Raw genomic sequence first — 57671 nt, forward strand, 5'->3', positions numbered from 1 at the left:
TCGTATCAATTTGGAAGGTGTAACTGAAGCGTTCCATATCGAGAATAGCCGGGAAATCACCGTCACACAGTCATTTGAGAATCGTCAGCCTCTGGCATTTCAAGGAGATTTTTTGTGAGGGATCCTCAGTTACTTCAGCTGCTAGGTCCTGATATGAAAGTTGCACCACAAGTGGTTCAGCAAACAAAAGAGCAGGTGCAAAATTATACCTTGGAACATTTACTTCTACGATTAAATCAAGAAGAGGATGTCCCTGCATACTTTGCTTATCCCAGCTCTCAGCAACCTGCTCCACTCGTTTTGTTCAATCATTCTCATGGCGGCGACTTCACGATGGGGAAAGAAGAACTGCGACAAAGTCCACCGTATATGCAAAAAGAAAGCCTATTCGCTGCATTTATGAAGCTGGGCGTCACCGTTGGAGTGATCGACATGTGGGGCTTTGGCGAACGAAAAAACGGTGAGAATGATAGCTACAAGCGGTTTCTGTTGCAAGGCAAAACATTATGGGGACAACGAATCTATGACAATCAACAGTTTTTAACCTATCTTGCTTCCCGTAAAGAAGTGAAACGTTCCGCTATCGCCACATTGGGACTTTCTATGGGGGGCTTGATGAGCTGGTGGTTGGCAGCGCTAGATGAACGGATATCAGTGGTGGTGGACATGGCAGCACAAGTGGACTATCAAGCATTGATCGAAGAGGACCGTCTAAGCAAACATGGGTTTTACTATTATGTTCCTAATGTGTTGAAAGACTTTACGACTGCGGCGATCCAAAAACAGATCGCACCACGCCCGCGTTTAAGTTTGGTTGGCAAAGAGGATCGTGGCTGCCCCTCAAGCGGCGTCGCTCGTTTGGATCAGCAGGTCGGGCAGCATTATGAAGCAATAGGCTACAAGGAGCATTGGCAGGCGTGTTGCTTGCCAGGTGGTCATGAAGAAACCAAGGAGATGAGAGCGCAGTGGATCGAATTTCTAAAACAACACCTCCTATCAAGCTAAAGGTTAGTAAAGAGCCGCAAAAGGGTGATTTTACGAGTATCCAAGCAGCCGTGTTGGCTGCTGAAGCCTTAAACGCACCTTGTGAGATCACGATCGCCTCTGGCGTGTATCAAGAACAGGTGAAAATCTATAAAAACCAGCTTACGTTGATCGGGGAACCTAACACGTTCTTATGCTACCACTTGGCTGCCGAGCAAACCGATGAAAATGGGCAAAAAAGAGGAACCTTTCAAACAGCGACGCTCTTTATCAATAGCCGAGAAGTCTTTGTAAAAAACCTGACCATCATCAATGACGCAGGGTATGGGCAAGCAGTCGGGCAAGCAGTTGCCGTCTATATCGAAGGGGATGACATTCGCTTCGAACGCTGTCATCTCGATGCTTTTCAAGATACCTTGTGTCTGGGTCCATTGCCAAAATATACCAAAGAAGGCGAACCAATGATCAGTCCTTGGCGAAAAACAATCTTTGACCAACAACAGAGTTTGTTTTTGCATTGCAGGATTAGTGGAACAGTCGATTTTATTTTTGGCGGTGGGTCCGCCACCTTTGAAGAGTGTCGCTTGCATTGTAAAAATACACCACAAACGAACTACGTTACTGCTGCCTCAACTAGCAAACAAGCAAGCGGGTTAACCTTCGATCGGTGTCGGGTGACAGGGGACAAAGCCTATTATCTAGGCCGCCCTTGGCGCAATGAAGCCAAAGTAACCTTTTTATCCTGCTGCTTTGATCAACAGCTCGCCCCTTGCGGATGGTCTGATTGGGGAAAAACAGCAAACCACCAAACGGTCGCGTTCACGGAGCGAATGTGTTGTTATCAATCAAGCCCCAAACGTCCTGAATGGGTGACTATCGAAGGAGTGATAGAAAAATGAGCAAGGCAAAATGGTCTGGCTGGATCGGGATGGTTCTCGCTCTGGTGTTGATGGGCGGCTTTTCCTTGGCGATCAATCAAATGACTGTCCAGCAGTTCGAAGAGATCTTTCAACGTGCGTTTCCCACTGTACTGAATCAAATGACGGCAGAAGCAGCATTGGCGCAATTTCAAACACTCGGTGCTTGGTTTGGCTTCACGCTGTTGGCACTCCTGATATTGGTTTCAGTGGCGACGATGCTGGTTCGCTATCGTAATTATCGAAAGCAATCTTGTGCTATTTATTTTTTGACTGGTGTCGTGACATTGATTGGTAGTCAAATGATCGCTTTTCCGATTGCCTTTTGTTTCTTTTTAGCGGCGGGTTTTTGTTTTCTCCATCGCGATGATCGACACAACAAAAAAACAACGGACACAGTCAGCAAACAAGGAGGGGTTGCATGAAGGCAGTGATCAATAATCCGATTTTAAGAGGGTTTCATCCTGATCCGAGTATTTTAAAAGTCGAGGATACTTATTATTTAGCGGTTTCTTCCTTTGAGTGGTTGCCAGGAATTCGGGTCTACTGTTCTCGAGATCTAGTCAATTGGTCCCATGAAACAGATATTCTGACCAATCAGGTGGATTTATTAGGTAACACAGCAAATTGCAGCATTTGGGCACCGCAAATCAGTTACGCAAACGGACAATACTATTGTGTCTATACAAATGTTCGCAACACGACACGCCCCTTCAAAGACTGTCGAAACTATCTCATCACGGCTCCTACGATTCATGGGCCATGGAGTGAGCCCATTTACTTAAATGGTAGTGGCTTTGATCCGTCCTTGTTTCATGATCAAGAGGGGCGTATCTGGTTACTGAATGCGCTTTGGGATTATCGTAAGGATACACCAAATAAATCGGTGGGGATCGTGCTCCAAGAATACTCTGAAGTACAAGGCCGCTTGATCGGTGACAGAGTGCCAATTTTTTCTGGAAGCCAGCTGGCGAAGACTGAAGCACCGCATCTTTATTACCACAATGAGTGTTATTACTTACTGACGGCAGAAGGAGGAACGGGTGCAGGTCATGCGGTAACGGTTTGTCGTAGTAAAACCATCACTGGGCCTTATGAAGTAGATCCGCATTTTCCCATGATGCGTGCCTATCAGCGCGAAGATTCCCCTTTTCAATGTACAGGTCATGGCAGTTTGACGATTGCACCATCAGGAGAATGGGTCATGAGCTATTTGATGACTCGGCCAGTAGAAGAGGCAGCGATCCTTGGACGAGAGACGGCACTCCAAACCGTCTATTGGGATCACGAAGGATGGCTGCGTCTTAGCAATGATGATACGATCCCAGATCAAACCATCAGACTCGCTAGCGACGCTCAGAAGCAAAGGGCATCACCTGCTGTTTTTATGGATGATTTTAAAGGATCATTGCAAAAAGCATGGAACGGTAGGCGATTGCTGCCCAATGAAGAGTGGTGCAATCTGAGTAAGCGACCAGGGTTTTTGCGATTGATCGGCGGAGAATCGATGCAATCGAACTTTCATAAGCACTTATTGGCGATTCGTCAACAAGACTTTTGTTTTGAAGCTGAAACAGTGATGGAATACCACCCCCAATCGTTTAATCAGATGGCTGGATTGTCGCTGTTCTTAAACGAAGAAAACTATTTGTTTTTCTATGGGACTTATGATGAAAAAGACGGCAAGATCCTTCGTCTGATTCGGTGTTGTGAAGGAGAATTTCACTTGTTCCCAGATAAATTGCCCCTCGCTGCTTCAAGTGAGCCGATCGGATTGAAAGTAGTCGGTTCTTATCTAGAAGCAGAATGGTTCTATCGGCAATCACAAACGTGGCATCCCTTTAAAAAGCAAAACATCCAGTTCTTGTCTGGTGGTTTTACAGGGAATTTCATTGGAATCAGTGCCCATGATCTAGATCACTTTGCTGGAAGCTATGCCGATTTTACGTACTTTAAGTATCAAGGGAAAGATCCGCTCGATGATGATTCCCTAAAAATAGAGAAAGAAGGGTAACGAATGAAAAAGTTGAAAGTAGCAAGTTTATTATTATGTGCAGGACTGTTTTTAGCAGGCTGCGGCGATGGCGGAGGTTCATCTGATGGACCAGAAAGTGATGAAAAAACAAGTATTTCTTGGATGGCAATGCTGCATACCGCTTCACCTCCGTCTGGGGATGTAACACAAAAGTTAGAAGAATATACAGGGGTCGAGATCGACTTTACATGGGTGCCGGACGCATCAAAAACAGAACGCTTGAATGCAGCATTAGCGTCAAATTCTTTAGCAGATATCGTAAGTTTGACAGAAATCAATAACACAACCGTCCGTAGTTCGCTAGCATCTGGAATGTTCTGGGATGTGGAACCCTATTTAGAAGAGTTTCCGAATCTGGCAGAAATTTCTGAGGATCGCTTAGAATCTTCTCGGATCGATGGTCATATCTATGGTGTACCGTTTCTAAAACCGATCGCTCGTTATGGTGTCCTCGTAAGAAAAGATTGGTTAGACAATTTAGGGTTGGACGTGCCATCGACTTTAGAAGAATTATCAGCTGTGGCACAAGCCTTTACAGAAGGAGACCCAGATGGCAATGGGGTAGATGACACGGTCGGATTCGTTGAACGTGATGAGTCCTTTAATGTTGGGTTCCGTTCACTTTCAGGTTACTTTGGTGCAGACAATTGGTTTACGATCACGGATGATGATGAAGTGATGCCATCCTTTATGCAACCAGAATACAAAGAAGCAATGGAATGGTTCCGTAATATCTATGATAACGGCTGGATGAATTCTGATTTTGCGGTAATGGCGAAAAATGATCAGAAGAACTATATCGTTCAAGGTCGTGGTGGGATTGTATTGAGTGGTTTGCAAGAAGTACGTAACTACATTGATGATGCAGCTGGTACTGATGAAGAGCATATGGAATGGGTCTTGATCAATGATATCGTCCATGAAAATGTGGAACGTCGTATCCTTTCTGATACCAATGGTGGAATGGGCGGTTGGTTAGCCATTCCGAAAAACAATGTTGAAACCGAAGAAGACTTACGTGTTGTTTTGAAATTTATCAACGATTTGATGGACGAAGAGCCGTTTACCTTGATGACGCAAGGGATCGAAGGGGTCCATTATGAAATTGATGATGAGGGTGTCTATGTCCGTTTAGATGATACGAAGTGGCAACAAGAAGTACAACCATTTTCTTCGTCTCGTCCATCAGAATTAGTAACAGTTTTCCCTTCAAGCAACCCATATGTCAACTTAGCCAATGAAAAGATTCGGGAAAATGAAGAATTTGCGGTGATCAATCCTGCACAATCGCTGACCTCTGAAACCTATGATCGTTCATGGTCAAGCTTGATTGAAGGAATCTCAGACGCTTACTACCAATATATGACTGGGGAAATCGAGATCGATGGGTTTGATACAGCGATCGAAACCTTCTTAAGAAATGGTGGACAGCAAATCATTGATGAGTTCACGGAAGATTATCGTTCACAACAATAAAGGTCACAAAAGGTTCTGATCATCTGTTGAGAAGGAATGGATGAAGTGAGGAGCCGCTACTGCTGAATGATTGGAAGACCAAGACCAGTTGAAGTGATTCGCTGCTTGGTCTTCTTTTTGCTTCAAAAGCAGTGAAGAAAGGAGAAGCTATGTTTCAACTAACTGTTCGGGGGCATGATTTAAAGAATTATGGGTCCCCAGAAGAATTAGCGCAAAAAATTGCCGCCAAAAACATTCATAACATTCAATTTGCATTAAATAAATCCTTCCCGCAATGGGCAGAGCCAGAGCAATTAAGCCCTGGTTTAGGCCGCTTTTTCAAACGTGTTTTTGGTCAATCTTATGTTCAGGTCGCTTTATTGAGTTGTTATAGTAATCTGATCCATCCTGATCTGGAAAAACGGGAAGCGATTTTATCCAGATTCGAGACCTATCTCGCACATGCCAAATACTTTGATGCAGCTATGGTTGCAAGTGAAACTGGTTCGGTTTTGCCAAATATGGGGTATACCGAGGAAAATTTCAGTGACGTCGTTTTCGATGATTTGGTTCAGGTGATCAAGCGTTTGGTCCAAGTGGCTAAGAGACATCAAGTGATGCTAGGGATTGAAGCGGGCTTGAATCATCCACTATCATCGATCGATCGAATCGAAGAATTGCTGGAACGAGTACCGTCTGACTATTTAGGGATCATCTTTGATCCAACCAATCTGATTACGGCGAAGAACTATCAAGAGCAAGTCGCTTTGACAAGGGAAGCTTTTTCCCGCTTTGGTGATGCCATCGTTTGCTTGCACTTGAAGGACTATCAAGTAATCGATGGTAAAATCAAGGTAGTGCCATTGGGAGAAGGAAGGATTGATTATCAACAACTATTGGCCATCACCGCTGAATACAAGCCATTTTGTTATGTTGTGTTAGAAGGGACGACCGAAGAAGCGATGCAGCCGACCATTTCACTGATTGAAGCATTGCAAAAGTGAGCGAGCTGTCTTTGATTGTGACTGATGAGGAAAAGCTTTGTTACAAGGAGTCACGGGAGATCAAGGAATCCTTTCCTCAACAAGCAGATTTATTTACTTACTAAAAGTTAGTGTTATACTTAAAGGTACAAGTGAACTTAACTGTTTAGAAAAGAGGAAATAGCGATGACAATGATTCAATCAACCTATCAAATCGATGCAACAGCCGCAATTGGCAAAGTCGTTTTAAAAGTAGCGAATATAGAAAAAATGAGCCAGTTTTATTCGGACGTGATCGGCCTGACTTTATTGGAGCAAAGTGCCGATCACGCGCGATTAGGCGTGGGGACACAAGAGCTTTTAGTTCTAGAGAAGGTGAGTGATCCGTTGCCTTTGACACGGAAAACAGGCCTTTTCCATACGGCGTTTCTTTTGCCTAGCCGTAAAGACCTAGGAAATATGCTGATTCATTATTTGGAGGCCAAAGCCCCTCTGGATGGTGCTAGCGATCATGGGTATAGTGAAGCGTTATACCTGACCGATCCAGAAGGAAACGGGATCGAAGTGTATCGTGACAAACCGAAGAGTGACTGGGATATTCGAGCAGACGGTGAGATCGTGGGCGTTACTATCGAAATGGACGCGCAAGGCGTGCTGGGAGCCGCTGACCGATCACAAACGACTTTTCCAGTTGGCACCACGGTGGGGCATGTCCATTTGAAAGTGGCGGATCTGGCAAAAACAGAAGAATTCTACACCGAAGTTTTAGGCATGCGTTTGACTTCAGATTTTGGTAGCCAAGCAAAGTTTTTTGCTGCTGGTTCGTATCATCACCATATCGGATCGAATATTTGGATGGGAAGAAATGTTCCAGCTATGGAGGAAAAGGATCTAGGCTTAGCGTACTTTACGATCGTTTTGCCAGCTTTTGCTTTTTCTACGTTACGAAGTCATCTAAAGGCAAGTGGCGTTTCTTATGAGTTAGAAACAGACAGCCGCTTGCATTTGACTGATCCGAATGGGATCAATCTGATCATCGAAAGAAAGAATCAGCCTTAAGATGGAGGTTTTTTCATTCATGAAATGAGAGAATAACCTATAATCAAGTAAAAGGAGAGCAAGCATGAAAAAAAACGGGGCGGGACAATCACTATTTCTAGCATTATTGATCAGCATGGGCTTATTTTTCTTTGTCCAAGGGAAACAATTAATAGAAAGTGGGGCGTCTCCTGTGATTTTTATTGCTTTTTCGGCTTTTGCAGGAATTATCGGAGTTGGTGTCTATGGTCTTCAAGCAATAATGAAACAGCATCGGCGCAAAGCCATGGTACCAATCAAAACCAAAAAATAAAGAAACCGGCCAATCTTAAACAGGAAGATTGGTCGGTTTTTTGTTTACGCTAAGAAAAAATGGGGAATGGGATCTGTCTCGTCCACTACATACTAATTTTCCATGTTTTCAATCGCAAATTCGATCTCATCAGGTAAGAAGCCGTTCCCTTCAAGATGAGCGGCCATATTTCTTTGACGGATCCCTAACACCCGGCGGGATTGATTGGCGCGCCCTAAAGCATGGCGATACCAATCTACGTCAAGGGTCTCTAGTGCCCATTGTGTTTCCTCCGCAGTGAAACCTTCTGTTTCTAACAGTTCTGCCATCTCTTGTTTTGAATAAAAGCGACGATTTCCTTGCGCTCTAACGAGGAAAAAGGCTTCACGTTCTCGTTCTGTCGCATTGTTTTCGCGCTCATAGCGTGCTGCTACAGTCGGGGCGAAATGAAACCCTGCTAAAATCGTTTCCTCGGTCACTTCGTTATCAAACACGTAGGTTCTAAATTGAAAACGATTGTCGTTTTCCAGTTCAAGCCATAGTGATTCAACCAGAAATCGATAACCGACTGGAATCGTTTCATAAACTGCATCGGCAATTTCGTAAAAATAAGCGGAAACGGCTTCGTAAGGAGTCATTATCTCGGGAACGATTTCCGTCGTTTGCCCATTAAACAAAGTGATTGCGGCAGGGTATTTTTCGCCAGCATTCGTAAATGTGAGAATCTCCACTGGCTCATGTTTTGTTGAAAAGACATTCATGGTCACGCCGTTCGCCAAATCAATAGCACTCTGCCACTCGATTTCTTGGTCATCGCTTTGTTGGTGTAAGTGTTCAAGTGTATCAGGTGTCAAACCAAGCTTTTCTCGTGTATCTTCATTAATTCCTTCTTCATCGGCAAGAGGATTGTTTGCTCCAGCGGTCACTAGTGCTAAATCCTCTTCGTATTCGTTGAATAATTCTTGCAATTTTGCTCGTCTACTGACGATGATCGGGCTCTCTTCATGGATGGCAAGTAAGGCTTCGATACGGCCATTGCGAGCGGCAACCCAACTGGGCATATCCAGATAGCGAGCTTCGATCGCTTCTTGAGCGAGTGCGATCATTGTTTCCGTGTTTTCAATGAATGCCGCCTTGTGTTTTGAGTTGCTATTGACCTGGTCTAGAAAGGCCAATTCTGCTTCTTTGCCTCGAATCATCAGTTCGAGATTTTCAATACTTAAATCATAAGTAAGATTTTCTGCATGATAGGTATGTTCCCAACCAGCATCTAAAGCTGCACCGATGCGCTCAGAAAGTTCCTCAGGGCTTGCTAAATTTATCGTCCCACATCCTGAAATCAGGGATAGTATCAGTAATAATGGCAACAAAACTTGTTTTTTCATTTTTCTCCTCCTCGTGAGACTCTAGTAAACCTCGCCAATTTGTACGAATGAACGCATCAGTACGAGCACTTTCTTGGGTATAAACATAGTCACAGTATAAGGGACATCAACTGACCCCCAAAGTTAGACCAAAAAACCAAATTTTTTGGGGTCACTACAACAGCATATGGCATCGCGATGCCCTTTTCTTCGCTAGTTTTTAGTTACCCATGTTTGTCATCGCGTAGTCGATTTGTTCTTCTGAAAAGTCTTCGGAAGCCAATAACCGGCGAATGTTGTCTGGAGGAAGACTCATCAAGGAATGGTAACTATTTGCTTTCTTCAACGCCTGCTCGTTCCAATCAATCGTGAGCTGATCAACTGCCCATTGCGCATCATTATGGGTAAACCCTTCAAATTCTAATTGTTGGATCAATCGTGCACGTGAGAAAGCCATGAGGTTCGTATAGGATTCGGCACGTGCGATCGCTCGTCTTTGTTCTGAAGCTCCTTCATTCTCGGTCTGAGTTTGTTCGTCCTGGTTTTGCTGGCTTTGCTCTTGCTGCAAAGCCGTAGCTGCTTCTTGTTTTGCGTTTGCTTCTTGAAGCTGTTGATACACGGTAGTGACCATGTCTTGATCAATGTCATGATCAAAGCCATAGGTCATCACCGCCAGCTGATGTTCATCTGAAGATTGATCGAATCGATTCATAAACATTAACGATTCACGAGGAATATTTACGACCAGCCCTCGTAAAATCGTTTCATAGAATGCAGCTTTTTGCTCGTCGGCAGTTTCCCGATTAAGAACAGTAAATCCAGATGCGTACTCCTCTTCGGGCTTCGAAAAAACGAAGACGTCAACATTCGTTTCACTTGTGTGGTAAACAGTGGCGGTGAGTTCGTCGTCAAGTTTGATTCTGCGATGAAGAGTTAGCTCATCTTCGGTGAGCTGCTGAAGCTGCGCAATATCGTCTGCCAAAAGCCCCAGCTTTTGACGCGGGTCGGCTTCAGGAATCGTTTCGTTTGCTACCTCCAGTAGACGGTTGAGGTTGTCATGATTACTGAGAATGATAGGGCTCCGTTCATGAATCGCAGCCAGAGCCTGGCTATAACCAATGCGGGCAGCAAACCAAGCAGGGACATCGATCCGACGCTCCACTAACGCTCGTTCAGCGGTTGCAATCAAATCAATTGTGTGGCTGATTAACTGATAAAGATCTTCGTCGGAAGAATCAAGCTCTTCCAAAATAGCCAATTCGGCTTGACTGCCGGCAATCAACAACTCTAAGGTTGCTGGGTGATAATAGGCCCAGCCCGTTCCGGATTGGTTTGTATATTCCAGTCGTGCGTCGATGCCAAGTGCAACGGTCTCTGACAGTTCTTCATCTGCCTTTGCGCAACCGATAAGCAAAATAACGAATGACAATAGGGTGATCAGTACTCTTTTTTTCATTAGGCTCCTTCTTTCTATCGAAAGTAACTGAGAAAACGGTCGGAAGAGGTTTGTTTATCTGGGGGAAGGAGGAGAGAAGGTGAATGGGAAAAATGCTGAAAAGATTTTTCATCACCAGTAAATTCAGGCAACTGTTTCTGATCCGCCAATAAGAAAAAGCGGAGCATCGAACCAGCTTTTGAGAATAATCGTTATATTATTCATTTTATATGAAAAATAGTGTGAAATGCAATGATAAAAGAGTTTTTATCGATTTTTACATTTGGGAAAGGAAGCTTCGTATCAACTTTCTAGGAGTAGACGCTCAAGATCAAAGCGATCGAAAGAATTCATCGAAGGATCGCCATGGGGAATCTTTTGAGCAAACAAAAAAACAGCTTCCCATAATGGGGAAGCTGTAAGGATGCGGAAAATGGGATTTGAACCCACACGAGCGATTGCTCACAAGACCCTCAATCTTGCACGTCTGCCATTCCGTCATTTCCGCAAATACTATAGAAGGAAACGCAGGCTGAGGTAGTTCTGTCACGCCGCGTCTAGAAAATATCTTACCTGATTTTCAACAGGTTTGTCAATAACTTTTACTAATGCTATTTGAAAGAATTTTCAGACTTTAGATTGCATTTTTTTCCATAAAAGGTATGCTAAAAGAATGAATAATTATTTTTTTGAGAGGAGAGCAAATGAACTACTTTAAAAACCAGTTAGCTAAATCTGTCAAACAGAAAACGTTCCTCTTCCTGCTCATTGGTGCCTTTAGTTTAGGTTGCTGTTTTTCCATTTATTTGAAGCTGATGGAACCCATCAACTTACCCGCCACGATCACTGCAGAAAAAGCGGAAGCCTCACGGCTTGTTGATCGCTACCAAGCCAATCAGTCGGGTTCACCTGCTGAACAAGAGGTGTATCAACTTTTACTTGAAAACAATACACTGACTTCGCGACAGTTATCCAACTTGATTATGGAAGAATACGAACGATTTAATCAAACGAGTATTCAAATTGCAGAACTAAAAAAGCAGATTTGGGCGTCAGAAGTTGATGACAAAGGATTTTTGCCACCTTTATGGGCAATCGAACAAGATCAGAAGGTCTATCAAGCTTTAGTCGAGCAAGAAAAAGAGCCGGTCCTCACGGCTGCCAATGCCCAGACCGCTGTCGCTTTGGCAATAACCTTTTTGCTTAATTTTGGCTTCTTCTTTTGGGCTTTTTTTGCCAGTGACAATTTGATAGAAGAAAGAGAACACTTCTCTTTGATTCGCTCGTACCCGCAGATTTTTCCGATTCGGATGTTAAGTAAAATTGTGGTTAAAGGGATTACAAATTTAGGCGTTTTGATTGTGTTCTTCTTAGGCGTCTTTCTTTCAATGAGCCTTCTGGGGGAGTTCGGGGATTGGCAGTATCCAGTAGCCGTCTATCACAATGGGGATTGGGTAGCCTTACCTTTTTGGCAGAGCGTTTTATATAGCCTGGTTTCTTTTGGCTTGCTGATTGGTTTGATCGAATGCTTAGGTTTTGTCATGAACATGATCGCAGCCAATCGATACGTCTCTTTCTTTTTGCTGGTGCTTTTTTATGGGCTCGGCTTGATTCCGATGCTGCAAAAGATCCCACTGTTACCAGTTCATATAGCTGCTATGGATAAATTTTATTCGGGCGCCTTTGCATTGGGTTCTGGTACTTCTTGGGGAGTCTATGCTAGTTGGCTGCTGACGGTGGTGTGGATCTTCCTTTGTATAGCTTTGATGCTCGTTGCGGATAAACAGAATCGCTTGTTGAGAGGAGGCAAAGGATGAAAGACTATTTTTTATTTGAATTACGACAACTCTTAAAGAGCAAGAAAACTATTGGTCTTTTTTGCTTGCTTCTTATCTATAGCGGCGTTTACAGTTTTTGGCAAAAAGATTTTCGCCCGATTGAACGAGTAGATAAAACAGAAATGCAACAACGCTATACTGTGCGACAAGATTTTCTTGATCAACAAGCAGCCAATCCTTCTGACCATTGGTCGGCAAGCTTAGCAGTTGAAATGTTTACCCCATGGAACGAAGCGGAAAAACAACGATTAGATGCACTAGCTGATGAAAACTGGCAAGCTTATGCACGAGGAACAACTACGTGGTACCAGTTGGCGTTGCAGTTTACCGATGAACGAAATGTTTTTTATACACCGGATTATTATACGTTTCAAAATTACTACGCTGCCTATGACGGTCGCTTTGGTTATGCTTCAACCGCTAAGCTTATGGAAGCCTTCAGCCAGTTGCCGAATAAGAAACTCTCGCAAGCAGTCATGGAGCAAAAAACGGGGATACAGGCATTGCAGCGAAGTTTTACTGGATATTTACCGATTCTATTGCTTGCTGTTTCTTTATTTTTGGCGATCGATTGTTTGCCAAAAGAACGAAGACATAAATCCCTATTTCTTTCACTGCCATTATCGGCAGAAGAGATCCTTTGGAGCAAAACGGCAGTATTGATGGTCGGTTCTGCAATTGCAACGCTTGGGACCATGTTCTTTCTCTGGTTGGGTTCTGGCATTCAATTCGGCTTTGGTTCCCTGGAACTACCGGTCACGATTTTATCACCGACCTTTGATGCTCGCTACCCGATCACAGATTTCAACGCTTTTGAAACACAAGCCATCGGTCTTTTTATAGGCCAATGTTTTCTTGCGACGCTTTTTTTGCAGTTTATTTATTGTCGCGGCATCTTGTTGTTCAGTGCCCTGTTTCGCTCAGAACTGGTTAATTTGCTTTTGGCTGGTTTTTGCTTGCTTTCACCCTATATTTTCCAAAGACGTTGGTTCAGTGCTTACCTTGATAAAACGCTGTATGTCTATCTGTATCAAAATGTGGGACAAGTCCTTTCAGGCTCGACACGTTTTTATTTTGGTTCTGCAGGGTTTACGATGGAAAAAGGGTTGCTTTTATTAGGAGGCGTTTGGCTTCTGATCGAAATGTGTTTCTTCGTGACGATCCAACGCAAAAAATTTCATTTGGCATAGGAGGAACGATATGTTAGAACTGAAAAATGTGACGGTCACGTATACGAGAAAAGTATTGGATCAGCTTTCCATTGCCTTTTCTCCCGGGGAAATCGTCGGGTTAGTCGCCCCTAACGGCACCGGGAAATCCACGCTATTGAATGTGGCGATGAATTTCATCCAGCCGAATGAAGGCGCAGTATTTTTGAATGGCAGTCAAGTATATGTGACCAAAAAATCAGAAGTGGCAGCGCATCAACAAATTTCGTTTTTTCCTGACCAAAATGATTTGTACAATGATTTGAGTGGTTTCGAGCATCTCAAGCTGTATCAGCGAATGTGGCGTTCAGAGGAACACTTAGTGGAAGAAACGATTGATCGTTTGCGGATGAGTGACTATATCAAACGTCCTGTGGGTACCTATTCGCTGGGCATGCGGCAACGTCTTTGTTTTGCGATGCAGATCGTGACGGATACGCCTTATATGCTGATGGATGAAGTCATGAATGGCTTGGATCCGACCAATGTGGAATTGATCTCTAACGTATTAAAAGCCTTGCGAGCGCAAAAGAAAGCGATCGTGATTGCTTCGCATATTTTGACGAATTTGGATTCCTACGCGGATCGGGTCTTGTTTTTAAAAGACGGCAAGATCATTCACGAATACTTTGGTCGCAAGTCGTTAGTCAATCAACCGTTGTACTTAAAAACGGACTCGGTAGATTTTTTGGTGGCTTTTCCAGAATTAACGACGGTGACCATCGATCTGCAAGGACGGATCTATCTGATAGAAATCAGCGATCCTCAGCTACCGCAACGGTTTATCGCTGCAGGGATCACTGATTTTTCTGTGGGGCACTTGGCACTAAATGAATTGTATTTGACGTATTTTCCTGAAAATTACTGACTGTCGCACTATTTACGAGATGAGAGCGGGACAAGCACAGATGAAGGAGAAGCAAAAAAATTTCGCCATAGGTAAAAGTTTTTTGCTATAATAGGTTCAATCTGAAAAGAGATCAACGACGAGAACCAATAACCTGACGTTGACCTATGGTTAAAGGAGAAATGGAATATGAAGAAATTTTCGAAGTCGTCAAAACTTGAAGGGGTCAGTTATGATGTGCGCGGCCCAGTTTTAGAAGAAGCCGATCGGATGCAAGAAGAAGGCATCAGTATCTTGAAATTAAATACGGGGAATCCCGCGCCTTTTGGGTTCGAAGCCCCAAATGAGATCGTTAGAGACCTGATTATGAACGTGCGAGAATCGGAAGGATATTCTGATTCGAAAGGGATTTTTTCTGCCCGTAAAGCGATCGAACAATATTATCAATTACAGAAATTTCCTGATGTGACCATCAATGATATTTACACAGGTAATGGTGTTTCCGAGCTGATCACGATGTGCATGCAAGGTTTGTGCAACAATGGGGACGAAGTGCTCGTGCCGATGCCTGACTATCCTTTGTGGACTGCTTCGATCTCATTAGCTGGCGGAAAGCCCGTCCATTATATTTGTGATGAACAAGCAGATTGGAATCCTGATATCGAGGACATCAAAGCCAAGGTCACCAGCAAAACCAAAGCGATCGTCATTATTAATCCGAACAATCCAACAGGAGCCGTTTATCCAAAAGAAATTTTGGAGCAAATCGTCGACGTTGCTCGTGAGCATGACTTGATCATTTTCTCTGATGAGATCTATGACCGATTAGTCATGGATGATTATGTCCATGTGCCGATTGCTACATTAGCGCCAGATCGATTCGTTGTGACGCTAGGTGGCTTGTCTAAGTCTCATCGAGTGGCAGGTTTCCGTGTGGGCTGGATGGTCCTCAGTGGCGACAAGTCCCATGTGAAAGACTATATCGAAGGCTTGAATATGCTATCTTCGATGCGACTGTGTTCGAATGTCTTATCGCAACAAATCGTTCAGACCGCATTAGGAGGCTATCAAAGTTCTGATGAGTTACTATTACCAGGTGGTCGTATTTATGAACAAAGAGCGTTTATCCACAAGGCAATCAATGACATTCCGGGATTGTCAGCGGTGAAACCGAAAGCCGCCTTTTATATTTTCCCTAAAATTGATATTCAACGCTTTAATATCACCAATGATGAACAATTTGTTTTAGACTTTTTACACGAGCACCACATCTTGCTGGTTCACGGCGGTGGGTTCAACTGGCAACAGCCAGATCATTTCCGAATCGTTTATCTTCCTAATATGGAAGACTTAAAAACGACTGCTGAAAAAATGACAGAATTTTTGGCGTCCTATCGTCAGAAATAAGAATATAAAAAAGCACCGCTCCTTCAACAACCGTGAGGGAGTGGTGCTTATGTTTTTATTCGGCAACTGGTTGACAAATTTTTTTGCTCACAATCATTCGATTGGTAAATTTATCCAGCATTTCAGCACTAGGATCGGTGACTTGAACCAGAACAGAGTTCTCATATTCTCGTTCGATGATCCCTTGATACTTCTTGCCATCCCATGTAAAAAAGATCGTACTGTCGATCGTCATCTTAACACCTCATTTGAAATTGTGGAAAAATAACAAGACATTCTTGAAATTGCTTTCCTTTTTGTCATTATGTGCTAAAATAAAGAAAATTAAAAATGCGAATTCGCATTTTTGACAAGAAACGTTCGGTTTTTATAAGAATTCCCCCTGGAGGACGATTATGAAGAAAAAAGAAGAATCTTTTGGTCAAAATATCCGTTCGATTCGGTTGAAACGAAAGATGACACAGAAGATGTTAGCGGAAGATATTTGTTCGCAAAGTGTTTTAAGCCGTATTGAAAACAACGAAGAGTTGCCGAATGTCTGGGTGATGTACCAAATCTGCCAACGCTTAGGAGTCACCTTAGATCAAGTAATGATGCTTCATTCGGAAGAGATCAACAAAACCAATCAAATCTTTGCCGAAATCGAATCACATTTTGTCCATAAGCAGTTTCAAGAAATGCGGGAAAAAATGGAAGATAAGGCGATCAAGGATTATTTGTATCTGGATTCAGATATGCAAATGTATTACTACTATCTAGGCAGCTGTGATTATTTCCTCGATCAAAACTATGATGCCGCCCTTGAGGCGCTGAAAAAAGGACTGGCCTACTCCTATCAACAGGATAAGACCAATGTTTCGGTGATGGAAATTCGTATCCTGAGCTGCATGGGCCGCGTCTATAGTGATTTGCTGCAACTGGGTGAGGCTCGTTTTTACTTAGAAAAAGCTTACGATGCCATGCACGCACTGCCGCCGGAACGTCTCTCCACATCATTGACCAAAATTTACTACAATTATGCGGTCTTTTTAAAGGAGCAACAAGAAGATTGCCTCGCGCTAAAGGTAACGAACGAAGGCATTTCCTTAGCCAGAGAAAAAAACAGTTTGTATTTTCTAGAAGAATTGTTTGAACTGAAGGGACACTTACTTTATAGACTGAAAGAAGAAAATGCAGCCGAAAAAAGTTTTCAGCTGTATCGTGCTGTCATGGATATTCGCCAATCTGACAAAGTGGTGTAGACCTTTCTTGACTTCTTCCCTAAATAAGAGTACTTTTAAGGAAGAAAAGAAATAGAGGAGCGATCAAGATGAATAAATATATTTACGCAGACAAATTCTTTCTAAAATCAGCGGTTCATGGCCCTGGTTACCTGGAGGTCAAAGAGGGGAAATTCGGAGCGATCGTCGATGAAGTCCCTTCTGGTGCAGACGTAGAAGATTATTCAGGCAAATGGGTAGCACCGGGTCTTGTGGATACTCATATCCACGGATTTATGAACCATGATGTGATGGACAACGATGCAGAAGGCATTAAAGCCATGTCGGAAGGCCTTTTATCATGTGGTGTGACTTCCTTCTTGCCAACAACCTTAACATCCAGCAAAGAACGGTTGCGGGATGTTGCTGAAACCGTTGGGAAAGTCAAAGACGAAGTTACAGGAGCAAAAATCCAAGGGATCTATTTTGAAGGCCCATTCTTTACTGAAGAACATAAAGGTGCACAAAATCCAATTTATTTTGGTGATCCTGATATCGATACCTTCCATGAATGGCAAGAAGCTTCTGGTGGAATTATCAAAAAAATCGCCTTGGCTCCTGAGCGAGAAGGTGTGAGTGAGTTTGTTTCGCAAGTGACGGAAGAAGGCGTAGTGGTTGCTCTAGGCCATAGTAACGGTACATTACAAGAAGCGCAAACAGCAGTTGAAGCTGGTGCTAGCGTTTTTGTTCATGCATTCAACGGTATGCGCGGATTAAACCATCGCGAGCCTGGAATGGTTGGTGCCCTACTTTCATTAAAAGAAGTTTTTTCAGAGTTGATTTGTGATGGCCACCATGTGCATCCTCAAGCAGCTGAGATTTTGATGGAAAAAGCTGGTCACGACCATGTTGCCTTGATCACTGACTGTATGATGGCTGGCGGCATGCCAGATGGTGATTATATTTTAGGTGAATTTCCAGTAGTGGTGAAAGACGGAACGGCTCGAATGGAAACTGGCAATCTTGCTGGTAGTATTTTGAAACTAAAAGAAGCTGTGAAAAATGTAGTAGACTGGGGAATCGCTACCCCTCAAGAAGCGGTCATGATGGCCAGCTTGATTCCAGCAATCAGCTGTAAAATTGACCATGCTTGCGGCATGATCAAACAAGGTCGCCCAGCTGACTTTATTGTTTTGGATCAAGAAATGAATGTAACAGCCACCTATTTAGATGGCGTCTGCCGCTACCAGGCGTAAAATAAAACAATCTGCTTAAAGAAACAAGAAGAGAGCTTCTCTTGATCTGTTTTTTGAGCAGATTTTTTTGTTTTCAGTTATGATGAAAGAAAACGACATCCTATGAAGGAGATGATGGGGATTTGAAGACGATTTTAGTTACCGGCGCCAATGCCGGTATGGGCTTTGCAACAGCCAAACAATTGGCAGAATTGGGGATGCATGTGATTTTGTATTGCCGTTCTGCCGAACGAGGGCAGGCAGCACAGCAACGTTTGAAGGAAGAGACAGGCAATCCAAGCATCGATCTAGTGATCGGTGATTTGGGGTCGTTGGCTAGCGTACGCAAGTCAGCCGCTGAAATCAACGCCCGCTTTGAGAAATTGGATGTACTGATCAATAATGCGGGCATCGTCAATTTAAAAAAAGAGCGAACAGCCGATGGATTTGAACAAATGCTGGGCGTAAACTACGTGGGGCATTTTGAACTGACCCGTCAGTTATTGCCGCTAATAAAACGTGCCGATGCCGGCAGGATCGTCAATGTGTCATCCGGCGCCTACAAATTTGTAAAGAAAAAGGATCAGCGCTTTTTCGATGTACCGGATTTTTTCCCTTGGCGGGAATATGGCCGCTCAAAAAAAGCCCTGATTTTATTTACGGATGCGCTTGCGTTCCAGCTACGCAATACGACCGTTACTGCTAATTCCTTGCATCCGGGAGCTGTGGCGACCAGCTTAGGTGTCAGTCGACAAACAGGATTTGGTCAATCTATTTATAAAATGTTGACGCCTTTTTTTAAAACAGCCGAAGAAGGGGCAGATACAGCGATTTACTTAGCGCTAAGTCCAGACGTTGCGGGTATCAGTGGCCGCTACTTTGTTGATCGTCAAGCAGTCCTAACCGAGATCCCGAAGGAGCAGCAACAAGCACAGAAACTATGGCAAGAAACGCAACAAAGAATTGCGGACCACACAAAATGATTTGTTTTGCTTTTGCCAATCTGGATCACTTTGAATAAATGACTTGTTTTTTAGCAGCACGACCTTGTGCTGCTTTTTTGCGGTTTCTTTCAAGGGAAAAAGTGTGATACACTGTTAAGCGAGAAAGCGCATGCGGCGCTGGAATTCTTGGAGGAATAAAATGAGTTATATTGAAGTAGTGAAAGAAGTGAAGAAATACACAATGGGCGATACGGTGATTGCTGCCAATGATGGCGTCTCTTTTTCCGCAGAGAAAGGCGAGATCGCGCTGATCCTTGGTCCTAGTGGCGCCGGTAAGTCCACCGTTTTGAACATACTAGGCGGGATGGATCAATGTGACAGCGGCCAAGTGATTGTCGATGGAACGGATATTGCTGGTTTTGATGCTAAACAACTAACGACCTATCGTCGCAAAGACGTCGGATTTGTCTTTCAATTTTACAATTTGGTGCCGAACTTGACGGCTAGAGAAAATGTGGAACTGTCGGCACAAATCGTACCCGAAGCACTTGATGCAGCTGAGATTTTGACCCAAGTTGGATTAGGTGATCGCTTGGATCACTTTCCTGCACAATTGTCTGGCGGTGAACAGCAAAGGGTCACGATTGCTCGTGCCATAGCCAAGAAGCCCAAACTGCTGCTTTGTGATGAACCAACTGGGGCACTTGACTATGAAACGGGAAAACAGATTTTGGCTATTTTAGAAAAAACAGCTCGCGAGACTGGGACGACCGTTTTGATCATTACACACAACAGTGCATTGGCTCCCATGGCGGATCGCGTGATCCATATCAATGACGCAAAGGTTCGCAAGATGGAAAAAAATACTCATCCGATTCCAATTGCCTCTATTTCTTGGTAAATGCCTATGAAAAAAACATTATTACGTTCCAGTTTACGTGAAATTAGGCAAGCACCCGGGCGGTTTTTGTCCATTTTAGGCATTATCTTTTTAGGAGTCGCTTTTTTTGTCGGGATCAGCGCCACCGGCCCTAATATGAAACAAGCTGCTGAAGATTACTTTTCTCGCCAACAATTAGCCGACCTTACAATTGCTTCAACTTTGGGGTTGTCGGATACCGATCGGCAAATCATTGAGGAAATGCCTGGCGTCACAGCGGTTGAGACGGAGCAGATCGCTGATATCAATGCCGAAAATCATCGTGCTGTGATTCGTGTCTTCTCTCTTTCAACTGATCGACCTGTCAATCAATATGAGGTGACTTCTGGTCGATTGCCGCAAAAATCAGGGGAAATCGCCTTAGATCAAGCGGCACAAAATAGTGGTGGTTTCGAATTAGATGAATCCTTTGAGTTGCCAGAAAGTGGCGAAAATCAATTAAAAACCCATACCTTCACGATCGTGGGCTTTGTCAATAGTCCTGAATATATTGAGAACTTTCATCGGGGGAACAGTACCGGTGGTAATGGGACAGTGGATTACTTTGCGGTGATTCCTGAGGAGGATTTTAAAGAAAGTGCGTACGCCCGATTTTTAGTTCGTTTTGATGACTTATCTCAAATGGAAAGCTATTCAGTGGCGTATCAGACGAAAAGAGATCAAATAAGTGCTGAAGTTGAGAAAAAGTTGGCTCCTCGGGCGCAAGGACGCAGACAAGAGCTGATCGATGAAGCACAACCAGCCATTGACGAAGCCAAAGAACAGATCCGCAACGGAGAAACGGCTCTGCAAGAAGCACAAAGGGAACTCGACGACGCACAAGAAAAATTAGCGCAGGCGCACCGGGAACTGACGGAACAAGAAGCAGCTTTCCAAACAGAAATTCAAGCTGCCCAAGAGCAGTTGAATAGTGAAGCACAAAAAATAGCTGAGGGTAAGCAAGCGTTGGCGGAAAACCAACGACTGCTGGATCAAAGCGAACAAGCGTTGCTTCAGCAAGAAGCCCAAGTAAAATCAGCCCAAGCCCAGTTAGCGCCCATTTCGGCACAAAAGTCAGAACTACAAAGTGGTACCCAACAAGTGGAGGAGCAACTTGCGCTGGCATACCAAGGCATGGATCAAATCAGAAGTGTGGGTCAACTTTCTGCAGAGGAGCAAATGGCCCAGCTGCCTACCGTCTATGCACAAGTAACAGCCGCTCTGGCACAGTTGAACCTACCGACAGATGTCCTTGGTCCGATTCCTGATCTGGAGGAAATCGATGAAACGATGATTGCTACTATGCTGACGGCAGCTGAAGATACATTGAATCCACTCATTGCTGAAGGTGAGCAACAACGTGCCCAATTAAGCGGACAACTGGCTGCAATCAATGAACAAGAAGTGCAACTTCAACGGGCGCAACAGCAAGTCAACGCTGGCTGGAGCCAGGTCAGTGCCGGACGCCAAGAATTGGCACAGGCTCAGACCCAGATCACTCAAGGAGAATCGCAGCTGAGTGTTGCTCGTGAGACTTTAGCTTCTGAGCAAGCTAATGGTCAGTCTTTGCTAGACAAGGGCTGGCTGGAATACCGAGAAAACGAAGCAACCCTTCAAGAAAAGCTAGCCGAATTTAAAGAAAGAGCACCAAAAGAACGCGAAAAGCTTGAAGATGTCAAAAAAGAAGTTGCGGAAAAAGAGCAGGAATTGTTGGAGCTAAAACCGGCAGTTTATCGTGTCGCGAACCGCGATGCGAATCCTGGTTATTCAGAATACCAAGACAATGCGGAACGCGTTTCTTCGTTAGCGACGATTTTTCCAGTCATTTTCTTTTTGATCGCAGCCTTAGTGAGTCTAACCACTATGACGCGGATGATCGATGAAAAACGCAGTGAGATCGGAACGTTGAAAGCACTAGGCTATCGCAACTGGGAGATTGGACAGAAATTTTTGCTTTATTCCTCTGCAGCAGGCATCACAGGTGCTGTATTGGGCCTAGCAGTAGGCTTTTCCTTTTTTCCAGCAATCATCATTCAAGCTTATGGACCACTTTACAATCTCACGAAGTATGACACCCCATGGTATTTGCGGCTTTCATTGATTGCTGTGGGAGTCAGCTTGCTTTGCACCATCGGTATCGCGTTGCTGGTTTTACGTTTTGATTTAAGACAGTCATCGGCTTCATTGTTACGACCAAAGGCACCCAAAACAGGAAAACGAATTCTCTTAGAAAGAATCACCGTTATATGGCGGCACTTAAGTTTTATTCAAAAAGTTACAATGCGAAACCTGTTTCGCTACAAGTCCAGAATGCTCATGACCATCTTAGGGATCGCGGGATGTACCTCCATGATCTTGACTGGATTTGGTCTAAGAGATTCTATCAGCAATATCATTCCTTTACAGTTTGAGAAAATCTGGCAGTATCAGGCGGTGATCACCTTTGATGATGAGGATTCGGAAGCAATGAGTGAAACAAAAGCCGCCGCAGAAGATATTGAAGGCTTTGAAGCAGGGTTATTCTTGCATACGGAAAGTCTGACGTTGGCTCAATCGGGGGTCACGCAGCAAGAAGTAACCGTCACCGTGCCAGAAGATCCTGCGGCTTTATCGAGATTTGTCCACTTGAATGATCGGGTTTCAGGAGAAGCTTACGAGCTAGAAGGAGAGGGTGCCATCATCAATGAAAAGCTTGCTAAGTTGTTTGGATTATCGGTGGGTGATACGATAACGTTGACGAATGAAAGCGGCGAGGAATTTCAACTGAAGGTAGCTGCCATCGCAGAAAACTACACGGGCCATTTTGCTTATTTGACACCTGAAACGTACGAAAAGATCTTTCAGGAAACGCCTGCTTACAATAGTGAGTTATTGAAATTCAATCAGCGCTTAAGCAAAACAGATGAAGAAGCGATCGCAGCTGACCTGATGGCACAAGATAATGTCATCAATGTTTCCTTCCTCTCAGCTTCAGCGGATGCCTTAGATGACACGACAGCAACCTTGAACATCGTCATTTGGATCTTGATCACGTCAGCAGGGGCATTAGCCTTTATCGTGTTGTACAACTTGAACAATATCAATATAGCGGAACGGATCCGCGAGTTGTCGACTATCAAAGTATTAGGCTTTTATGATCGAGAAGTGACGATGTACGTCTTTCGTGAGAATATCTTTTTAACGATTTTCGGTATTGGTTTTGGCTTGTTATTAGGGGTGCTTCAGCATCAATTTGTCTTACAGACCATCGAAGTTGATATCGCCATGTTTTCACCGACAGTCGAACCAATGAGCTATGTGTATGCAGCGGGATTGACTTGCTTGTTTTCAGGCGTGGTAGGGATCGCGATGTATTTCAAGTTGAAACATGTCAATATGATCGATGCCTTGAAAGCCAATGAGTAACAAAAACAGCCTTTTTTCAGAAGCATTCTGGAAAAAGGCTGTTTTTATTTTTCTTGTTTTTCTTGCTCAGAGATTTCCCCTTGGACTTCTTCTAGCATGGCTTTTAGTTCAAGCTTTTTTTGCCTTAGCACGACCAAATCTTCTTGAATCTCATCTTTTTTCTCTTCCTCAGGTGGTCGAATAACAAAATTGATTGACAGGGCAACTAAGGTACCGATAAAGGTATCAAGCACACGGTCCAATGCAAAGATGATCGATTCCCCTTGTGGGACACTGGAAGTGATCAACAGCATCGTCGCAATGGCAGAGATGATGCCAGAATTGTTATTGATGCCATCTGAAAAAACGATGACAAAGATGACCAGTGCGGGCAGGACAAACAATTCGATCAGAAAATCATTTTGAAAATATTGCTTCGTCAAAAAATAAAAAATGGCTGTACCGCCGCCGATCGTATTTCCTAACACCCGTGATTTCCCAAAAGAGATTGTTGTTGTCAGGTCTTGTCGCAATGAAAAGACAGCAGACAAGGCAGCAATCAAAGGCTGGCCGCGATCAAGGAAATGAAAGAGCAGAATACAAAGCATGACAGCGATGGCTGTTTTTATCGTTCGCATACCTAAGCGAAAACGCCCCATTTTCATGGTAGAATGCCCCCTTTACTTAATCATACCCAATGCTGTTGAGAAATTCTAGTCTTATTCCTCACAATTTAGTATACTTTTCAAAGGAGGTGACAAAAATGAAAATTGGATTGAGAACAGTGAAGACAGCAGTTGCTGCCGGTTTGTCCATGTTTCTTGCTCAGCAGATCGGTCTATTGTATGCACCAGCCGCAGGGATCATCGCAATTTTGAGTGTTGGGAATACAAAGAAAACCTCGCTCTTTACAGGAATCGGTCGCTTGGTTTCCTTGGCGATCGCGACGCTCCTAGCTTTTGTCAGCTTTCATCTTTTAGGCTTTGGTCCGCTGGGCTTTGTTCTTTTTCTCTTCCTATTTATTCCGACGGCAGTCTATTTCAAATTAACCGATGGGATCGTGGTCAATTCGGTCTTGGTGACCCATTATATGATGGAACGTTCTTTTGCTTGGCCATTGATTGGGAATGCTTTTTTGTTAATGAGTATTGGCATCGGCTTTGCACTTTTATTTAACTTGTATATGCCAGACGGCGAACGGGCATTGAAAGAAAAACAGCAGTTGGTGGAAGAAACGTTTAAAAGTCTTTTAAAAGACATGTCGATCGCGTTAACAGAAAAAGAAAAGGCGACGCTCCCTCATGTTTGCCAAGCATTGTTAGGAGAAATCAAGCAAGGCAAACAGCAAGCGATGGTTCATAGTGAAAACCAGTGGCGAGGAGAAGCCTCTTATTATGAAGAGTATTTCACCATGCGGCAAAGTCAAGCGCGCTTACTCTTGGAAATGGTTGATTTATTACAATTGTTTTGGGTAGAAGAAGCCTATACAAATGCGTTTCAAGAGCTGCTATCCTTTACCGCCCAGTCCTTTCATGAAAATAACGATGGAAAAGAGATCTTGGCAAAAATTGCAGCTTTATACGAAGATTATCGACAAAAACCATTGCCGCAAACAAGAGCAGAATTTGAAAATCGGGCCCAGCTGTTTCAGTTTCTGCAAACCTTTAAAAGTTTTATTGAAATCAAAGCCGACTTTTCTGATCAAATGCAAACAATGGCACGCTAAAAAAGGCTCCCAAAAAGGCAGCCGTAATATACCAATATAGGAAGCAGAACTTGAGCGCTTCATTGGCGGTAATATCCCAACAAGAGCATAGCAATGCGAAGAATCTACCTGCTCTTCTCAACCATCTTGCTAACAACATGGTTGAGAAGAGCAGGCATCAATTCGACCCGTTCAGAAAACTGCTTATACTTAGAGATAAATTCCTTCACCTGTATAGTCTGTTATTCCTGTTGATCTATTTCTTTTTCCAGTCTTGTAATCAGTTTTAGACATTCTTTTTGTTGAGTATCATATCCATTCGATAGCTGTAGGAAAAGTTTCTCAGTCAGCGAGCCAGTCACATGGTTTTCATACACCCATTGGAAAAATAGCTACAATTTTTCGTTCAGCTTTATCGTGTGGTCACCCCAAAAGTTTGACTTTTATGGATTGAAAAAATTTGGAGTTGTCAATAAAAACTGGACACTTAGTAAAGAGAGTAAGTGGAATTTTTTTCAAAGACATTAGGAAATTGATAGCTCGGAGCAGAGCGGTTGAATTTTGTGTTTAGTAAGTTTCAAACTATTTAGATATCTCCATTTGAGCCTGATCAAATCCTCTAAATTGAGCGTCATTGATCAGCTCTCTTTTTTTCTTATAGACATCAATAAAAACAGATACATAAAGCGTTTCTTCCTTCAGAGGGATTTAGGTAATGTCCCCTAGCCAAATTTTATTTTTTACTGTTGACTTGATGCTGTTGGATAGCCACTTCCATTGCATGTTCTTCTTCCAATTCCATGTAATTAGATAGGATAACTCCCGAAGATCGGTTCCTCTTACAGATAAACATATTGATGGCGGGAGTTTCGTATGGTATAATTTTTTTAGTGACCACCTGGTCACTAAAATTTCGAAAACAAATGACCATGTGGTCACTGAACGGAGGACCTTATGCCTAAAAAGTTGTTTCATGAACTGCATGAAGATAAAAAGAAAAGAATCATTTCTGTTAGTATTTCAGAATTTGCAAAATACGGGTATGCAGATAGTTCCACCAACCGTATTGTAAAGGCCTCTGAAATTAGTAAAGGAAGTTTGTTTAAATACTTTGAAAACAAAGAAGATTTGTATTTTTATTTGCTTGATTTTGTCACAGGCGAGCTAAACGCAAACCTATATCAAAAATTAGGCACCCTTTCAACCAACTTGTTTGAGCGTATAATTCAATACTCGGAATTGGAATTTTTATGGTATATCCAAAACCCAGAAAAATATAAGCTTATTATCAAAGCATTTAGCAAAAATGATACAGAAATTTATCGAAAGGTTGAAGCAAGATTTAATTATGCTGGTCAGAATGTTTATTATAGCGTATTAGAAAACGTTGATACGAAATCGTTGAATTGGGATAAAAGAAAAGTTCTTCATGTGCTTAAATGGTTTTTACAAGGTTTTAATGCCGACTTTATCGAAAGAATAGAAGTGCAAAACGGAAATAAATCCGAAATTAACCAAATTAGGAATGAGTATGTAACCCACCTTACCGACTATATAGATATACTTAAAAAGGGGATTATAGACTAGAAGGAGTTGAAGATCTTGTTTTATGGTGCCAAAGGAAGTTCAGTAACTATCAATGGATCAAAAATGGATTATGTGGAATTTGGACTGGGGAAATCTCCATTGATAATTTTGCCTGGGTTATCAGATGGATTAAAAACTGTAGAGGGGCAAGCAATCAAATTGGCGTATTACTTTAGGGCTTTTTTGAACGATTTTAAGGTGTATGTGTTTAGTAGAAAAACAAATATTGAAAATGGGTACACCACCAGGGAGATGGCAAAAGACCTTAAAGCAGCACTTGACCAACTTGGAATAAAAAGTGCTTGCCTAATGGGTATATCACAGGGTGGTATGATAGCCCAGCACTTTGCTATCGACTATCCTATGATGGTAAAAAAGCTTATTCTTGCTGTTACCACTTCCCGTGCAAACGAAACTCTTCATCGAGCTATCAACGGATGGGTGAATTACGCGGAAAATAATGATTATAAATCACTGATGATTGATACAATGGAGAAAACATACTCATCCCAAAAACTGAAAACATATCGGCTGATGTATCCACTTCTATGTAGGGTTGGAAAGCCGAAAAGCTTTGAGAGGTTCATACTTCAGGCAAAAGCTGTATTGGCACACGATACTTTCAGTAAACTTGAAAACATAATTTGTCCTACCATCATAATTGGCGGTGATAGCGATAAAATAGTTGGATCAAATTCTTCAGCGGAGATGGCTGATAAAATCCCAAACGGTCGTTTGCTTCTCTATAAAGGGCTGGGACACGCGAGCTATGAAGAAGGGAAAGATTTCAATAAACATGTTAAAGATTTTCTTTTAAGTTAGTTCGAAGCCTCACATATGCAGATTAGTAAAAGCAGGAATTGTCTTTATGCTAAATTCAAACAATAGCCGCGAACGCACTGTAAAATAGCTATATGTATGCAATTCGAACGCTATATTTTACCGCGTTAGCTGCCTACAGTGAACGGCTCCGACTTTGGAAAAGAAATACCTTTTTCCCAACTACCTAGATCAGATGACGTAGGCACAAAGGTCCATATCAGCATACACCTGCTAAAAATCTTTACTGTCTTTGATTTCAAAATTGGCTTGCAAAATAAAGAACTAGCTGACACGCAAAGCCAGCTAACAGAACACCATCGGAATAGTTAACCTTCTCAAATCTTACTTAAAATGGACAGGAAAATTGCCGAAGTCACTTTAAGATCGTACACACGGTAATCTTCCACAGTTAGGGTGTAAAGTAATGGGCAGATACGTTTTAAAGAATTGGTGCTATTATCAGCTTTTTTACAGCCTATAGGTAGTGTTAAATCTTCTTATGACCGTATTTTCTTCTGCGTGTATTTTCGCCAAAACTGTGGTGGTTTGGAACAGAAAAAAGGTAGCAACGGAATTTCGCTTCCGTTGCTACCTTTTCTTTTGACAATCCTATTGGTGAATGATTAGGTATTATGTGTTTTGATTCCTGTTATATCTGGCATCAGCGTAAAGGAGTCTTTTTCATTTTACTGCTGTTCCCAAAAAGCTTGCATTTGATCAAGAACGTCAATGACATCGGTGGTCAAATGGATCGATCCTTCGATCTCGCCATCGATGGCTTTGATCATATTGGCAATTTCATAATTAAGGGCTTGACTGCTGTCGCCAGCTTCAATCACTTCATTTGTTCCATCTCGGAAATGGATCACGGCTTTGTCCGCACGAGGGTATTCATCTACGGTAATGTATCCTTCTTCGAAAGCGACGATACCGGTTTTAGGCATTTTCGCTTGAAAAGTCAGCGTGACACTAGCCATTTCATCGGCTGGATTTTGTAGGATCGTGACTGATTGTTCATCCACACCTGTAGAGAAGGGCTTCATGCTGCTAAACGTCACTTCTGGTGTATCCGTCATGAAAAAGCGGGCAAATGAAACAGCATACGTACCGATATCCAATAAAGCACCGCCGCCTAAATCTGGATTGAAGAAACGATTGCTTGGGTCTGGATCTTTGTAGCTGCCAAATGGTGCTTGGATCATTTTTAATTTTCCTAAGCGTCCAGCATCGATCTCTTCTTTCAAACGTGCATAAACCGGCATATTGAAGATCGTCATAGCTTCTTCTAAGATCAGATTTTTTTCTTTGGCTAAGGTCAATTCTTCAGCTAATTCATCGGCACTGGTCGTAATGGCTTTTTCACAGAGGACATGTTTTCCGGCCATTAGAGCTTTCATAATAAATTCGTGATGAAGATCATTAGGTACTGCAATGTACACAATATCAATTTGCGGATCTTCCAGCATAGCATCTGTGCTTTCATAAGCATGGGGGATAGCGTATTTTTCGGCAAAGGCCTGGACTTTTGGCAAACTGCGGGCGCTGACTCCATACAGTTCACTTGCTTCATTGGAAAAACCAGCGGCAAATTGCGTCGCGATGTCTCCAAGTCCAATCATTCCCCAACGGTATTTTTTCATCATTGATCATCTCCTTCATATTTAGTATAACAAAAGAAATGAATTCTTTAAAATAATCAAAAACAATCGTAAAAAGTTTCCATTACGGCTGACTTTCAGTAAAATATAGAAGAGGAGGGATAACATATGCATAATGTATCAATAGCCATTATTTTAAATACGATTATCGAGCAATACACATCAGAAAAACAGTTTTATGAGACACATTTAGGAATCACTGAGGAGCAATGGGAAGCTTGGAAAAACGGCACAATGAGTTTATCGCCTGCTGAAAATCAGAAAGTGAAACTGCTGTTTTCGGATTATGAATGGATGCTGATCCAAAAAATCATTCGCCAGACCGTCATTTATCCAGAAAAACGCAATCAAGCGGTCGTCGAGTTCAAAAAAATGAAAACCCAAATCGCCAGAACGTGGCTAGCTAGCGATTTAGCAAAAGTCGAATTGTTAACAGAATCTGAAGAAACAGCCCAATACCTTGATTTGAGAGTCAGTATTACGTATGATGAGTGGGGTTATGATGATATATTAAACTTCCGATTGCCCGCTGTTGTTCAACAGCAGATCCGCAATGAAAAAATCGAGTTGTTAGAGTGGGTTAAAGAAAATCTGGAAGAAACTTATAATTAAAGGTAGGGTATTTTTTGAAAAAGTATTATGGAATGGCTGCGGCAGCAGGATTCTTGTTTTTGGTTCTCCTAACCATACAAGTGAATCGAGTGACCGCAGTCACCCCAATAAAGAATTTAAGTATCGCTCGTTCTACTACTCAAACAGTGACGAGCGCAACAACTGAATCCAGCAGTCAAACTTCGACGGAATACTCAGAGGATGCGCAAGAACAAGCAGCTGTTAGTGATGAAGTGAACGAAGATGATTTCCCAACTGTCTCATTGAATGATTGGTCATTGGCTCTGGTAGGACCAAAAAATAAAATCGTCAGCGAAATCGCGCAAGAAGATTTGGGGAAATTATCAAATGGCTACCTTGTGGACAAGCGAATCGTTTCGGCATACGAAGAACTAGCTGAGGCAGCAAAGGTGGCTGGACATCCTTTAGTCATGGTCTCTGCTTACCGTTCGGTAGAGTATCAACAGGAAATATTCGATGCCAATGTCAATAGCTTGATCCGCCAAGGGAATACAAAAGAAGAAGCAATTCGTATCACGAAACTGACCTTTACTGAACCGGGATATAGTGAGCACCATACCGGTCTTGCGATTGACGTAATCGATGAAGACTGGTATCAAAATCATACAGGCGAACTTCTCAATGAGGGGTTCGGCGTTACAGACGGTGGAAAATGGCTACAAGCCCATGCGAGAGAGTATGGGTTCATCATCCGTTATCCGAAAGGGAAACATGACATTACCCAAATCGATTATGAACCATGGCATTTACGCTATGTAGGCGTCGAAGTGGCGACATATATTGAAGAACATGAGGTAACATTCGAAGAGTTTCTTGATGAGGCAAAAGAACACATCACTCGTAAAGAAGCAGAACTGTCGTATCACGAATTGGCAGATCCTTTGCAGGAGGACTGGATCTTTACTGATTCTCTTACTAGAAATCAAGAAAATAGTCAACGAGCACAAGAAGAGTTGTTGATGAGTGGAGGCGATTTGTTCGCTAAGAACGTGTTTAGTCAGACAAAGGAAGTGAAAAAATGAGTGCAAGACGAAAAAAACAGAAGACTCGTTTCCCATTAGTCTTTCTAGGGTTATTCTTAATTGGGATTGCTTTTATTTTTTCCTTAAATAGTTTGGCGGATCCTCTTCCGAAAGAGGAAGAAACAAATACTGAAGCGATCTCTCATGAAGAATTTATCGATCGCATTGCTCCTTACGCGCAAGAACTGCAAAAAGGCTATGGGATTTTACCAAGTATCATTATAGGTCAGGCGATTCTTGAATCAGATTGGGGCCAGAGTTCTCTAGCCAGCAAATACAATAATTTATTTGGCATCAAGTCATTTGGTCATTCAAAAAAGGTGACATTAGATACCCAAGAGTTTTATAATGGAGAATGGGTCACGATTCAAGGAGATTTTCGTGTCTATGATACTTGGGAAGAATCAATGGATGATCATACGATGTTGTTTGTAAATGGTGTTGATTGGAATCCTGCGCTTTATGTAGATGTCTTGACAGCAAACGACTACCGCAGTGCCGCACAAGCCTTACAAGATGCAGGGTATGCAACGGATCCAGATTATGCCAGCAAAATCATTCAAGTCATTGAAACCTACCAATTGAATCGATTTGATCAATAAGAAAAGAGAGTTGGCTGCTTATGGAAGAAAAATATATGCCAAAAATCACCACTGATTTACGCAAAGATATCGTCAAAGTGCCTAAAGTTATTCGAGAGGCTAGCGGCATTCAAATTTTTGGGAAACAAATCCGCTCCATTATTTTTACTACGGATATTGCGATCATCCGTAATACAAATGCGGACGCTGTGATAGCGGTCTATCCTTTTACACCGCACCCAGCAATTACGAAAGCAATTATCGAAGCAGCAGATATTCCAGTGTTTTCTGGTGTCGGCGGCGGCTTGACCCAAGGATTCCGCTCTTCTTATATGAGCATGTTTGCTGAAGCTCAGGGATCGATCGGGGTTGTCTTAAACGGACCCACGCCATTGAAAACTGTGGAGCAAGTCTGTAAAGTCGTGGATATTCCCGTTATCAGTACCGTAACGAGTAAGTATACTGAAATTGATGCCAAACTTGAAGCTGGTGTGAAGGTCATCAATATCAGTGCCGGCAAGGACACAGCGGATACCGTGGCTTTCTTCCGTAAAAAATATCCGAAGCTGCCGATCATTGCAACGGGTGGTCCAACTGAGGAGAGCATCTTAGAAACGATTGAAGCAGGTGCGAATGCGATCACTTACACGCCGCCTTCCAACGGGGAGCTTTTCAGTAAAAAGATGGAGCACTATCGTGATATGGAGAAACCAGAGTAGCAAATGATCCACAAATGAGAATATTTTTATTTATAAAGGGCATTCCATGCTTGTGTTTTTAATCAAAGACAGGCATAATCGAATCTATCATTTAAAAATTACTTGTATATCGTCGAAATATGGTCGACAGTCTCTACCCGATACCGTAAATATCGGACTATAAGTAAAAATCGTGCCTGTTAGACACTTTTTTTGCTTTGGCAAAAAGAGTGTCTTTTTTTTCAGGATGGAATAGAAAGGAACGAGGAGAGCTAGGATGGATAAATTAGTTGAGCGTATCAAAACACACGGGAACGTCTTGGGTGAAGGGGTTCTCAAAGTGGACCAGTTTTTGACCCACCAAGTGGATTATGAGTTGATGAGAGAAATCGGTACAGTTTTTGCAGAACGATTTCAAGAAAGTGGGATCACCAAAGTAGTGACCATCGAAGCTTCAGGGATCGCACCAGCACTTTATACTGCAGAAAAGTTGCAGGTACCAATGATCTTTGCTCGAAAAGCAAAGAGTCTGACGATGGATGAAGAGTTGTTGACCGCATCGGTCTATTCCTTTACTAAGCAAGTGACCAGCCAAGTATCGATTTCTAAGAAATTCTTATCTTCAGATGATACGGTATTAATAATTGATGATTTCTTAGCAAACGGACAAGCTGCAAAAGGATTGATCGAATTGTGTCAGCAAGCAGGCGCAAAAGTCGTTGGCATTGGGATCGTCATTGAAAAATCATTCCAAACTGGTCGACAATTGCTTGAAGAAATGGGAATCCCCGTTGTTTCCTTAGCACGAATCGCCTCATTGTCGGAAGGCCAAGTTAGCTTTTTAGAAGGAGATGCCTAATGAAAGAGACGAATAGCCGTTCAGCAGTTTTGGGCTTGCAGCATTTGCTAGCGATGTATGCAGGAGCTGTTGCCGTCCCTTTGTTGATTGGAACAGGCCTCGGCTTTAATGAAGCGCAGATGACGTATTTGATCTCGATCGATATTTTCATGTGCGGAATCGCTACGCTTTTGCAATTAGTCGTCACCCGCTTTTTTGGGATCGGCCTACCAGTCGTTTTAGGTTGTGCCATCCAAGCTGTCTCCCCATTGATTTTGATTGGCACCAAATCAGGAATCAGTGCGATTTACGGAGCGATCATTGCTGCTGGGATTTTCATTGTCTTGATCGCCGGCATTTTTTCGAAAATCAAAGTTTTGTTCCCTCCATTGGTGACAGGAACGGTGATTACCGTCATCGGCTTGACCTTGATTCCAGTCGCCATCACCAAAATCGGTGGAGGGGATGCCGCAGCTGCTAACTTTGGTGATCCAACGAATTTATTGTTAGGCTTTGTGACGATTGCGCTGATCATTGGCGTGCAAGTGTTTGGCAAAGGCTTTATTCGCTCGATTGCCGTACTGATCGGTTTGATCGGTGGGACTATTTTAGCAGCATTATTAGGCTTGGTTGATCTTTCTGCCATCACTCATGCACCTGTGTTTCATTTGCCTCAGCCTTTTTATTTCGGTTTACCAACCTTTGATCTGTGGTCGATCGTCTTGATGATCATTATTTCCATCGTTAGTTTGGTAGAATCCACAGGCGTTTATTTTGCACTGGGAGACATTACTGAAAAACCGATTACAGGCAATGACTTAAAGCGCGGCTATCGTGCGGAGGGCTTGGCGGTGATCCTTGGTGGGATCTTCAATACGTTTCCTTATACTGGATTTTCACAAAACGTAGGTTTGGTTCAACTTTCAGGCATTAAGACGCGCCGTCCGATTTTCTTTTCAGCAATCTTTTTGATCGTATTAGGGTTGTTTCCAAAAGTCGGTGCCATCGCACAGATCATTCCAGAGGCAGTGCTTGGCGGCGGCATGTTAGTGATGTTTGGCATGGTGGCTGTTCAAGGGATGAGAATGCTGAGCAAAGTTGATTTTATGAATGACAAGAACTTGTTAGTGATTGCAGTATCAATCGGTTTTGGTTTAGGGTTCAATATGATGCCCACTTTATTCAGTCAAATGCCTGAAACCGTTCAAATGTTTACAGGCAATGGGATCGTCATGAGTAGTTTGACTGCCATTGTTTTGAATCTGTTCTTTAATGGACTGCCGAAAGAAACAGACGAAGTGACGGAATTGCGCTTGCAACAGTAAGTTTATTTGATCCAGACGAGGATTCGTCTGGATTTTTTGTATTGTTCCTTTATTTGTCTTATTATCGGATATCTGACGTGTTGAATACATATCTTTGAGATAAAAGCGAACAATGAAAAGTAAAATTTGTTAATAGTTCGAAAATATTTTGACATTGCTCGGGCAACTCGTTACTATTTAGAGGTGAAAGTGAATGTTAGCAGAGCCATGTGCCTTTGGGATATCTCAGACGTAGCTTCAAAAGGTTGCTAACAAAATGATTTTCGTAAGAAAAATACTTCTGAGGTTTATTCAGAAGAGAATCGTAAAAATTCAGTGGAGGGAAAATTGAATGAAACCAGCAGTTGCAGTGATTATGGGAAGTCAATCAGATTGGGAAACAATGAAGGAGTGCTGCTTGATTTTAGATGAGTTAGCGATACCTTATCAGAAAAAAGTCGTTTCGGCACATCGTACACCAGATTTGATGTTCGAATTTGCAGAAACAGCCCGAGAAAAAGGGATTAAAGTCATTGTTGCAGGAGCGGGTGGCGCTGCCCATTTGCCGGGAATGGTGGCAGCTAAAACAACATTGCCGGTCATTGGTGTTCCCGTCCAATCACGCGCATTAAACGGTTTGGATTCCCTTTTATCGATCGTGCAAATGCCGGGTGGTGTACCAGTAGCAACAACGGCGATCGGAAAAGCTGGCGCAACTAACGCAGGACTACTTGCAGCCCAGATGCTTTCCATGTATGATTTAGAGATAGCGGAGAAATTAGACGCACGAAGAAATACATTAAAAGAAATCGTATTGGAAAGTAGTGATCAACTTGATTAAACCTTTAATGCCCAACGCAACGATCGGAATCGTTGGCGGAGGACAGCTAGGTCGTATGATGGCAATGAGTGCCAAAGAAATGGGCTTTCGGGTTGGCGTTTTAGACCCTACTGCCAATTGTCCAACAGCCCAAGTCGCTGATTGGCATATTGTTGCTGCCTATGATGATGTGTTTGCTTTAGAAGAAATGGCTCGACGTGCCGATGTAATCACCTATGAATTTGAAAATGTCAGTGTTGAAGCATTGAACTCTATTTTGCCTTACTCACATATCCCTCAAGGCACCGATCTGTTAGCAATCACTCAAGATCGTTTGTTAGAGAAGTCATTTTTAGAGGCAAACAATATCGTGATTGCACCTTATGCCACGATCATCAGCCCGACAGACATCCAAGATGCCATCGATAGCATTGGTTACCCTTGTGTATTAAAAACCACCAGAGGCGGCTATGACGGAAAAGGACAGCACGTGCTTTACAGTACGGCTGATTTGGCGCCTTCCATGAATTTACTTCGCGAAGGAACTTGCGAATTAGAAGCATGGATTCCTTTTGAAAAAGAATTATCGATTTTAGTTGCCGGTAATGGAGAAACCTTTACCACTTTCCCAGTGGTAGAAAACATCCACCGTAACAATATTTTGCATCAAACGATCGCTCCTGCGCACATTGATCCAGAAGTTGCCGAAGAAGCCAAACGGATCGCTCACATTATTGCAAAAGCTTTGGATCTGCAAGGCGTTTTAGCCATCGAAATGTTCCTGACCAAAAGCGGCGGCTTGTATGTCAATGAATTGGCGCCACGTCCGCATAATTCGGGTCACTATTCGATCGAAGCTTGCTCCATGAGTCAGTTTGACGCTCATATCCGCGGCATCTGTGGCTGGCCGTTGCCGGAAGTTTCTTTGCTTTCACCAGCAGTCATGGTCAATGTCTTAGGAGATGAATTGACAGAAACCTATGATCTGATTGCCACAAAACCTGCTTGGCAATTTCATTACTATGGCAAAGAAGAAGCAAAAACCGGTCGCAAAATGGGACATATCACTATTTTGACGGAAGACATTGCAGAAACCACTGAAGAAATCTATCAAACCAATATTTGGGATTAAAGGAGATAAAAACATGTTAGAGCGTTATACAAGACCAGAAATGGGTGCTATTTGGACCGATCAAAATCGCTACCAAGCGTGGCTAGAAGTCGAGATTTTAGCTGACGAAGCTTGGGCGGAATTAGGAGAGATACCGAAAGAGGATGTTGCATTGATTCGTGAAAAAGCATCCTTTGATATCGACCGTATCTTAGAGATCGAAGCGCAAACGCGACATGATGTGGTTGCTTTTACCCGAGCAGTCTCTGAATCTTTGGGTGATGAAAGTAAATGGGTCCACTACGGCTTGACGTCAACGGATGTTGTTGATACGGCGTATGGCTACTTGATGAAACAAGCCAACGATTTGATTCGTGAAGATTTGAACCGTTTCGTGACGATCATTGGCGAAAAAGCCAAAGAATACAAGCATACCGTGATGATGGGACGTACCCATGGTGTTCATGCGGAACCAACGACCTTTGGCTTGAAATTAGCCTTGTGGTATTCAGAAATGAAACGCAATGTTGAACGTTTTGAGCGGGCAGCAAAAGGGGTCGAAGCTGGAAAGATCAGTGGTGCTGTTGGAACCTTTGCAAATATCCCTCCATTTGTCGAAGAGTATGTCTGTGAAAAACTAGGGATTCGTGCGCAAGATATTTCCACGCAAGTATTGCCTCGTGACCTACATGCAGAATATTTTTCAGCAATGGCATTGATCGCAACCAGCATTGAGAAATTCGCCACCGAGATCCGTGGACTACAAAAATCAGAAACGCGGGAAGTTGAAGAATTCTTCGCCAAAGGACAAAAAGGTTCTTCTGCCATGCCCCATAAGCGTAACCCAATCGGTTCTGAAAATATGGCCGGACTTGCAAGAGTCGTTCGCGGTCATATGGTGACGGCTTATGAAAATGTCTCCCTTTGGCATGAACGGGATATCTCACATTCATCGGCAGAACGGATCATTATTCCGGATACGACGATTTTGATCGATTACATGCTGAATCGCTTTGGCAATATCGTCAAAAATCTGACCGTTTTCCCAGAGAATATGAAGCGCAATATGAATGCGACCTTTGGATTGATCTACAGCCAACGGGTGATGTTGAAATTGATCGATCACGGAATGACCAGAGAGCAAGCCTATGACTTGGTTCAGCCGAAAACAGCGCAAGCTTGGGATGAACAAACGGATTTCCGCCCATTGTTAGAAGCTGATCCAGCAATCACGGATGTTTTGACCAAAGCTGATTTGGACGATGCCTTTGATTACAACCATCATTTAAAACAAGTTGACACGATCTTTGAACGTGTCGGTTTAGCCGAATAAAAAAAGCTGCAACCTTGAGACCTCCGTCTTAAGGTTGCGGCTTTTTTAATAATTTTCAGCTAAGTAGGTCAATAGATCAGGTGCTAAACCAGTTGCTGATTGGTTTTCCTGGCGATCTTCTAACATGGAAACCATCAGAAATCCTTGATCTTGCGAATCGAAGGTGAATAAGAAGCTGTTTTCTTGGCCTTTTTCATCTTGCTTTTCTTTGATTTCAGCAGTTCCTGTTTTGGCAGCTAGCGGAATGTTCAGCGCTGCCAAAGAGTGTGCCGTTCCGTTGGCATCTGAGACAACAGCTGTCAAATCTTGATTGATTTGCTCAATCGTCTCTGGTTTAAAGACTTCTTTGTCTTTTTGCTCTGCCTCTTTCACTAAACGGGGATAGACCAGCTTCCCTTGATTGGCAAAGACCGAGTAAGCAGCAGCTTGTTGAATGGGATTCAGTAACAGTTCTCCCTGCCCATAGCCGGTATCTGCCAGTAAAATCTCTGAGTTGAAGGACTCTTCATTGGAAATTTGAGCAGGATTCATCGCAATCGGTAAATCCAACGTCTCACCAAAAATCAATTTCGACAAACCGTTACGAAAAGCATCTTCACCCATAGCTAAGGTTTGTTGTGCCATATAGATGTTATCAGAGTAAACCAGTGCATCTTTTAGATTGACAGAAGCTACATCGCTGACTCTGGTGACAAAGTAGTCTCCCCACGAGCTGTCTTTTTGCCACTTCAATCCATCGATCGCAATACTTTGGGTAGGGTCGATCGTACCGTTTTCTAAGCCAATCGCTGCCGTGATGGTCTTAAAGGTCGAACCTGGCGCATAGGCCGTAGCAAAGCGGCTGATGAAAGGCAAGGCTTCATTTTGTTCATACGCATCATAGTCTTCTTGTGAGATTCCTTGGGTCATTTTATTGGGATCATAACTTGGTGAGCTGGCTAATACTAGCAGATCACCGGTTTTTGGTTCTGTGACGACCGTGGAGCCCGCCTGATTTTGTAAGGCGTCAAAAGCTGTCTTTTGGGCTTGTGCGTCAATGGTCAGTTGGATATCTTTACCATCTGCCCGTTCTTTTTCTAAAAGAACCGATTTTTCAGCACCGTCTTCATCAGTGATGGCGATTTTTCCGCCATTTTCGCCCCGCAACTCTTTGTCAAAGGCAGCTTCCAGACCACTACGACCAATTTGTCCGTTACTTGCTAGTGTTTCATCTTTTTCGATATCTTCTGCAGTCACGTTCCCTAGATAACCAATCAACTGGGCAGCGGCTTCTCCAAGAGGATAAGTCCGTCCCGTCGTTTCTTTTAAACTTGTTCCAGTTGGCATTTCATCGGTTGGTTCGATAATCTTTAAGGGAACGAACAACTCATCTTGGACCCACGATTGAGCCAATGCTTGATCGATCGCATCTTCTGTTAGGTCAAAACGCTCCGCGATTGCTTTGATATTGGCGGTTTTTTCGTCTCCCGTACCCAGCTGCCCAGGAATGACGCCTAGTTGATAGAGCGTGCCATTTTCTGCTAGCGGTTCATTATTTCGGTCGAGGATTTCTCCACGTGTGGCATTATCTACAGAGATACTGATTTTGTCTTGTCCTTCCATTCCCGGAAAAATCAATTGAGGCGACCAATCGATCTTGGCTTGGTCATCAGTCAGAGTAATCGTGCCACTATAAGACAGCTCTGTTAATTCACCTAACGAGGTGGTTAAGGAACCGTTGTATTGGAAATTGAATTGATCGGAATCCTTATCATCGGGCGTTACCTCAATTCCTGAAGCTTTAAATGATTCGGCACCGATACCAGTGAAAATCGCTTCGTATTTTGCTGAGACTTCGTCTGCGGTAAAGCCGTTTGATTCCAAACTTTCTTCGGTCAGTAAAGCAGATAGATCGCTGTACTTCTGATCAGATATAGCATCGATAAAGGAATTGAGGACTTTTTTTGCTGCTGCTTCTTCTTGTCGATTTTGATAGACTGTATAGCCATAATAACCGCCACCAAGTACTAATAAGGCGGCAGGGAGTGCCAGCCAGACGAAACGCTTAGGTTTTTTCGCTGGTTTTTCTTTGCGAGAGCGCCGGTTTTCTGACATATTATTGTTCCTCCTTTAGTGCCGACAAACGGGCGTGATAAAGCGGCAACAGCGTTTGATAAACTGCTAAAATATCCGCCATTTCAACGTCTTCGATCATTTCTTTTGGAAAGATCTTGCCAATTTGAAGTTCACTTTTTTTGACTTTCTGTAATCGTTCTAAGTAGGTTGGCCATTTAGCGATTGGAGAGTGGTCATACTTGGTATGATCAGGAGATAGCGTAAAGTCTGCTGGCAATTGATCAAATAATTCTTTTTGAGCCAGCCAAGATTCCGCGATCGTTGCTTGATTTTTCGGTTGATCGATCACACTGAGCCAAACAAAGACATACTCTTGATTGATCCCAATTTGAAAGTGGGCATCCATTTTATAACCACGCTTGTTAGGGCCGATCCCCGCCCACGTTTCGGCAGGAGGGTAGACGGTTCTACGCCGATGCTGTGCGATATGCAAATAAAAAGGGTCTTGACAGCTTTCTTCAAATAATGGGATCGCTGCCTCGCCGATGGTTTGGAAAACCGGCTGGATCTCTGAACGGATTTTTTCCATTCTTTCTTCTAATGTTTCTAAAGCAAAAGCATCAAATGACTGTTTTGTAAATAGCATAATCGTGTCCTTTCTTTTGTCTGAAAACAGTATAACAAAAAAAGCCCGTAAAATTTCGGGCTTTTGTTTTTTTTATCTTATTTTTATTTAGTGATCACCCGTCAGTGCGTAGCGTGACTTAAGTTAAAGGTAGGGGCTTGACTTTGTTCCTTCAAAAGATGCAAAAGATCGTCTAAAAAAGAAAAGTCCATTTCTTCTAAATTAAAATAAATACGGAAAGAATACGTATGTTTAAATAAGCTTTGACGATGTATCTGGTGAATGATCAATTCGTCATTGCGGCCATTTTGAAATTGTAGAACTCTTTTTTGTTCTTCTGCATAGTGAGGACGTGCCCCTTTTTTGAAGGGACTGAATACATAGAAACTCGTTTGTTGGTTAATGGAAAGGATTTGCTGCACGGCCAATAATTCGTTATGGAGATGTTGTTTTTCTTTGTCTGTTAGATGAGCTAAAAAAAGTTCAGCACGATTCTTTAGCGACCACATATAGTACTCCTCCTTGAATGTAGCTACAATACGACCTAAATATAGCATGAAAATAGAATGTTGTAAACGCTTTATAAAACCCTTCGCCAGTCAAACGGGAGAGGTAAACTTACTTGACGGGATAAAAGGCGAACATTCGTGTTTATTAATGTGTAAATGTACAGATAATCGTTGACCCGCTTTTTCAGCGTTGTTAGAATAATAAACAAATAAAGATGTGTGTCATCGCTATGTGAAAAATAATACTTAACTGAGGTGGAATATGGAATCAGAAGTGCTTCTTTATGAAGGAAAAGCCAAGAAATTGTTTAAAACCAACGAAGAAGATGTGTTGAGAGTCCTTTATCTGGACCAAGCAACTGCGCTGAACGGTTTAAAGAAAGATGCAGTCGCAGGGAAGGGTGCCCTAAACAATCAGATCACTGCGCATCTTTTTCAGCGTTTAGCTGATAAAAATGTCCCAAGTCACTTTCTTCAATTAGTGTCTAAACACGAACAATTAATTCGAGCTGTCACCATGATTCCTTTAGAAGTCGTTGTTCGCAATACGGCTGCTGGTAGTTTTTCAAAGCGCTTGGGCATCGAAGAAGGAACCAAACTGCCAAAGCCGATCGTGGAGTTTTACTACAAAGAGGATCGCTTAGATGATCCGTTTATCAATGACGATCATGTGTTCTATCTGGGTCTTGCTACAAAAGAGGAACTGGACCAGATCAAAAAACTGGCGCTACAAGTCAACGCTGCGTTACTGGAAATCTTTGCAAGTATCCAGATTCAACTGATCGATTTTAAAATCGAGATCGGCAAAACCAAGAAGGGCGAGTTGCTCCTGGCTGATGAGATCTCACCAGATACTTGCCGCTTATGGGATATGGGTACAAATGAACATCTTGATAAAGATGTCTATCGTCGTGATTTAGGGGACATCGTTCCTGTTTATGAAGAAGTTTTAAATCGTTTAGAAAAGGAGAATTCAACATGTATTTAGTCAAAGTTTACGTCACTTATAAGGAATCTGTTTTGGACCCTCAAGGAGAAGCCGTCAAAGGAGCTGTTCATCGCTTAGGATATCAAGATGTCAGTGATATTCGCATCGGGAAATACTTTGAAATCAAAGTGACACCTTCCAACAATCAAACACAAGCAGCAGTAGCAGAGGAGATTGAAGCGATCTGTGACAAACTTTTAGCAAACGTCAATATGGAAACCTACCGTTATGAAATAGTTCAAATGGAGGAAGCAGCCCTATGAAATTTGCAGTGATCGTCTTTCCTGGATCAAATTGTGATGTTGATTTGATGTGGGCAATCAAAGATATCATGGGGGCAGAAGCAGAATATGTGCGCCATGATGCAGAAAGCTTAGCCGGTTTTGACGGTGTTTTGCTTCCAGGAGGATTTTCTTATGGTGATTACTTAAGATGCGGAGCGATTGCCCGTTTTTCTACGATCATGTCAGAGGTCATTCGTTTGGCAAATGAAGGCAAACCTGTCTTTGGTACCTGCAATGGGTTTCAAATTTTAACGGAAGCGGGCTTGTTACCAGGGGTTTTACAAAGAAATGAATCATTGCATTTTATTTGCAAGCCGGTCCGTCTGCAAGTGAATAATCGAACAGCTTTTACTTCTGAATATGAAACGGATCAAGTCATTACGCTTCCTGTCGCTCATGGTGAGGGCAATTATTATTGTGATGAAACGACTTATCAGGAATTGGTTGCCAACAATCAAATCGTTTTCCGTTATGAAGATAACGTCAACGGCAGTCTACACAATATCGCTGGTATCTGCAACAAAGCAGGCAATGTCCTAGGCATGATGCCTCATCCAGAACGAGCGATGGAAAGTTTATTAGGCTCAGAAGATGGCAAGAAGTTTTTTGCTTCATTATTGAAAAATTTTGGGAAGGTGCCGGTAAATGGATAAAATGATCGTAAAAGAACCTACACCACAAGAAATCAAAGATACGAAATTATACGAGCAATGGGGATTGACCCAAGAAGAATATCGGATGATCTCAGAAGATATTTTGGGACGTTTACCAAACTATACCGAAACTGGACTCTTTTCAGTGATGTGGAGTGAACATTGTTCTTACAAAAATTCCAAACCTGTTTTGCGGAAATTCCCGACAGATGGGCCGCAAGTACTGCAAGGTCCGGGAGAAGGTGCGGGCATCGTGGATATCGGCGATGATCTAGCTGTCGTATTTAAAGCGGAAAGCCATAATCATCCTTCTGCGGTGGAACCTTATGAAGGAGCAGCAACTGGTGTTGGTGGGATCATCCGCGACATCTTTAGTATGGGAGCAAGACCGATTGCTGTTTTAGACTCCTTACGATTTGGTGAGTTAGATAATCCAAGAACGAAATATCTTTTGGAAGAAGTCGTTGCTGGGATCAGTGGCTATGGCAACTGTATCGGGATTCCGACCGTCGGTGGTGAAGTGGCATTTGATCCTTGTTATGAAGGCAATCCGTTAGTCAATGCCATGTGTGTAGGGATCATTGCCCACAAGGATATTCAAAAAGGGCAGGCCAAAGGTGTTGGGAACACCATCATGTATGTCGGCGCAAAAACAGGACGCGACGGGATACATGGGGCGACTTTTGCATCGGAAGAATTTGTCGAAGGAGAAGAACAACAACGTTCCGCCGTACAAGTCGGTGATCCTTTTATGGAAAAACTTTTGTTGGAAGCTTGTTTGGAATTGATCGTGGATCATTCGGACATTTTAGTCGGAATTCAAGATATGGGTGCTGCTGGATTGGTTTCTTCTAGTGCCGAGATGGCATCAAAATCCGGATCAGGTTTGCGCTTAACATTAGATGATGTTCCACAACGAGAAACCAATATGACGCCTTATGAAATGATGTTGTCAGAATCCCAAGAGCGGATGCTGATCTGTGTCAAAAAAGGGCATGAAGCTGAAGTGGAAGCTCTCTTTAAGAAATACGATCTAGAAGCAGTCGTGATCGGTGAAGTGACGGATGATGGCAACTATCGTTTGTTCCATCATGGACAGAAAGTCGCTAATTTACCAGTGGATGCTTTAGCTGAAGATGCACCGACTTACTACAAAGAGATGGCAGAACCAGCACGGATCAAAGTGTTTAAGGAAACACCGGACTTTGTTCCAGTGATTCATTCAGCAACGTCTGTATTTGCGGATCTGCTGCAGCAGCCGACGATCGCTTCGAAACGCTCGATTTTTGAAACCTACGATTCGCAAGTTCGTACCAATACCGTGGTAGGACCCGGCAGTGATGCGGCCGTTTTACGAATCAAGGGAACCAATAAAGCCTTGGCGATGACGACTGACTGTAATGCTCGTTACCTTTACTTAGATCCTGAAGTCGGCGGACAGATCGCAGTTGCAGAAGCTGCTCGAAATATCGTCGCTTCCGGTGGGCGTCCATTGGCGATCACTGACTGCCTTAACTTCGGCTCGCCAGATAAACCAGAAGGATTCTGGGAGTTATCTACGGCTGCTGACGGGATCTCAGAAGCTTGTCGTGTACTAGAGACACCAGTAATCTCTGGGAACGTCTCCTTATACAACGAAACGGACGGACAATCGGTCTATCCAACGCCTGTAATTGGGATGGTCGGATTGATCGAAGAGCTGGCGCATATCACGACGCAGCATTTCCAAGCAGCAGGGGATGTGATCTATGTCCTAGGGGAAACCCATGCTGATTTCAATGGGTCTGAATTGCAAAAACTGCAGACAGGAAAGATCGCTGGGCGTTTAATGTCCTTTGATCTTGAAACAGAAAAAACGAACCAACATTTGGTTACCGCAGCGATCCAAGCAGGTCTTGTTCAAAGTGCCCACGACTGTGCCGAAGGTGGTTTAGCGATCGCTTTAGCCGAATCCGCTTTTGACAAGGGCTTTGGTCTAAATGTGACCGTGTCATTGCCAGCAGCACAATTGTTTTCAGAAACCCAATCCCGTTTTGTGCTTTCAGTCGCACCTGATAAGCAAGCAGCTTTTGAAGCACTGGTAGGTGCTGCTGCAATAGCGATCGGGGAAGTGACTGCTGATGGCCAGATTCGCATGCAAGCACAAGATGATACGATCGAGATGCCCCTTACTGAGGCGAAATTGAAATGGGAGGAAGCCATTCCATGTTTAATGAAGTAAAGAGCCTCAACGAGGAATGTGGGGTTTTTGGTGTTTGGGGTCATCCAGATGCCGCTCGTGTCACCTACTTCGGACTACACAGTTTGCAACATCGCGGCCAAGAAGGTGCTGGGATCGTCACGAATGATGCGGGAAAACTCAATGGTCACCGTGATTTAGGGTTGCTAGCGGAAGTGTTTTCGGATGAACGTGTCCTCCAGCGTCTGACAGGAGATGCTGCCATTGGTCACGTTCGTTACGCAACTGCTGGTAATGGTAGCGTTGATAATATTCAACCATTTTTATTCAAATTTTTTGATCAGCAGATTGGCTTAGCTCATAACGGCAACTTGACGAATGCGAAAAGTCTACGGAAATCCTTAGAAAAGGCTGGTGCGATTTTCCACTCGAATTCCGATACAGAGATTCTCATGCACTTGATCCGTCGCAGCGAAGAACCGCTTTTTATGGATCGGGTCAAGGAGGCATTAAATCAAGTTAAAGGTGGATTTGCGTACCTTTTACTGACGGAAAATGCCATGATCGCAGCACTAGACCCCAATGGCTTTCGTCCATTGTCAATCGGGAAAATGGTCAATGGTGCTTATGTGGTGGCTTCAGAAACCTGTGCGTTGGAAGTCATCGGTGCGGAATTTATTCGTGATGTCCGACCGGGCGAAGTCGTGATCATTGATGATGCAGGCATTCAAATCGAGCAGTATACCCAAGAAGTACAACCGGCGATTTGTTCGATGGAGTTTATTTATTTTGCCCGTCCTGATTCCAACATCGCTGGCGTCAATGTTCATCGTGCCCGTAAAAATATGGGCCGTCGCTTGGCAAAAGAGGCGCCGATCGAAGCGGATATGGTCATTGGTGTACCGAATTCATCCTTATCTGCTGCCAGCGGGTACGCAGAAGCTTCAGGTATTCCTTATGAATTGGGCTTAGTAAAAAATCAATACATTGCACGAACGTTTATTCAACCGACACAGGAGTTAAGAGAGCAAGGCGTGCGAATGAAGCTCTCAGCTGTTCGTGGCGTAGTCGAAGGCAAACGAGTGATTCTAGTCGACGATTCGATCGTCCGAGGAACCACCAGCCGCCGTATCGTGCAACTGCTAAAAGAGGCAGGTGCCAAAGAAGTTCATGTGCGTATCGGTTCGCCGCCTTTGCGCTATCCATGTTTTTACGGGATCGACATTCAAACGAGAAAAGAATTGATCGCAGCCAAATATACGGAAGCTGAGATTTGTGAAAAAATCGAAGCAGATTCTTTGGCCTTTTTAAGTGAAGACGGGTTGATCGAAGCGATCGGTTTAGATTTCGACGCACCTTACTCAGGATTGTGTATGGCCTATTTCAATGGCGATTATCCAACCCCTTTGTATGATTATGAAGAAAACTATCTCGCGTCTTTAGCTGAATAAGCTGAATAAATAGTAGGCAAGAATGGCTTTTCAAACGAAGCAGTGAAGGGCAGCTGGTTTACTTGCGTTAACGACGAATGAGCTGAATGAAGAAAAGCGGATGAATGATTGAGGAGGAACGAACGTGGCAAATGCATATGCAAAAGCCGGTGTCGATGTCGAAGCCGGTTATGAAGTAGTCGAACGGATCAAAAAGCATGTGAAACGAACAGAACGGCTAGGCGTGATGGGGGCAATCGGGGGCTTTGGTGGCTGTTTTGACTTATCATCGTACCAATTAAAAGAACCGGTACTTGTTTCTGGGACTGATGGTGTAGGAACCAAGCTTTTGTTGGCGATCCAACAAGAACAGCACGCAACGATCGGCATTGATTGCGTCGCGATGTGCGTGAATGATATCGTCGCTCAAGGGGCAGAACCTATCTACTTCCTTGACTATGTTGCAGTTGGTAAAAACGATCCGGCAAAGATCGAACAAATCATTGCTGGTGTCGCAGAGGGCTGTGTGCAAGCGGGGGCTGCCCTGATTGGTGGGGAAACCGCTGAGATGCCGGGGGTGTATCAGCCAGAAGAATATGATCTTGCTGGTTTCGCCGTAGGGATCGTCGAAAAAAGTCGCTTGATCACTGGAGAAACCATTAAAGAAGGCGATGAGCTGATTGGTTTGCCTTCTTCAGGCATTCACTCCAATGGGTACTCTTTAGTCAGAAAAATCTTTTTTGAACAGCATGGCTATACAGGAGCAGAAACGTTTGCGGAACTTGGTAACCAAACGCTTGCAGAAAGTTTATTGACGCCAACGAGAATTTACGTTGATGCACTGAAACCTTTATTGACAGAAGGATTGTTAGCTGGAATTTCTCATATCACTGGTGGCGGCTTTGTTGAAAATATCCCACGGATGCTGCCTGAAGGACTTGCGGCAGAAATCGCCTTAGACACTTGGCCGCAGTTGCCAATATTTGATATGATCGCTACTCATGGCGCGATTCCTCATCAAGAAATGTTCGAGATTTTCAATATGGGTATCGGTATGGTCTTAGCCGTTGCGCCAGAAAATGTTGCGGCTGTGATGGCACTTCTATCCGCCAATGAAGAACAAGCATACCGGATCGGTAAAGTGACCAAACGTAACAACGAAGCCGTTTGCTTCAAAGAGGCAGTCCGATGAGGATCGCCGTCTTTGCTTCTGGAACGGGCAGCAATTTTACAGCAATCGCCGATGCGATCCAAGCAAATAAAATCAAAGGAGCGCAGATCGGGTTGGTCTTTTCCGATAAACCTACAGCGCCAGTAATAGAAAAAGCCCGCGCGAGAGACTATGAAACGCTTGTCATAGAGCCAGCGGCATTTGCATCAAAAGCAGCCTTTGAAAATAAATTGATCGAAGAATTGCATGATCATGCCATCGATTTTATTGTTTTAGCAGGGTATATGCGAATCATCGGCAACACTCTATTATCCGCTTATGAAGGCAGAGTCATCAATATCCATCCCTCCTTGTTGCCGAGTTTCCCAGGTAAATCTGGGATCGCCGATGCCTTCGCTTACGGCGTGAAAGTGACGGGAGTGACGGTTCATTATGTCGATTCCGGCATTGACACAGGGCCAATCATTGCCCAAGAAATCGTTCGGATCGACACCGACGATACATTAGCAAATGTGACAGAAAAAATTCATCAAGTAGAACATCAAATCTATCCAGCTGTTTTAGCTGAAATCGTGGAAAAGGGGCTATCGAATCGTGAATAAACGTGCATTAATCAGTGTGTCTGACAAAGAAGGACTCGTACCATTTGTCCAAGAATTGACCAATTTAGGATTTGAGATTATCTCAACTGGCGGGACAAAAACGGCCTTGGAACAAGCGGGGCTTCAACCGATCGGCATCGAAGCAGTCACAGAATTTCCTGAAATGATGGATGGTAGGGTCAAGACGCTACATCCACGGGTGCATGGTGGTCTGTTAGGACGGCGTGATCTGCCTTCTCATATGGAGGCAATGGCTGAGCATGGCATTTTACCGATCGACCTTGTTGTCGTCAATCTTTATCCATTTAAAGAAACCATCAGTAAGCTTGACGTCACAGAAGCCGACGCAATCGAAAATATCGACATCGGCGGACCAAGCATGCTACGTTCTGCGGCGAAAAATCATGCCTCAGTAACTGTTGTCGTTGATCCCGAGGATTACGACTGGGTTTTAACTGAGCTGAAGGAAGGCAATACGACGTTGGCATCAAGAAAGAAATTAGCTGCCAAAGTCTTCCGCCATACCGCCGCTTACGATGCCTTGATTGGTGAATACTTGACCAAAGCGGTGGCTGAAACAGAAACAGAGACCTTGACGAAAACCTATGTTTTGAAACAAACATTGCGTTATGGTGAAAATAGTCATCAGAAAGCTTCCTTCTATCAAGATGCATTACCCGTGCCCTATTCGATTGCCAGCGCAAAACAAATCCACGGCAAAGAATTGTCTTACAACAACATTAAAGATGCTGACGCTGCCTTGCGGATCGCAGAAGAATTTACAGAGCCAACTGCAGTAGCCCTCAAGCACATGAATCCCTGTGGAATCGGAAGTGGAGAAACGATTGCTGAAGCTTTCCAAGAAGCTTACGAAGCAGACCCAGTGTCGATTTTTGGCGGGATCATTGTTTTGAATCGTCCAGTTGATGTGGCAACTGCGGAGCAACTGCAGCGGATTTTTCTTGAGATCATCATTGCACCTGCATTTGAAGAAGAAGCACTAGAAATCTTAACGAAGAAAAAAAATCTGCGCCTGCTGGTTGTTGATTTCGAAAAAGCAGCCAAACAGCCAGAAGTTGTCTCTGTCCTTGGAGGCTTATTGGTGCAAGAACCAGATGATCAAATGGAAACACCAGAAGATTGGACCGTGGTGACAAAGAGAAAGCCAACAACAGAAGAAAGCGCAGCTTTGGCTTTTGCTTGGAAAGCGGTGAAACACGTGAAATCTAATGCCATCGTTTTAGCCAATCAACAGCAAACCGTCGGGATCGGCGCTGGTCAAATGAACCGCGTGGGTTCGGTGAAAATCGCCGTCGAACAAGCCCGTGAAAACAATAAACTGGCTGGTTCAGTGCTGGCAAGCGACGCCTTTTTCCCAATGGATGACAGTGTTGAATATGCAGCGCAACAAGGAATCAAAGCGATTATTCAACCTGGTGGCAGTATCAAAGATCAAGAGTCGATCGACATGGCAGATAAATACGGTGTGGCGATGGTCTTTACTGGTGTTCGTCATTTTAAACACTAAGAAATAGGAGAAGACGATGAAAATACTTGTTATTGGTAGTGGCGGTAGAGAGCATGCCGTCGCAAAAAAGTTTCTGCAGGATCCTCAAGTGGAAACAGTCTTTTGTGCGAAGGGCAATCCCGGTATGCGAAAAGACGGGATTAAGACAGTCGCAATTGAAGAGTCCGATCATGAAAGTCTAATTGCTTTTGCTCAAGAGCAGGAGGTTGATTGGACCTTCGTTGGTCCGGAAGTTCCGTTGCTAAATGGCATCGTAGATGATTTTCAGGGGGCGGGCTTGGAAATTTTTGGCCCCAATCGCCAAGCAGCGATGATTGAAGGATCAAAAGAGTTTGCCAAAGAATTGATGCGAACCAATCACATTCCAACAGCAGACTATCAAAGCTTTACAGATAGTGCCCAGGCAAAAGCCTATATCCAACGTAAAGGTGCGCCAATCGTCATCAAAGCAGATGGTTTAGCGGCGGGCAAAGGCGTGGTTGTCGCGGAAACCATTGAAGAAGCAAACGCAGCAGTCGAAGCGATGCTGGAGCAAAATGCTTTCGGTGAAAGTGGTGCAAAAGTGGTGATCGAAGAGTTTTTGGCTGGCGAGGAGTTTTCGCTATTGGCATTTGTGAAGGGCGAAGCCGTCTATCCAATGGTCATTGCCCAAGACCATAAACGTGCCTTCGATGGCGATTTAGGTCCGAATACAGGAGGTATGGGGGCTTATACGCCGGTACCGCAGATTCCGCAAGAAATGGTCGATCAAGCGGTAGCAGAAGTTTTACTTCCTGCAGCAAAAGGGATGATTCGCAACAATACACCGTTTACGGGGATTCTCTATGCAGGTCTGATTGCTACCAATGATGGACCGAAAGTCATCGAATTCAATGCGCGTTTCGGCGATCCAGAAACACAAGTCGTGTTAAGTCGTTTAGAAAGCAGTCTAGCCCAGATCATTGATGATCTCTTACAGGACCAAGTACCTACGATCCAATGGAATCAATCGGCTTCGATCGGTGTCGTGATTGCCTCTCAAGGATATCCAGGCAAGTATCAGCAAGGAATGCCTGTCCCAAGCCCTGAAGGAGAAGGAACGCAATTTTTTTATGCAGGAGTGGATGAAGCTGCCGACCAAGGTGGTTTGACGGCAGCTGGTGGGCGCGTTTTTCTTGTGGAAGCATCAGCTGAGAATTTAGCTGCTGCACAAAAGAACGTCTATGAAGCAATCAGCAGGTTGTCTTTATCTGGCTTATATTACCGAAACGATATCGGCGATAAAGCCTTGCAATATAGCAACTCATCAAAGGCGATGAAGTAAAGAATATTTCTGTGCATAACACAAACTGAAAAAAAGGAGGGCTGCCAGTAGAACCAATCGGTTGTGCTGGTGGTTTTCGTTTTATGGGAGGTTTTTTTGACGTTGGTATAGCGTTTTCATCTTGTTGTGATAAAATAGGAATGTAGTTTAAATAAGGAGGAACTTTACGTGAAAAAAATTAAATTCGGTCCCACTGATTTAGAAGTATCCAGCGTGATTTTAGGATTGATGCGAATCAACAATGCCAAAGACCCAGTGAAAGTATTGAAGACAGCGATTGAAAATGACATTACCTTTTTTGACCATGCCGATATCTATGGGCGTGGGGAGTGTGAAACGATTTTTGCGGAAGCGTTAGCAAAAACGGATGCCAAAAGAGAAGAGTTGTTCATTCAATCAAAATGTGGCATCGTTCCAGGTGAAATGTTTGATTTTTCGAAAGAGCATATCATTTCTTCCGTTGAAGGTAGTTTACAGCGTTTGAAAACCGATCATTTGGATGCGCTACTATTGCATCGCCCTGATACTTTGTTTGAACCAGAAGAAGTGGCAGCTGCCTTTGATCAATTAGAAAAAGACGGCAAAGTGAAATACTTCGGTGTCAGCAATCAAAAACCTGGTCAAATCGAGCTATTGAAAAAATATGTTTCGCAACCTTTAGTAGCGAATCAACTGCAATTCGGGATCATGCATACAGGGATGATCGATCAAGGGATTCATGTCAATATGACGGATGCTGGCAGTGTCGACCATGATGGAGAAATTTTGGAATATTCTCGTTTGCATGAGATGACGATCCAAGCTTGGTCTCCGTATCAGTATGGTTTCTTTGAAGGGGTCTTTATCGGCAACGAGAAATTCCCAGAGTTAAACGAAAAATTAACCGAACTAGCGAACAAGTATCAAACGACACCGACAGGTATTGCCTCTGCGTGGATCTTACGTCATCCAGCAAATATGCAAGTGATTGCCGGAACGATGACCCCGCATCGAATTGAAGAAATTGCGCAAGCTTCTTCGATCGTATTGACCCGCCATGAATGGTATGAAGTGTATAAAGCAGCAGGGAACATCTTGCCTTAATTTATACGTAAATTCCGTTTTATTCAGTTGTTATAAGGATGAATGTTCGCGAAAGACGAACATTCATCCTTTTTTTTCAAAAAGTATTTCTAAAAAGCTTGTATTTCATTTCCAGGTGGTTTAAATTGTTGTGGGCGTTAAAAATAGGCTGCTGCCATTTGATGCTTGCTTCACTCTTAGTAAGATTTGGAGGATATATTTATGTTTGACATGAAAGTTTTTGATTACGAAGATATACAACTGATTCCTAACAAGTGTATCGTGAACAGCCGTTCAGAATGTGATACCACGGTGACATTAGGCGGACACTCGTTTAAAATGCCTGTTGTTCCTGCAAATATGCAAACAATTATTGATGATTCAATCGCAGAATTTTTAGCTGAAAATGGCTATTTTTATATTATGCACCGCTTTGATGAAGAAGCACGGATTCCATTCATCAAAAAAATGAAAAGCCGCGGCTTGATTAGTTCAATCAGCGTGGGTGTCAAAGAAAATGAATATGCCTTTGTAGAAGAACTAGCTGAGAAAGAGCTTGTTCCTGATTTTATCACGATCGATATTGCCCATGGTCACTCAAACGCCGTGATCAATATGATTCAACACATCAAGAAGCATTTACCAGCAACGTTTGTGATCGCTGGAAATGTTGGAACGCCAGAAGCAGTTCGTGAATTGGAAAACGCTGGCGCAGATGCAACAAAAGTCGGTATTGGACCAGGGAAAGTTTGTATCACAAAAATCAAAACTGGTTTCGGGACTGGCGGATGGCAATTGGCAGCATTACGCTGGTGTGCCAAAGCTGCTCGCAAACCAATCATTGCAGATGGTGGCATTCGGACACACGGCGATATCGCTAAATCTGTCCGCTTTGGTGCAACCATGGTCATGATCGGTTCATTGTTTGCTGGGCATGAAGAATCACCAGGGGAAACCAAGGTAGAAAATGGCGTTGTAATGAAAGAATACTTTGGTTCTGCATCAGAATTTCAAAAAGGTGAAAAGAAAAACGTAGAAGGAAAGAAAATTTGGATTCAATACAAAGGTTCTTTAAAAGATACGTTAGTTGAAATGCAGCAAGACTTGCAGTCATCGATCTCTTATGCAGGTGGAAAAGATTTAGAATCGATTCGTAAAGTGGATTACGTAATCGTGAAAAATTCGATTTTCAATGGAGATACTATTTAAGCTGGATACTGAAGAAACGGCCTTTTAGCGGTCGTTTCTTTTTTTGTTGGAACAACCATTTTGTTTTTCTGTTTTCTTCGTTATAATAGAAGCAATGAGAAGTAGAGGAGCGGGTGACCAAATGACAATCAAAGTGATGTCTGTGTTCGGTACCAGACCGGAAGCCATCAAAATGGCGCCACTAGTAAAGGAATTGGAAAACGACCCGCGTTTTGAATCGATCGTTGTGGTGACGGCGCAGCATCGAGAAATGTTGGATCAAGTTTTAACGGTTTTTGAAATCATACCAGATTATGATCTGGATATTATGACTTTAGGGCAAACTTTGACAGGAATCACTACCAAAGTTTTGCTGGATCTGGAACCTATCTTGCAAAAAGAAACCCCTGATATCGTACTCGTTCACGGGGATACGACCACAGCTTATGCAGCCGCGACGGCAGCTTTCTATCAGCAGATTCCTGTGGGGCATGTGGAAGCCGGTTTGCGTACATGGAACAAAAAATCTCCTTATCCGGAGGAAGCCAATCGTCAGCTGATCGATGTATTAGCGGATTTTTATTTTGCGCCAACTGTCCAAAGCAAAGAAAATTTATTAGCGGAAAATCGCAATAAAGCTGCAATTTTTGTAACGGGAAATACCGCCATTGATGCGATGCGTTATACGATCTCGGAGGACTATCAGCATCCAGAACTTTCTGCAGCAGATCAAACCATGATTCTTCTGACAATGCACCGTCGCGAGAACTTAGGTGTTCCGATGCAGCAAGTCTTCCGCGCTTTAGCGAAGATCGCTAAGGAGAAACCAACCATCAAAGTGGTTTTTCCTATGCATAAAAATCCTCAAGTCCGAGGGATTGCTTTGGAGATACTTGGGGAACTAGAAAATGTCACGCTGATTGAGCCTTTAGATGTCATTGATTTTCACAATGTTGCCAATCAAAGCACATTGATTTTGACGGATTCTGGTGGTGTCCAAGAAGAAGCACCGTCGTTAGGCGTTCCTGTTTTGGTCTTGCGAGATACAACAGAGCGCCCAGAAGGAATTGCTGCAGGTACGTTAAAACTGATCGGTACGTCTGAAGCTGCGGTTTATCAAGAAACGAAGCGACTACTAGAGGATCCAGAAGCTTACAATGCCATGGCACATGCAGAAAATCCCTATGGCGATGGGAAAGCTAGTCGGCGAATCTTGAAAATTTTAGCAGATCATTTTTCGTGAGAGCTGGATCGAAAGAATATAGAAAAAATCATTTTTCAGAATCGGATATGAAAGAGAAATAGGCAGCTGTTTATTTAAATGGCTGTCTATTTTTTATTCGAGTTCGGAAATTTATTACATTCTCTCCTTCAATGGGATAGCCGAAGTGACTTGATGAATTCTGGGTTTTGCCCTGAGAGGATTTCTCTCTATCTGTTCGTGTAAAAAAAGTTTTGTCACATATAAAATCACACCAGTTCTTTAACGTTGTTATTTTATTGTAAGACCTTTCATTTGAAAACCAACGAAAATCTATGAAAAAAGGGTGCTTTTTTCCATTGTTGCGGTTGACATTGGCTAGGATAGCAGTTATTATGTGGGTAGTTGGAAGATAGACTTCCGGCGAACTGACGTTTTATACAAATAATTGTTAGGTGAGGCTCCTATATGGACACAAGCTGCTGCCGCAAAAGTATCGAGAGATACTTAGTTGGTAGGACAGGTCTAATCGTGAAGGTTAAACCCAAAGTAGCTGATAGCAGATTTGCTATCTACGCCCTATAGTGCTAAAGCTCTACAATGATCATGAGTTTTTTACGCATGCTTATTGGGAGCGTGCGTTTTTTTGTGTCTTTTACGCATGTTCCACAGTGACTTACCTAATAAAAAGAAAGGAAGATTCACATGGAATACCCCAGTCCCCAGATGAAACAGCGGAGTAATTATCGAATCGCTAGGGGTGGCGTAAGCAACTCCTAAGTGCTAGGAGGAAAAAAAGATGTTAAAAAAACTATCGAAAGATCAAGAACTAAAATTACTGGCAAAATTGACCGAAAGAGAACTGCTGATGGAAATGCGGACATCCTTCCAAGGGTTATCGGAAGAAGATGCTGCAGAACGTTTGGCAGAGTATGGTCCAAACAAAGTAGATGCGCAAAAACCAACACCTGCTTGGTTGATGATCCTAGGTGCTTTCAAAGATCCTTTTGTGTTAGTTTTGGCATTATTAATGGTTATTTCTTTTGTAACAGGCGATATTGAAGCAGTGATCGTGATGGGAATCATGATTTTAGCCAGTGTCATGATTACTTTCGTCCAAGAATACCGTTCCCAAAAAGCAAGCTTAGCGTTAAAAGAACTTATTGAAAATACTTGTTCCGTCACTCGAGATGGAATCACGAGAGAAATTCCAATGGATGAAGTCGTTCCAGGAGACATCGTCACCTTAGCAACCGGCGATATGATTCCTGCGGATGCGATCTTGATTTGGACCAAAGATTTATTTATCAATCAATCTTCATTAACAGGCGAATCAATGCCAGTTGAAAAATTTGTCGATGCTGGGATCAAAGAAAGCGATGAACAAATTTCTGCACTAGATATGCAAGATCTTGTTTTCATGGGTACCGATGTCTTAAGTGGTCAAGGAAAAGCCATTATTTTGAAAACCGGTCAAAGTACTTTCTTCGGTGATATTGCCAAAAATGCGACGACGAAACGGGGTAAAACAACCTTTGAAGATGGCTTAACAAAAGTCAGCAAGCTATTGTTGCGAATGGTCATGGTTCTTTTCCCAATCGTTTTACTGATCAATGGTTTGACCAAGGGTGATTGGGGCGAAGCGTTGTTCTTCGCGATTGCAGTAGCAGTTGGTTTGACGCCAGAAATGCTACCAATGATCGTCACCAGTAACTTAGCCAAAGGGGCGATCTCTTTATCAAAAGAAAAAGTGATCGTCAAAGAATTGCCTTCGATTCAAAACTTAGGCGCAATGGATGTACTATGTACCGATAAAACGGGTACGATCACCGAAGATCGTGTTGTACTGGTACAGCATTTAAACCCATTTGGCGTAGAAGATAAACAAGTCCTTGATATGACGTATTTAAATTCTTACTATCAAACAGGGTGGAAAAACCTGATGGATATTGCTGTCTTAAACTACTATGAAGAAGAAGGCTTGGCAGCGCCATTTAACGATGTGACAAAAATCGATGAGATTCCGTTTGACTTCTCACGTCGCCGCTTGACGGTTGTTGTCAATGCAGATGGTCATCAACTGATGGTCACTAAAGGTGCCGCCGAGGAAATGGAACAAGTCTGCAAGTACGTAGAAGTTGATGGCAAAGTGATGGAATTGACTCCTCAATTGAGAAAACAATTGCGTCAAGTGAATTTGCGCTTGAATAAACAAGGAATGCGCGTGTTGACTGTTGCTGTAAAACGAGATGCCCACGCAGATGCCGTTTATTCTGTAGAAGATGAACAAGATATGATCATGATTGGCTTTATGGGCTTCTTAGATCCAGCAAAAGAAACAGCAAAAACAGCGATTGCTTCTTTACACGGTCATGGCATCAATGTCAAAGTGTTAACGGGAGATAATGCGATCGTTGCGCAAAAAGTTTGTCGAGATGTTGGTATTGATGCAGATGAATACTTGTTAGGAACCGATATAGATCATCTGTCAGATGAAGAGTTAGCAGAGAAAGCTGCAAAAACTAATCTGTTTGCAAAATTAAATCCAATGCAAAAATCCCGAATCATTGAAACCATTCAAGCGGCAGGCCATACGGTCGGCTTTATGGGAGATGGCATCAACGACGCGCCTGCTTTACGTACAGCAGATGTTGGTATCTCGGTTGATACCGCAGCAGATATCACCAAAGATGCCAGCTCGATCATTTTATTAGAAAAAAGTTTGAATGTCCTTGATAAAGGGGTCATCGAAGGCCGCAAAGTATTTACCAATATGATGAAGTACATCAAAATGACGTTGAGTTCGAATTTCGGGAATGTGTTCTCGATCTTAGTTGCTAGTGCCTTTTTACCTTTCTTACCAATGTTGTCCATTCAACTGTTGGTTCAAAACTTGGTGTACGATATGGCCCAATTGACGATCCCATGGGACAACGTAGATAAAGAAGAGTTAGAAAAACCAGTTAAATGGCAAGTGGGTGGACTATTGAAGTTTACCGTCGGCATTGGACCTGTCAGCAGCATCTTCGATATTTTGACTTTCTTTATGATGTGGCATGTCTTTAGTGCAAATACCATCCAAGAGCAAGCCTTGTTCCAAGCAGGATGGTTTATGATTGGCTTGACGACACAAACCTTAGTCGTTCACATGATCAGAACGAGAAAATTACCATTTATCAAAAGTATCGCATCACCTGCAGTTTTGATTTCAAGTGTTCTAGCGATTGCAGTTGGCTTCTTGGTCATCTTGACGCCATTGCATACCGTCTTTGATTTTGCAGCACTGCCATCAAGTTA

51 protein-coding genes, 1 tRNA gene and 2 riboswitches (2 of these 54 only partly in view) are annotated in these 57671 nt (G+C 43.1%); of the genes, 43 read left to right on the forward strand and 9 right to left on the reverse strand.

Annotated elements, in window-relative coordinates:
- From A5882_RS11845 to A5882_RS11885, 9 genes are all read left to right on the forward strand, one after another.
- A protein-coding gene (locus tag A5882_RS11845; protein ID WP_016613304.1) for a glycoside hydrolase family 28 protein crosses the window boundary here: on the forward strand, positions 1-118 show its end. Its footprint begins 1199 nt before the window's first position; only the last 118 of its 1317 coding nucleotides appear in the window; the start codon falls outside the window, past its left edge; it ends in the stop codon at positions 116-118.
- Positions 115-1005 carry a dienelactone hydrolase family protein gene (locus A5882_RS11850; RefSeq protein WP_016613305.1) on the forward strand — a complete coding sequence of 297 codons (891 nt, stop codon included), beginning with the start codon at positions 115-117 and terminating at the stop codon, positions 1003-1005. Before A5882_RS11845 ends, A5882_RS11850 begins: the two co-directional genes overlap by 4 nt.
- Complete coding sequence (locus tag A5882_RS11855; RefSeq protein ID WP_016613306.1) at positions 966-1883, forward strand: pectinesterase family protein; 918 nt, start codon at positions 966-968, stop codon at positions 1881-1883. The genes A5882_RS11850 and A5882_RS11855 overlap by 40 nt, the downstream gene beginning before the upstream one ends.
- Complete coding sequence (locus A5882_RS11860) at positions 1880-2326, forward strand: DUF4064 domain-containing protein (RefSeq protein WP_008381512.1); 447 nt, start codon at positions 1880-1882, stop codon at positions 2324-2326. The genes A5882_RS11855 and A5882_RS11860 overlap by 4 nt, the downstream gene beginning before the upstream one ends.
- Entirely contained in the window at positions 2323-3915 is a 1593-nt protein-coding gene (locus tag A5882_RS11865; RefSeq protein WP_016613308.1) for a glycoside hydrolase family 43 protein, read from the forward strand. The genes A5882_RS11860 and A5882_RS11865 overlap by 4 nt, the downstream gene beginning before the upstream one ends.
- Before the next feature lie 3 nt (positions 3916-3918).
- Positions 3919-5412: an extracellular solute-binding protein gene (locus A5882_RS11870; protein WP_016613309.1), complete on the forward strand. Its 1494-nt coding sequence runs from the start codon at positions 3919-3921 to the stop codon at positions 5410-5412.
- A gap of 149 nt (positions 5413-5561) precedes the next feature.
- Positions 5562-6395 (forward strand): sugar phosphate isomerase/epimerase, encoded by an 834-nt coding sequence (locus tag A5882_RS11875; RefSeq protein ID WP_008381505.1) that lies wholly within the window; start codon positions 5562-5564, stop codon positions 6393-6395.
- A 165-nt stretch (positions 6396-6560) separates the two neighbouring features.
- Positions 6561-7433 carry a VOC family protein gene (locus A5882_RS11880; protein WP_086372817.1) on the forward strand — a complete coding sequence of 291 codons (873 nt, stop codon included), beginning with the start codon at positions 6561-6563 and terminating at the stop codon, positions 7431-7433.
- Between the two features lie 64 nt (positions 7434-7497).
- Complete coding sequence (locus tag A5882_RS11885; protein ID WP_005229963.1) at positions 7498-7725, forward strand: hypothetical protein; 228 nt, start codon at positions 7498-7500, stop codon at positions 7723-7725.
- Between the two features lie 92 nt (positions 7726-7817).
- Here A5882_RS11885 and A5882_RS11890 read toward each other — a convergent pair whose 3' ends face one another.
- The 3 genes from A5882_RS11890 to A5882_RS11905 all read right to left on the reverse strand — a co-directional run bounded on the left by A5882_RS11890 (position 7818) and on the right by A5882_RS11905 (position 11011).
- Complete coding sequence (locus A5882_RS11890; RefSeq protein WP_008381501.1) at positions 7818-9089, reverse strand: hypothetical protein; 1272 nt, start codon at positions 9087-9089, stop codon at positions 7818-7820.
- A 199-nt stretch (positions 9090-9288) separates the two neighbouring features.
- Positions 9289-10524 (reverse strand): Ltp family lipoprotein, encoded by a 1236-nt coding sequence (locus A5882_RS11895; RefSeq protein WP_008381499.1) that lies wholly within the window; start codon positions 10522-10524, stop codon positions 9289-9291.
- 404 nt (positions 10525-10928) lie between these two features.
- Positions 10929-11011, reverse strand: a tRNA-Leu gene (locus A5882_RS11905).
- A 196-nt stretch (positions 11012-11207) separates the two neighbouring features.
- On the opposite strand from A5882_RS11905, the gene A5882_RS11910 reads away from it, so the two are divergent.
- The 4 genes from A5882_RS11910 to A5882_RS11925 all read left to right on the forward strand — a co-directional run bounded on the left by A5882_RS11910 (position 11208) and on the right by A5882_RS11925 (position 15803).
- Entirely contained in the window at positions 11208-12320 is a 1113-nt protein-coding gene (locus A5882_RS11910; RefSeq protein ID WP_008381497.1) for a hypothetical protein, read from the forward strand.
- Positions 12317-13531: an ABC transporter permease subunit gene (locus A5882_RS11915; protein WP_086372818.1), complete on the forward strand. Its 1215-nt coding sequence runs from the start codon at positions 12317-12319 to the stop codon at positions 13529-13531. Before A5882_RS11910 ends, A5882_RS11915 begins: the two co-directional genes overlap by 4 nt.
- 10 nt (positions 13532-13541) lie before the next feature.
- Positions 13542-14417, forward strand: coding sequence for an ABC transporter ATP-binding protein (locus A5882_RS11920; RefSeq protein WP_086317263.1), 876 nt, complete (start codon positions 13542-13544; stop codon positions 14415-14417).
- A gap of 168 nt (positions 14418-14585) precedes the next feature.
- Positions 14586-15803, forward strand: coding sequence for a pyridoxal phosphate-dependent aminotransferase (locus tag A5882_RS11925; RefSeq protein ID WP_005236450.1), 1218 nt, complete (start codon positions 14586-14588; stop codon positions 15801-15803).
- A gap of 55 nt (positions 15804-15858) precedes the next feature.
- On the opposite strand, the gene A5882_RS11930 is transcribed toward A5882_RS11925, so the two are convergent.
- A complete protein-coding gene (locus A5882_RS11930; protein ID WP_005236448.1) occupies positions 15859-16038 on the reverse strand; it encodes a hypothetical protein in 180 nt (59 codons plus the stop codon).
- 160 nt (positions 16039-16198) lie between these two features.
- On the opposite strand from A5882_RS11930, the gene A5882_RS11935 reads away from it, so the two are divergent.
- From A5882_RS11935 to A5882_RS11955, 5 genes are all read left to right on the forward strand, one after another.
- On the forward strand, positions 16199-17044 hold the full coding sequence (locus A5882_RS11935) for a helix-turn-helix transcriptional regulator (protein WP_008381491.1): 846 nt from the start codon (positions 16199-16201) through the stop codon (positions 17042-17044).
- Positions 17045-17112: 68 nt separating this feature from the next.
- On the forward strand, positions 17113-18258 hold the full coding sequence (gene nagA, locus A5882_RS11940; protein WP_005236444.1) for an N-acetylglucosamine-6-phosphate deacetylase: 1146 nt from the start codon (positions 17113-17115) through the stop codon (positions 18256-18258).
- Between the two features lie 122 nt (positions 18259-18380).
- Positions 18381-19220 carry an SDR family oxidoreductase gene (locus A5882_RS11945; RefSeq protein ID WP_008381487.1) on the forward strand — a complete coding sequence of 280 codons (840 nt, stop codon included), beginning with the start codon at positions 18381-18383 and terminating at the stop codon, positions 19218-19220.
- 160 nt (positions 19221-19380) lie between these two features.
- Positions 19381-20082, forward strand: a complete 702-nt coding sequence (locus tag A5882_RS11950; protein WP_086372819.1) for an ABC transporter ATP-binding protein — start codon at positions 19381-19383, stop codon at positions 20080-20082.
- Positions 20083-23505, forward strand: coding sequence for an FtsX-like permease family protein (locus tag A5882_RS11955; protein WP_086372820.1), 3423 nt, complete (start codon positions 20083-20085; stop codon positions 23503-23505). It abuts the gene before it with no gap.
- Positions 23506-23549: 44 nt separating this feature from the next.
- Here A5882_RS11955 and A5882_RS11960 read toward each other — a convergent pair whose 3' ends face one another.
- Positions 23550-24149 (reverse strand): aromatic acid exporter family protein, encoded by a 600-nt coding sequence (locus tag A5882_RS11960; protein ID WP_086372821.1) that lies wholly within the window; start codon positions 24147-24149, stop codon positions 23550-23552.
- Between the two features lie 98 nt (positions 24150-24247).
- Here A5882_RS11960 and A5882_RS11965 point away from each other — a divergent pair, with 98 nt between their 5' ends.
- The 3 genes from A5882_RS11965 (at position 24248) to A5882_RS11980 (ending at position 27598) form a co-directional block, all read left to right on the forward strand.
- Entirely contained in the window at positions 24248-25210 is a 963-nt protein-coding gene (locus A5882_RS11965; protein ID WP_086372822.1) for an aromatic acid exporter family protein, read from the forward strand.
- A 933-nt stretch (positions 25211-26143) separates the two neighbouring features.
- Positions 26144-26776 (forward strand): TetR/AcrR family transcriptional regulator, encoded by a 633-nt coding sequence (locus tag A5882_RS11975; protein ID WP_086372824.1) that lies wholly within the window; start codon positions 26144-26146, stop codon positions 26774-26776.
- Between the two features lie 15 nt (positions 26777-26791).
- The gene (locus tag A5882_RS11980) at positions 26792-27598 is read left to right on the forward strand and encodes an alpha/beta fold hydrolase (protein WP_228100673.1); all 807 of its coding nucleotides are present in this window, start codon (positions 26792-26794) and stop codon (positions 27596-27598) included.
- A gap of 686 nt (positions 27599-28284) precedes the next feature.
- Here A5882_RS11980 and A5882_RS11985 read toward each other — a convergent pair.
- Entirely contained in the window at positions 28285-29241 is a 957-nt protein-coding gene (locus A5882_RS11985; protein WP_086372825.1) for a Gfo/Idh/MocA family protein, read from the reverse strand.
- A gap of 123 nt (positions 29242-29364) precedes the next feature.
- Here A5882_RS11985 and A5882_RS11990 point away from each other — a divergent pair, with 123 nt between their 5' ends.
- The 9 genes from A5882_RS11990 to purB all read left to right on the forward strand — a co-directional run bounded on the left by A5882_RS11990 (position 29365) and on the right by purB (position 37596).
- Positions 29365-29868 carry a hypothetical protein gene (locus A5882_RS11990; RefSeq protein WP_061054010.1) on the forward strand — a complete coding sequence of 168 codons (504 nt, stop codon included), beginning with the start codon at positions 29365-29367 and terminating at the stop codon, positions 29866-29868.
- A 32-nt stretch (positions 29869-29900) separates the two neighbouring features.
- Positions 29901-30911, forward strand: coding sequence for a M15 family metallopeptidase (locus A5882_RS11995; protein WP_086372959.1), 1011 nt, complete (start codon positions 29901-29903; stop codon positions 30909-30911).
- A complete protein-coding gene (locus tag A5882_RS12000; RefSeq protein ID WP_005236425.1) occupies positions 30908-31513 on the forward strand; it encodes a glycoside hydrolase family 73 protein in 606 nt (201 codons plus the stop codon). Before A5882_RS11995 ends, A5882_RS12000 begins: the two co-directional genes overlap by 4 nt.
- 20 nt (positions 31514-31533) lie before the next feature.
- Complete coding sequence (locus A5882_RS12005) at positions 31534-32211, forward strand: hydrolase (protein WP_008381475.1); 678 nt, start codon at positions 31534-31536, stop codon at positions 32209-32211.
- 82 nt (positions 32212-32293) lie between these two features.
- Positions 32294-32391: riboswitch (purine riboswitch) on the forward strand.
- 76 nt (positions 32392-32467) lie between these two features.
- Positions 32468-33049, forward strand: a complete 582-nt coding sequence (locus A5882_RS12010; RefSeq protein ID WP_016613323.1) for a xanthine phosphoribosyltransferase — start codon at positions 32468-32470, stop codon at positions 33047-33049.
- Entirely contained in the window at positions 33049-34353 is a 1305-nt protein-coding gene (locus A5882_RS12015; RefSeq protein ID WP_016613324.1) for a nucleobase:cation symporter-2 family protein, read from the forward strand. The genes A5882_RS12010 and A5882_RS12015 overlap by 1 nt, the downstream gene beginning before the upstream one ends.
- A 331-nt stretch (positions 34354-34684) precedes the next feature.
- Positions 34685-35173 (forward strand): 5-(carboxyamino)imidazole ribonucleotide mutase, encoded by a 489-nt coding sequence (purE, locus tag A5882_RS12020; RefSeq protein ID WP_005236418.1) that lies wholly within the window; start codon positions 34685-34687, stop codon positions 35171-35173.
- On the forward strand, positions 35166-36284 hold the full coding sequence (gene purK, locus A5882_RS12025) for a 5-(carboxyamino)imidazole ribonucleotide synthase (RefSeq protein WP_172634721.1): 1119 nt from the start codon (positions 35166-35168) through the stop codon (positions 36282-36284). Before purE ends, purK begins: the two co-directional genes overlap by 8 nt.
- A 13-nt stretch (positions 36285-36297) precedes the next feature.
- The gene (purB, locus tag A5882_RS12030; protein ID WP_008381467.1) at positions 36298-37596 is read left to right on the forward strand and encodes an adenylosuccinate lyase; all 1299 of its coding nucleotides are present in this window, start codon (positions 36298-36300) and stop codon (positions 37594-37596) included.
- Positions 37597-37641: 45 nt separating this feature from the next.
- Here the strand turns inward: purB and A5882_RS12035 are convergent, their stop codons facing one another.
- The 3 genes from A5882_RS12035 to A5882_RS12045 all read right to left on the reverse strand — a co-directional run bounded on the left by A5882_RS12035 (position 37642) and on the right by A5882_RS12045 (position 40833).
- Positions 37642-39690 (reverse strand): penicillin-binding transpeptidase domain-containing protein, encoded by a 2049-nt coding sequence (locus tag A5882_RS12035; protein ID WP_086372826.1) that lies wholly within the window; start codon positions 39688-39690, stop codon positions 37642-37644.
- Position 39691: 1 nt separating this feature from the next.
- Positions 39692-40297, reverse strand: a complete 606-nt coding sequence (locus A5882_RS12040; RefSeq protein ID WP_008381464.1) for a DUF1054 domain-containing protein — start codon at positions 40295-40297, stop codon at positions 39692-39694.
- 101 nt (positions 40298-40398) lie between these two features.
- A complete protein-coding gene (locus tag A5882_RS12045) occupies positions 40399-40833 on the reverse strand; it encodes a hypothetical protein (RefSeq protein ID WP_086372827.1) in 435 nt (144 codons plus the stop codon).
- 214 nt (positions 40834-41047) lie between these two features.
- Here A5882_RS12045 and purC point away from each other — a divergent pair, with 214 nt between their 5' ends.
- From purC to mgtA, 13 genes are all read left to right on the forward strand, one after another.
- On the forward strand, positions 41048-41773 hold the full coding sequence (gene purC, locus A5882_RS12050) for a phosphoribosylaminoimidazolesuccinocarboxamide synthase (protein WP_086372828.1): 726 nt from the start codon (positions 41048-41050) through the stop codon (positions 41771-41773).
- Positions 41764-42036 carry a phosphoribosylformylglycinamidine synthase subunit PurS gene (gene purS / locus A5882_RS12055; RefSeq protein ID WP_005230018.1) on the forward strand — a complete coding sequence of 91 codons (273 nt, stop codon included), beginning with the start codon at positions 41764-41766 and terminating at the stop codon, positions 42034-42036. The genes purC and purS overlap by 10 nt, the downstream gene beginning before the upstream one ends.
- Positions 42033-42710, forward strand: a complete 678-nt coding sequence (gene purQ / locus A5882_RS12060; protein ID WP_016613328.1) for a phosphoribosylformylglycinamidine synthase subunit PurQ — start codon at positions 42033-42035, stop codon at positions 42708-42710. Before purS ends, purQ begins: the two co-directional genes overlap by 4 nt.
- Complete coding sequence (purL, locus tag A5882_RS12065) at positions 42703-44931, forward strand: phosphoribosylformylglycinamidine synthase subunit PurL (protein ID WP_176462024.1); 2229 nt, start codon at positions 42703-42705, stop codon at positions 44929-44931. The genes purQ and purL overlap by 8 nt, the downstream gene beginning before the upstream one ends.
- Positions 44916-46340 (forward strand): amidophosphoribosyltransferase, encoded by a 1425-nt coding sequence (gene purF / locus A5882_RS12070; protein ID WP_086372829.1) that lies wholly within the window; start codon positions 44916-44918, stop codon positions 46338-46340. Before purL ends, purF begins: the two co-directional genes overlap by 16 nt.
- A 124-nt stretch (positions 46341-46464) precedes the next feature.
- On the forward strand, positions 46465-47511 hold the full coding sequence (gene purM / locus A5882_RS12075; RefSeq protein ID WP_086372830.1) for a phosphoribosylformylglycinamidine cyclo-ligase: 1047 nt from the start codon (positions 46465-46467) through the stop codon (positions 47509-47511).
- On the forward strand, positions 47508-48092 hold the full coding sequence (purN, locus tag A5882_RS12080; protein ID WP_086372831.1) for a phosphoribosylglycinamide formyltransferase: 585 nt from the start codon (positions 47508-47510) through the stop codon (positions 48090-48092). Before purM ends, purN begins: the two co-directional genes overlap by 4 nt.
- The gene (gene purH / locus A5882_RS12085; protein ID WP_086372832.1) at positions 48085-49620 is read left to right on the forward strand and encodes a bifunctional phosphoribosylaminoimidazolecarboxamide formyltransferase/IMP cyclohydrolase; all 1536 of its coding nucleotides are present in this window, start codon (positions 48085-48087) and stop codon (positions 49618-49620) included. The genes purN and purH overlap by 8 nt, the downstream gene beginning before the upstream one ends.
- Before the next feature lie 16 nt (positions 49621-49636).
- Positions 49637-50923 carry a phosphoribosylamine--glycine ligase gene (gene purD / locus A5882_RS12090; RefSeq protein WP_086317295.1) on the forward strand — a complete coding sequence of 429 codons (1287 nt, stop codon included), beginning with the start codon at positions 49637-49639 and terminating at the stop codon, positions 50921-50923.
- Positions 50924-51091: 168 nt separating this feature from the next.
- On the forward strand, positions 51092-52006 hold the full coding sequence (locus A5882_RS12095) for an aldo/keto reductase family oxidoreductase (protein WP_086372833.1): 915 nt from the start codon (positions 51092-51094) through the stop codon (positions 52004-52006).
- Positions 52007-52216: 210 nt separating this feature from the next.
- Positions 52217-53194 (forward strand): GMP reductase, encoded by a 978-nt coding sequence (guaC, locus tag A5882_RS12100; RefSeq protein WP_080555199.1) that lies wholly within the window; start codon positions 52217-52219, stop codon positions 53192-53194.
- A 121-nt stretch (positions 53195-53315) separates the two neighbouring features.
- The gene (gene wecB / locus A5882_RS12105) at positions 53316-54416 is read left to right on the forward strand and encodes a non-hydrolyzing UDP-N-acetylglucosamine 2-epimerase (protein WP_008381437.1); all 1101 of its coding nucleotides are present in this window, start codon (positions 53316-53318) and stop codon (positions 54414-54416) included.
- A gap of 398 nt (positions 54417-54814) precedes the next feature.
- Positions 54815-54986, forward strand: a riboswitch (M-box (ykoK) riboswitch).
- A 187-nt stretch (positions 54987-55173) separates the two neighbouring features.
- Positions 55174-57671, forward strand: the 5' portion of a protein-coding gene (gene mgtA, locus A5882_RS12110; protein WP_005236382.1) for a magnesium-translocating P-type ATPase. 94 nt of this gene lie beyond the right edge of the window; the window shows 2498 of its 2592 coding nt (coding positions 1-2498); its start codon is at positions 55174-55176; its stop codon lies off the right edge, out of view.

It is taken from the genome of Enterococcus sp. 4E1_DIV0656 (genome assembly GCF_002140695.1).
Taxonomy (GTDB): Bacteria; Bacillota; Bacilli; order Lactobacillales; family Enterococcaceae; genus Enterococcus_D; species Enterococcus_D entomosocium.

Excerpts from the sequence above, each read along its gene's own strand:
- A5882_RS12010 (WP_016613323.1), top strand. The coding sequence starts at position 32,468 with ATGGATAAATTAGTTGAGCGTATCAAAACACACGGGAACGTCTTGGGT.
- A5882_RS11995 (WP_086372959.1), top strand. The coding sequence starts at position 29,901 with ATGGCTGCGGCAGCAGGATTCTTGTTTTTGGTTCTCCTAACCATACAA.
- A5882_RS11880 (WP_086372817.1), top strand. The coding sequence starts at position 6,561 with ATGACAATGATTCAATCAACCTATCAAATCGATGCAACAGCCGCAATT.
- A5882_RS11865 (WP_016613308.1), top strand. The coding sequence starts at position 2,323 with ATGAAGGCAGTGATCAATAATCCGATTTTAAGAGGGTTTCATCCTGAT.
- A5882_RS12045 (WP_086372827.1), bottom strand. The coding sequence starts at position 40,833 with ATGCTATATTTAGGTCGTATTGTAGCTACATTCAAGGAGGAGTACTAT.
- wecB (WP_008381437.1), top strand. The coding sequence starts at position 53,316 with ATGACAATCAAAGTGATGTCTGTGTTCGGTACCAGACCGGAAGCCATC.
- A5882_RS11965 (WP_086372822.1), top strand. The coding sequence starts at position 24,248 with ATGAAAATTGGATTGAGAACAGTGAAGACAGCAGTTGCTGCCGGTTTG.
- A5882_RS12035 (WP_086372826.1), bottom strand. The coding sequence starts at position 39,690 with ATGTCAGAAAACCGGCGCTCTCGCAAAGAAAAACCAGCGAAAAAACCT.
- purC (WP_086372828.1), top strand. The coding sequence starts at position 41,048 with ATGGAATCAGAAGTGCTTCTTTATGAAGGAAAAGCCAAGAAATTGTTT.
- purE (WP_005236418.1), top strand. The coding sequence starts at position 34,685 with ATGAAACCAGCAGTTGCAGTGATTATGGGAAGTCAATCAGATTGGGAA.
- A5882_RS11860 (WP_008381512.1), top strand. The coding sequence starts at position 1,880 with ATGAGCAAGGCAAAATGGTCTGGCTGGATCGGGATGGTTCTCGCTCTG.
- A5882_RS11885 (WP_005229963.1), top strand. The coding sequence starts at position 7,498 with ATGAAAAAAAACGGGGCGGGACAATCACTATTTCTAGCATTATTGATC.
- purN (WP_086372831.1), top strand. The coding sequence starts at position 47,508 with ATGAGGATCGCCGTCTTTGCTTCTGGAACGGGCAGCAATTTTACAGCA.
- A5882_RS11895 (WP_008381499.1), bottom strand. The coding sequence starts at position 10,524 with ATGAAAAAAAGAGTACTGATCACCCTATTGTCATTCGTTATTTTGCTT.
- A5882_RS11985 (WP_086372825.1), bottom strand. The coding sequence starts at position 29,241 with ATGATGAAAAAATACCGTTGGGGAATGATTGGACTTGGAGACATCGCG.
- A5882_RS12015 (WP_016613324.1), top strand. The coding sequence starts at position 33,049 with ATGAAAGAGACGAATAGCCGTTCAGCAGTTTTGGGCTTGCAGCATTTG.
- A5882_RS11955 (WP_086372820.1), top strand. The coding sequence starts at position 20,083 with ATGCCTATGAAAAAAACATTATTACGTTCCAGTTTACGTGAAATTAGG.
- purB (WP_008381467.1), top strand. The coding sequence starts at position 36,298 with ATGTTAGAGCGTTATACAAGACCAGAAATGGGTGCTATTTGGACCGAT.
- A5882_RS11870 (WP_016613309.1), top strand. The coding sequence starts at position 3,919 with ATGAAAAAGTTGAAAGTAGCAAGTTTATTATTATGTGCAGGACTGTTT.
- A5882_RS11920 (WP_086317263.1), top strand. The coding sequence starts at position 13,542 with ATGTTAGAACTGAAAAATGTGACGGTCACGTATACGAGAAAAGTATTG.
- A5882_RS12040 (WP_008381464.1), bottom strand. The coding sequence starts at position 40,297 with ATGCTATTTACAAAACAGTCATTTGATGCTTTTGCTTTAGAAACATTA.
- A5882_RS11950 (WP_086372819.1), top strand. The coding sequence starts at position 19,381 with ATGAGTTATATTGAAGTAGTGAAAGAAGTGAAGAAATACACAATGGGC.
- A5882_RS11960 (WP_086372821.1), bottom strand. The coding sequence starts at position 24,149 with ATGAAAATGGGGCGTTTTCGCTTAGGTATGCGAACGATAAAAACAGCC.
- purQ (WP_016613328.1), top strand. The coding sequence starts at position 42,033 with ATGAAATTTGCAGTGATCGTCTTTCCTGGATCAAATTGTGATGTTGAT.
- A5882_RS11890 (WP_008381501.1), bottom strand. The coding sequence starts at position 9,089 with ATGAAAAAACAAGTTTTGTTGCCATTATTACTGATACTATCCCTGATT.
- A5882_RS11990 (WP_061054010.1), top strand. The coding sequence starts at position 29,365 with ATGCATAATGTATCAATAGCCATTATTTTAAATACGATTATCGAGCAA.
- A5882_RS11925 (WP_005236450.1), top strand. The coding sequence starts at position 14,586 with ATGAAGAAATTTTCGAAGTCGTCAAAACTTGAAGGGGTCAGTTATGAT.
- A5882_RS12000 (WP_005236425.1), top strand. The coding sequence starts at position 30,908 with ATGAGTGCAAGACGAAAAAAACAGAAGACTCGTTTCCCATTAGTCTTT.
- A5882_RS11930 (WP_005236448.1), bottom strand. The coding sequence starts at position 16,038 with ATGACGATCGACAGTACGATCTTTTTTACATGGGATGGCAAGAAGTAT.
- purD (WP_086317295.1), top strand. The coding sequence starts at position 49,637 with ATGAAAATACTTGTTATTGGTAGTGGCGGTAGAGAGCATGCCGTCGCA.
- purS (WP_005230018.1), top strand. The coding sequence starts at position 41,764 with ATGTATTTAGTCAAAGTTTACGTCACTTATAAGGAATCTGTTTTGGAC.
- purF (WP_086372829.1), top strand. The coding sequence starts at position 44,916 with ATGTTTAATGAAGTAAAGAGCCTCAACGAGGAATGTGGGGTTTTTGGT.
- A5882_RS11875 (WP_008381505.1), top strand. The coding sequence starts at position 5,562 with ATGTTTCAACTAACTGTTCGGGGGCATGATTTAAAGAATTATGGGTCC.
- A5882_RS12005 (WP_008381475.1), top strand. The coding sequence starts at position 31,534 with ATGGAAGAAAAATATATGCCAAAAATCACCACTGATTTACGCAAAGAT.
- guaC (WP_080555199.1), top strand. The coding sequence starts at position 52,217 with ATGAAAGTTTTTGATTACGAAGATATACAACTGATTCCTAACAAGTGT.
- purL (WP_176462024.1), top strand. The coding sequence starts at position 42,703 with ATGGATAAAATGATCGTAAAAGAACCTACACCACAAGAAATCAAAGAT.
- nagA (WP_005236444.1), top strand. The coding sequence starts at position 17,113 with ATGAATAAATATATTTACGCAGACAAATTCTTTCTAAAATCAGCGGTT.
- A5882_RS11915 (WP_086372818.1), top strand. The coding sequence starts at position 12,317 with ATGAAAGACTATTTTTTATTTGAATTACGACAACTCTTAAAGAGCAAG.
- A5882_RS11975 (WP_086372824.1), top strand. The coding sequence starts at position 26,144 with ATGCCTAAAAAGTTGTTTCATGAACTGCATGAAGATAAAAAGAAAAGA.
- A5882_RS11910 (WP_008381497.1), top strand. The coding sequence starts at position 11,208 with ATGAACTACTTTAAAAACCAGTTAGCTAAATCTGTCAAACAGAAAACG.
- A5882_RS11935 (WP_008381491.1), top strand. The coding sequence starts at position 16,199 with ATGAAGAAAAAAGAAGAATCTTTTGGTCAAAATATCCGTTCGATTCGG.